Source organism: Blautia argi, assembly GCF_003287895.1.
GTDB classification, from domain to species: Bacteria; Bacillota; Clostridia; order Lachnospirales; family Lachnospiraceae; genus Blautia; species Blautia argi.
This window is the reverse complement of record NZ_CP030280.1, coordinates 1,665,586-1,723,256: the sequence shown is the minus strand read 5'-3', so window position 1 is coordinate 1,723,256 and position 57,671 is coordinate 1,665,586. Positions and strand designations below refer to the sequence as shown.

The 57,671-nt window shown below is 39.8% G+C and carries 50 protein-coding genes, 3 pseudogenes and 2 other annotated features (2 of these 55 only partly in view); of the genes and pseudogenes, 10 read left to right on the top strand and 43 right to left on the bottom strand.

All coding sequences use genetic code 11. From position 1 onward, the window contains the following. From plsX to DQQ01_RS08385, 6 genes and pseudogenes are all read right to left on the bottom strand, one after another. A protein-coding gene (plsX, locus tag DQQ01_RS08405) for a phosphate acyltransferase PlsX (protein WP_111919653.1) crosses the window boundary here: on the bottom strand, nucleotides 1-943 show its 5' portion. It extends 86 nt beyond the left edge of the window; only the first 943 of its 1,029 coding nucleotides appear in the window; its start codon is at nucleotides 941-943; its stop codon lies off the left edge, out of view. Nucleotides 944-1,075: 132 nt separating this feature from the next. Next, nucleotides 1,076-1,693, bottom strand: a complete 618-nt coding sequence (locus DQQ01_RS08400) for a DUF8696 domain-containing protein (protein ID WP_111919652.1) — start codon at nucleotides 1,691-1,693, stop codon at nucleotides 1,076-1,078. A gap of 301 nt (nucleotides 1,694-1,994) precedes the next feature. Then, complete coding sequence (gene rpmF, locus DQQ01_RS08395) at nucleotides 1,995-2,180, bottom strand: 50S ribosomal protein L32 (RefSeq protein ID WP_111919651.1); 186 nt, start codon at nucleotides 2,178-2,180, stop codon at nucleotides 1,995-1,997. A gap of 3 nt (nucleotides 2,181-2,183) precedes the next feature. Continuing rightward, complete coding sequence (locus DQQ01_RS18125; RefSeq protein ID WP_334293929.1) at nucleotides 2,184-2,363, bottom strand: YceD family protein; 180 nt, start codon at nucleotides 2,361-2,363, stop codon at nucleotides 2,184-2,186. A gap of 43 nt (nucleotides 2,364-2,406) precedes the next feature. Then, on the bottom strand, nucleotides 2,407-2,712 hold the full coding sequence (locus DQQ01_RS17445) for a DUF177 domain-containing protein (RefSeq protein ID WP_330407397.1): 306 nt from the start codon (nucleotides 2,710-2,712) through the stop codon (nucleotides 2,407-2,409). Nucleotides 2,713-2,770: 58 nt separating this feature from the next. Then, nucleotides 2,771-3,966: pseudogene (locus DQQ01_RS08385) on the bottom strand (acetate/propionate family kinase). A gap of 154 nt (nucleotides 3,967-4,120) precedes the next feature. Here DQQ01_RS08385 and DQQ01_RS08380 point away from each other — a divergent pair. Further along, nucleotides 4,121-4,477, top strand: a complete 357-nt coding sequence (locus DQQ01_RS08380) for a hypothetical protein (protein ID WP_111919650.1) — start codon at nucleotides 4,121-4,123, stop codon at nucleotides 4,475-4,477. 132 nt (nucleotides 4,478-4,609) lie between these two features. Here the strand turns inward: DQQ01_RS08380 and DQQ01_RS08375 are convergent, their stop codons facing one another. Together DQQ01_RS08375 and DQQ01_RS08370 are read right to left on the bottom strand one after the other, a co-directional pair. After that, the gene (locus DQQ01_RS08375) at nucleotides 4,610-5,620 is read right to left on the bottom strand and encodes a GGGtGRT protein (RefSeq protein WP_111919649.1); all 1,011 of its coding nucleotides are present in this window, start codon (nucleotides 5,618-5,620) and stop codon (nucleotides 4,610-4,612) included. Nucleotides 5,621-5,662: 42 nt separating this feature from the next. Then, nucleotides 5,663-6,355 (bottom strand): iron-sulfur cluster assembly scaffold protein, encoded by a 693-nt coding sequence (locus DQQ01_RS08370; RefSeq protein WP_111919648.1) that lies wholly within the window; start codon nucleotides 6,353-6,355, stop codon nucleotides 5,663-5,665. 302 nt (nucleotides 6,356-6,657) lie between these two features. On the opposite strand from DQQ01_RS08370, the gene DQQ01_RS08365 reads away from it, so the two are divergent. After that, nucleotides 6,658-6,876 (top strand): acyl-ACP--UDP-N- acetylglucosamine O-acyltransferase, encoded by a 219-nt coding sequence (locus tag DQQ01_RS08365; protein ID WP_111919647.1) that lies wholly within the window; start codon nucleotides 6,658-6,660, stop codon nucleotides 6,874-6,876. Nucleotides 6,877-6,974: 98 nt separating this feature from the next. On the opposite strand, the gene DQQ01_RS08360 is transcribed toward DQQ01_RS08365, so the two are convergent. The 4 genes and pseudogenes from DQQ01_RS08360 to DQQ01_RS08345 all read right to left on the bottom strand — a co-directional run bounded on the left by DQQ01_RS08360 (nucleotide 6,975) and on the right by DQQ01_RS08345 (nucleotide 11,608). Next, nucleotides 6,975-7,568 carry a TVP38/TMEM64 family protein gene (locus tag DQQ01_RS08360; protein WP_111919646.1) on the bottom strand — a complete coding sequence of 198 codons (594 nt, stop codon included), beginning with the start codon at nucleotides 7,566-7,568 and terminating at the stop codon, nucleotides 6,975-6,977. Further along, a complete protein-coding gene (locus DQQ01_RS08355; RefSeq protein ID WP_111919645.1) occupies nucleotides 7,538-8,653 on the bottom strand; it encodes a glycosyltransferase family 4 protein in 1,116 nt (371 codons plus the stop codon). The genes DQQ01_RS08360 and DQQ01_RS08355 overlap by 31 nt, the downstream gene beginning before the upstream one ends. 4 nt (nucleotides 8,654-8,657) lie before the next feature. Continuing rightward, entirely contained in the window at nucleotides 8,658-9,938 is a 1,281-nt protein-coding gene (locus DQQ01_RS08350; protein WP_111919644.1) for a glycosyltransferase family 4 protein, read from the bottom strand. 163 nt (nucleotides 9,939-10,101) lie between these two features. Next, nucleotides 10,102-11,608: pseudogene (locus DQQ01_RS08345) on the bottom strand (4Fe-4S dicluster domain-containing protein). A 452-nt stretch (nucleotides 11,609-12,060) separates the two neighbouring features. On the opposite strand from DQQ01_RS08345, the gene DQQ01_RS16495 reads away from it, so the two are divergent. Continuing rightward, on the top strand, nucleotides 12,061-12,342 hold the full coding sequence (locus DQQ01_RS16495; RefSeq protein ID WP_242980273.1) for a TraX family protein: 282 nt from the start codon (nucleotides 12,061-12,063) through the stop codon (nucleotides 12,340-12,342). A gap of 46 nt (nucleotides 12,343-12,388) precedes the next feature. Continuing rightward, nucleotides 12,389-12,754, top strand: a complete 366-nt coding sequence (locus DQQ01_RS16490) for a TraX family protein (RefSeq protein WP_242980718.1) — start codon at nucleotides 12,389-12,391, stop codon at nucleotides 12,752-12,754. Nucleotides 12,755-12,772: 18 nt separating this feature from the next. On the opposite strand, the gene DQQ01_RS08335 is transcribed toward DQQ01_RS16490, so the two are convergent. The 7 genes from DQQ01_RS08335 to DQQ01_RS08305 form a co-directional block, all read right to left on the bottom strand. After that, nucleotides 12,773-13,441 carry an acyltransferase gene (locus tag DQQ01_RS08335; protein WP_111919643.1) on the bottom strand — a complete coding sequence of 223 codons (669 nt, stop codon included), beginning with the start codon at nucleotides 13,439-13,441 and terminating at the stop codon, nucleotides 12,773-12,775. A 21-nt stretch (nucleotides 13,442-13,462) separates the two neighbouring features. After that, nucleotides 13,463-15,505 (bottom strand): DNA topoisomerase, encoded by a 2,043-nt coding sequence (locus tag DQQ01_RS08330; RefSeq protein WP_111919642.1) that lies wholly within the window; start codon nucleotides 15,503-15,505, stop codon nucleotides 13,463-13,465. Between the two features lie 157 nt (nucleotides 15,506-15,662). Beyond that, complete coding sequence (asd, locus tag DQQ01_RS08325) at nucleotides 15,663-16,748, bottom strand: aspartate-semialdehyde dehydrogenase (RefSeq protein WP_111919641.1); 1,086 nt, start codon at nucleotides 16,746-16,748, stop codon at nucleotides 15,663-15,665. A gap of 116 nt (nucleotides 16,749-16,864) precedes the next feature. Beyond that, on the bottom strand, nucleotides 16,865-18,241 hold the full coding sequence (argH, locus tag DQQ01_RS08320; protein ID WP_111919640.1) for an argininosuccinate lyase: 1,377 nt from the start codon (nucleotides 18,239-18,241) through the stop codon (nucleotides 16,865-16,867). A 93-nt stretch (nucleotides 18,242-18,334) separates the two neighbouring features. Then, nucleotides 18,335-18,994 (bottom strand): epoxyqueuosine reductase QueH, encoded by a 660-nt coding sequence (locus DQQ01_RS08315; protein ID WP_111919639.1) that lies wholly within the window; start codon nucleotides 18,992-18,994, stop codon nucleotides 18,335-18,337. Nucleotides 18,995-19,096: 102 nt separating this feature from the next. Beyond that, a complete protein-coding gene (locus tag DQQ01_RS08310; RefSeq protein WP_111919638.1) occupies nucleotides 19,097-19,459 on the bottom strand; it encodes a hypothetical protein in 363 nt (120 codons plus the stop codon). A 507-nt stretch (nucleotides 19,460-19,966) separates the two neighbouring features. After that, on the bottom strand, nucleotides 19,967-20,323 hold the full coding sequence (locus DQQ01_RS08305) for a type 2 periplasmic-binding domain-containing protein (RefSeq protein WP_111919637.1): 357 nt from the start codon (nucleotides 20,321-20,323) through the stop codon (nucleotides 19,967-19,969). 296 nt (nucleotides 20,324-20,619) lie between these two features. Between DQQ01_RS08305 and DQQ01_RS08300 the strand changes: the two genes are divergently transcribed. Both DQQ01_RS08300 and DQQ01_RS08295 read left to right on the top strand, forming a co-directional pair. After that, nucleotides 20,620-21,456 carry a DUF3737 family protein gene (locus tag DQQ01_RS08300; RefSeq protein ID WP_111919636.1) on the top strand — a complete coding sequence of 279 codons (837 nt, stop codon included), beginning with the start codon at nucleotides 20,620-20,622 and terminating at the stop codon, nucleotides 21,454-21,456. Nucleotides 21,457-21,691: 235 nt separating this feature from the next. Further along, a complete protein-coding gene (locus DQQ01_RS08295; RefSeq protein ID WP_111919635.1) occupies nucleotides 21,692-23,101 on the top strand; it encodes an Alw26I/Eco31I/Esp3I family type II restriction endonuclease in 1,410 nt (469 codons plus the stop codon). A gap of 46 nt (nucleotides 23,102-23,147) precedes the next feature. Here the strand turns inward: DQQ01_RS08295 and dcm are convergent, their stop codons facing one another. The 11 genes and pseudogenes from dcm to DQQ01_RS08240 form a co-directional block, all read right to left on the bottom strand. Then, complete coding sequence (dcm, locus tag DQQ01_RS08290) at nucleotides 23,148-24,533, bottom strand: DNA cytosine methyltransferase (RefSeq protein WP_111919634.1); 1,386 nt, start codon at nucleotides 24,531-24,533, stop codon at nucleotides 23,148-23,150. Further along, entirely contained in the window at nucleotides 24,530-26,176 is a 1,647-nt protein-coding gene (locus DQQ01_RS08285; RefSeq protein ID WP_111919633.1) for an Alw26I/Eco31I/Esp3I family type II restriction adenine-specific DNA-methyltransferase, read from the bottom strand. Before DQQ01_RS08285 ends, dcm begins: the two co-directional genes overlap by 4 nt. A 575-nt stretch (nucleotides 26,177-26,751) precedes the next feature. Further along, nucleotides 26,752-29,166, bottom strand: a complete 2,415-nt coding sequence (gene leuS, locus DQQ01_RS08280) for a leucine--tRNA ligase (RefSeq protein WP_111919632.1) — start codon at nucleotides 29,164-29,166, stop codon at nucleotides 26,752-26,754. Between the two features lie 45 nt (nucleotides 29,167-29,211). Further along, nucleotides 29,212-29,466: a binding site (T-box leader), on the bottom strand. Between the two features lie 20 nt (nucleotides 29,467-29,486). Next, a pseudogene (locus DQQ01_RS08275) lies at nucleotides 29,487-31,188 on the bottom strand (CvpA family protein). Nucleotides 31,189-31,332: 144 nt separating this feature from the next. Further along, nucleotides 31,333-32,646 carry a branched-chain amino acid transport system II carrier protein gene (brnQ, locus tag DQQ01_RS08270; RefSeq protein WP_111919631.1) on the bottom strand — a complete coding sequence of 438 codons (1,314 nt, stop codon included), beginning with the start codon at nucleotides 32,644-32,646 and terminating at the stop codon, nucleotides 31,333-31,335. A gap of 162 nt (nucleotides 32,647-32,808) precedes the next feature. Beyond that, on the bottom strand, nucleotides 32,809-33,306 hold the full coding sequence (locus DQQ01_RS08265; RefSeq protein ID WP_111919630.1) for a GNAT family N-acetyltransferase: 498 nt from the start codon (nucleotides 33,304-33,306) through the stop codon (nucleotides 32,809-32,811). A gap of 22 nt (nucleotides 33,307-33,328) precedes the next feature. After that, nucleotides 33,329-33,835: a transcription repressor NadR gene (locus tag DQQ01_RS08260; protein ID WP_111919629.1), complete on the bottom strand. Its 507-nt coding sequence runs from the start codon at nucleotides 33,833-33,835 to the stop codon at nucleotides 33,329-33,331. Between the two features lie 58 nt (nucleotides 33,836-33,893). Beyond that, the gene (gene nadC / locus DQQ01_RS08255) at nucleotides 33,894-34,745 is read right to left on the bottom strand and encodes a carboxylating nicotinate-nucleotide diphosphorylase (protein ID WP_111919628.1); all 852 of its coding nucleotides are present in this window, start codon (nucleotides 34,743-34,745) and stop codon (nucleotides 33,894-33,896) included. Beyond that, nucleotides 34,742-36,049, bottom strand: a complete 1,308-nt coding sequence (locus DQQ01_RS08250) for an L-aspartate oxidase (protein ID WP_111919627.1) — start codon at nucleotides 36,047-36,049, stop codon at nucleotides 34,742-34,744. Before DQQ01_RS08250 ends, nadC begins: the two co-directional genes overlap by 4 nt. A 13-nt stretch (nucleotides 36,050-36,062) precedes the next feature. Then, nucleotides 36,063-36,971, bottom strand: a complete 909-nt coding sequence (gene nadA, locus DQQ01_RS08245) for a quinolinate synthase NadA (RefSeq protein ID WP_111919626.1) — start codon at nucleotides 36,969-36,971, stop codon at nucleotides 36,063-36,065. 205 nt (nucleotides 36,972-37,176) lie between these two features. Then, nucleotides 37,177-39,264, bottom strand: coding sequence for an elongation factor G (locus tag DQQ01_RS08240; protein WP_111919625.1), 2,088 nt, complete (start codon nucleotides 39,262-39,264; stop codon nucleotides 37,177-37,179). A gap of 193 nt (nucleotides 39,265-39,457) precedes the next feature. Between DQQ01_RS08240 and DQQ01_RS08235 the strand changes: the two genes are divergently transcribed. Next, nucleotides 39,458-40,555, top strand: a complete 1,098-nt coding sequence (locus tag DQQ01_RS08235) for a prephenate dehydrogenase (RefSeq protein WP_111919624.1) — start codon at nucleotides 39,458-39,460, stop codon at nucleotides 40,553-40,555. 14 nt (nucleotides 40,556-40,569) lie between these two features. Further along, nucleotides 40,570-41,847: a 3-phosphoshikimate 1-carboxyvinyltransferase gene (gene aroA, locus DQQ01_RS08230; RefSeq protein ID WP_111919623.1), complete on the top strand. Its 1,278-nt coding sequence runs from the start codon at nucleotides 40,570-40,572 to the stop codon at nucleotides 41,845-41,847. 165 nt (nucleotides 41,848-42,012) lie between these two features. On the opposite strand, the gene DQQ01_RS08225 is transcribed toward aroA, so the two are convergent. From DQQ01_RS08225 to DQQ01_RS08205, 7 genes are all read right to left on the bottom strand, one after another. Further along, on the bottom strand, nucleotides 42,013-42,933 hold the full coding sequence (locus tag DQQ01_RS08225; RefSeq protein WP_111919622.1) for a hypothetical protein: 921 nt from the start codon (nucleotides 42,931-42,933) through the stop codon (nucleotides 42,013-42,015). 48 nt (nucleotides 42,934-42,981) lie between these two features. After that, on the bottom strand, nucleotides 42,982-44,118 hold the full coding sequence (locus tag DQQ01_RS08220) for an ATP-binding protein (protein ID WP_242980272.1): 1,137 nt from the start codon (nucleotides 44,116-44,118) through the stop codon (nucleotides 42,982-42,984). 46 nt (nucleotides 44,119-44,164) lie between these two features. Further along, entirely contained in the window at nucleotides 44,165-47,116 is a 2,952-nt protein-coding gene (locus DQQ01_RS08215) for a type III restriction-modification system endonuclease (RefSeq protein ID WP_111919620.1), read from the bottom strand. 14 nt (nucleotides 47,117-47,130) lie between these two features. Beyond that, nucleotides 47,131-48,612, bottom strand: a complete 1,482-nt coding sequence (locus DQQ01_RS08210; protein ID WP_242980263.1) for a site-specific DNA-methyltransferase — start codon at nucleotides 48,610-48,612, stop codon at nucleotides 47,131-47,133. 18 nt (nucleotides 48,613-48,630) lie between these two features. Next, entirely contained in the window at nucleotides 48,631-48,750 is a 120-nt protein-coding gene (locus DQQ01_RS16485; protein ID WP_242980261.1) for a site-specific DNA-methyltransferase, read from the bottom strand. A gap of 82 nt (nucleotides 48,751-48,832) precedes the next feature. Continuing rightward, nucleotides 48,833-49,099: a hypothetical protein gene (locus tag DQQ01_RS16480; RefSeq protein ID WP_242980260.1), complete on the bottom strand. Its 267-nt coding sequence runs from the start codon at nucleotides 49,097-49,099 to the stop codon at nucleotides 48,833-48,835. Between the two features lie 3 nt (nucleotides 49,100-49,102). Further along, a complete protein-coding gene (locus tag DQQ01_RS08205; protein WP_111919619.1) occupies nucleotides 49,103-49,333 on the bottom strand; it encodes a helix-turn-helix domain-containing protein in 231 nt (76 codons plus the stop codon). A 359-nt stretch (nucleotides 49,334-49,692) separates the two neighbouring features. Between DQQ01_RS08205 and DQQ01_RS16080 the strand changes: the two genes are divergently transcribed. After that, nucleotides 49,693-50,712 carry a recombinase family protein gene (locus tag DQQ01_RS16080; RefSeq protein WP_242980259.1) on the top strand — a complete coding sequence of 340 codons (1,020 nt, stop codon included), beginning with the start codon at nucleotides 49,693-49,695 and terminating at the stop codon, nucleotides 50,710-50,712. Further along, nucleotides 50,709-51,005: a DUF4368 domain-containing protein gene (locus tag DQQ01_RS16475; RefSeq protein WP_242980258.1), complete on the top strand. Its 297-nt coding sequence runs from the start codon at nucleotides 50,709-50,711 to the stop codon at nucleotides 51,003-51,005. Before DQQ01_RS16080 ends, DQQ01_RS16475 begins: the two co-directional genes overlap by 4 nt. An 85-nt stretch (nucleotides 51,006-51,090) precedes the next feature. On the opposite strand, the gene queA is transcribed toward DQQ01_RS16475, so the two are convergent. From queA to DQQ01_RS08160, 6 genes are all read right to left on the bottom strand, one after another. Continuing rightward, complete coding sequence (queA, locus tag DQQ01_RS08185) at nucleotides 51,091-52,116, bottom strand: tRNA preQ1(34) S-adenosylmethionine ribosyltransferase-isomerase QueA (protein WP_111919617.1); 1,026 nt, start codon at nucleotides 52,114-52,116, stop codon at nucleotides 51,091-51,093. A 64-nt stretch (nucleotides 52,117-52,180) separates the two neighbouring features. Then, nucleotides 52,181-52,792: a histidine phosphatase family protein gene (locus tag DQQ01_RS08180; RefSeq protein WP_111919616.1), complete on the bottom strand. Its 612-nt coding sequence runs from the start codon at nucleotides 52,790-52,792 to the stop codon at nucleotides 52,181-52,183. Between the two features lie 13 nt (nucleotides 52,793-52,805). Then, nucleotides 52,806-55,223, bottom strand: a complete 2,418-nt coding sequence (pheT, locus tag DQQ01_RS08175; RefSeq protein WP_111919615.1) for a phenylalanine--tRNA ligase subunit beta — start codon at nucleotides 55,221-55,223, stop codon at nucleotides 52,806-52,808. A 14-nt stretch (nucleotides 55,224-55,237) separates the two neighbouring features. Continuing rightward, nucleotides 55,238-56,257, bottom strand: a complete 1,020-nt coding sequence (gene pheS / locus DQQ01_RS08170; protein WP_111920870.1) for a phenylalanine--tRNA ligase subunit alpha — start codon at nucleotides 56,255-56,257, stop codon at nucleotides 55,238-55,240. Between the two features lie 67 nt (nucleotides 56,258-56,324). Continuing rightward, nucleotides 56,325-56,571, bottom strand: a binding site (T-box leader). A 39-nt stretch (nucleotides 56,572-56,610) separates the two neighbouring features. Next, nucleotides 56,611-57,540 (bottom strand): YihY/virulence factor BrkB family protein, encoded by a 930-nt coding sequence (locus DQQ01_RS08165; RefSeq protein ID WP_111919614.1) that lies wholly within the window; start codon nucleotides 57,538-57,540, stop codon nucleotides 56,611-56,613. A gap of 47 nt (nucleotides 57,541-57,587) precedes the next feature. Continuing rightward, nucleotides 57,588-57,671: the end of a SpoIID/LytB domain-containing protein gene (locus tag DQQ01_RS08160; RefSeq protein ID WP_242980257.1), read on the bottom strand. Its footprint extends 1,488 nt past the window's final position; 84 of the gene's 1,572 nt are visible here — the last part of the coding sequence; the start codon falls outside the window, past its right edge — the gene reads right to left on this strand; the stop codon is at nucleotides 57,588-57,590.

The window sequence follows — 57,671 nt, the reverse complement described above, 5'->3', positions numbered from 1 at the left end:
GAATAATGGCATTTTTAAATTCCTTTTCTTTGGAATTGCCATGGCATTTTACTACCAGACCCTTTAAGCCCAGTAATGGCGCTCCGCCATACTCACTGGCATCAAAGCTTTTCAGGGTCTTCTTAAGAGCCGGCTTTACTAAAAGCGCTCCCATTTTACTGCGAAACGAGGTCATCATACCGCCCTTGATTTTGGAAATCAGCGTTGCTCCAAGTCCCTCATAGAGTTTTAAAATTACATTTCCCACAAAAGCCTCTGTGACAATGACATCTGCTGCTCCTGCAGGAATTTCTCTGGCCTCAATGCTGCCGATAAAATTGATGTCCTTACATTCCTTTAAAAGGGGATAAGTTTCTTTTACAAGGGCATTTCCCTTTTCTTCCTCCACACCGATATTGACAATTCCTACTCTGGGATTTTTAATTCCCATAACATGTTCCATATAGATAGAGCCCATGCGTGCAAACTGCACCAGATGAGAGGAACGGGCATCTACATTAGCCCCGCAGTCAATCAGAAGGGATACGCCGTCTTTTGTAGGGATTAAAGGTGCCAAAGGCGCTCTTTCCACACCCTTGATTCTGCCTACAATGGTAGTTCCTCCCACTAAAATTGCACCGGAACTTCCGGCAGAAACAAATGCATCTGCCTCACCCTTTCGCACCATTTTCATTCCCTTTACAAGAGAAGAATCCTTTTTGCCGCGAATAGCTGCAACCGGCGGTTCCCCTGTTTCAATCACCTCACTGGCAGGTACAATTTCCAGTCTTTCTTTTGGATAGGTACAGGCTTCCAGTTCTTTTTCCAGTATTTCCTGTTTTCCAACCAGAAAAATCTGCACATTTTCTTTTTCCTGCAGCGCAGCTACTGCGCCCTTTACAGCCTCTGTAGGGGCATAATCGCCTCCCATGGCATCTACAGCCACTTTAATTATGTTTTCCATGTCTTGCCTCCTGTCATACCTATCATAGATTTTACTAAACATCTATAAAAAATGCAAGGATTCTCCTGAGAGAATCCTTGAAAAATGTATATTTCGCTGTTTTTTATTATTTTTATATGGCCATAAAACCGATTACTGTGCAGCCTGATCTTCCGCAGGTTTATTTTCTTTGGGCTGCTCTGCTGATTTTTCCTCTGTTTTCTTTTCTTCCGGTTTTGTTTCTTCCTTCTTTGCTTCCTCAGGTTTTGTTTCTTCTGCCTTCTGCTCCTCTGAAGCCACAATAACCTCTTTGGTATCGCTGGTTATCCTGTTGGTAGACTCTCCAATGGTACTGGTTGCCACCGCATAATAATACATGGTGCCCTCTTCCTTGGTAGGAGGAGTAAAGGTATTTTTTATTTCGCCTTCTATGACAGTTCCACCACCATTGGTATTGGTCAGGCTCTGATACCACTGATATGTAATCGTTCCTCCATCTGAAGTTGTTGCCTCTACAGTCAGAGGCTCTGCCTTATCTCCTTTTTTATAAGTTACAGAACCGCTTAAATTTGCAGTAAACTCTGGCTTTGCCACCTCAACCTTGGGTTCTGTTTCCTGAACTTCCTCTGGTTTCTCTTCCTTACTCTCTTTGGAATCTGTTTTTTCCAGAACCTTATCAAAAAGATGCTCTGCCTTGCACCCGGTCACAGAAAAGGTAAGGCAACTCAGAGCCAGAAAGAGCATTGTTTTCTTCAACCATTTATTTTTCACGTTATGATTACCTCCTTGCAATTCTTACTCCCTCACATATATTAACTTATTTTTTCAAAAACCGCAAGTTTTTCCTTTAAAATATTACAAAAATATTAATTCTTCTACTATATTTCTAATTGGGTACCGATTAAATATGCTATTATTTTACAAAAGGAGATGACATTATGCCATCTCCCTAATCATGATTCGTAAAAAATTTTCTCTTCTTTTAATTGATATAAGATTGGTAAATACCACATTTTCAGGAAATAAAATAGGGGATTTCCCTATGAAAATCCCCCCATTTCACTGCATTTTTTTAAGCTTCTTCTACCTGAACGATTTCTTTCTTGTTGTAAGAACCGCAAGCTTTACAAACTCTGTGAGGCATCATTAATGCGCCACATTTGCTGCATTTTACTAAATTCGGAGCACTCATTTTCCAGTTTGCTCTTCTTTTATCTCTTCTTGCTTTAGAAGATTTATTCTTTGGACAGATGGACATAGGTTACACCTCCTTAAATTTGCTAAATATATCACTGATTACCGCCATTCTGGGGTCAGGGCTAGACTGATCACAGTCACAGGAGCCTTCATTCCAATCCTTCCCGCATTTGGGACAGATCCCCAGGCAGTCCTCTTTACATAGAACCCTTAAAGGCCAATGGATTAAAATCTCATTATGCACTAACTGCTCTACGTCCAGGCTGCAACCTGTGACATAATTAATTTCATCTAAGTTCTTTTATCCTGTCTTCCTTTGAAGCCTGCATATCGATTTCCTGTTCAAAGTCTATATCAAATTCAGTGGGAACGTCCTTTAAACACTTATCACAGGGAATGCTGACAGTAATACTACCTTTTGCTTCTATTTTCAGAACCTTTTTTCCTGTATTGGTAATTGTCAGGGAAATCGGTTCCTTTTTCATAACCGGGAAACTTCCCAGCTTTGATTGAAAGGAATCCATGGAAACAGGTGCTTCATGAACCTGCGTCTTTCCTTCCAGGGATAAAATTTCTGATAAATCAATTAGCATAATAGTCTCCTAATCACACCTTGTAAATTATACATAGGATTGTATGGTTTGTCAACCATTATTTTTTAACTAATTCTGCTGTTTCCTGACAGATAGCTAATTCTTCGTTTGTAGGAACGATTGCTACGGTTACTTTGGAATCCGGTGTGGAGATAATTTTGTTTTCTCCTCTTGTCTGATTTGCTTCTTCGTCCAGAGTAATTCCCAGATAGCTCAGTCCTTTTACAACTGCTTCTCTTACAGGAATTGCATTTTCACCAATACCGCCGGTAAAGGCAATAGCGTCTACACCGTTCATTGCTGCTGCATAGGAGCCGATGTATTTGATAATTCTGTAGCACAGGCAATCTACAGCACGTTTTGCATCTTCATTTCCCTGCTCTCTTGCTTCATTTAAGTCACGGAAATCACTGGAAAGTCCTTTGGAAAGTCCTAAAAGACCGGATTTCTTATTCAGAATGTTTACATTTCTGTAACGTCAATGTTTTCTTTTTTGCAAATGAAATCTAATACAGCCGGATCCAGGTCACCGGAACGTGTTCCCATTACCAGACCTTCCAGTGGAGTAAGACCCATAGAAGTATCTACACATTTGCCGTTTACAACAGCGCTGATAGAAGAACCATTTCCTAAGTGTGCAACAATTACCTTGGAGTTGTCCGGATCTAAGCCCAGGAATTTAATGGTTTCTTTGGAAACAAATCTGTGAGAAGTTCCGTGGAAGCCATATTTACGAACTTTGTATTTTTCATAATATTCATATGGAATTGCATACATATATGCTTTTTCCGGCATTGTCTGATGGAAAGCAGTGTCAAATACTGCTACGTTTGGTTTTCCAGGCATTAATTCCATACATGCGCGGATACCCATTAAGTTTGCAGGGTTGTGCAGAGGTCCTAAATCGCAGCATTCTTCAATAACAGAGATAACCTCGTCATCAATAATGCAGGAATCAGAAATTTTTGCACCGCCGTGAAGTACACGGTGTCCAATGGCTTCTACCTCATCTAAGCTTTTTAATACACCTGTTTTTGGATTTACCAAAGCGTCCAGAACCATTTTGATAGCCTCTGTATGGGTTGGCATAGGTGCTTCTGTTGTTTCCTTTTCTCCGCCTGTTGGCTGATAAACCAGTCTTCCGTCAATTCCGATACGCTCGCACAGACCCTTTGCTGCTACGGCTTCTGTTTCGGAATTGATTAACTGGAATTTCAGTGATGAACTTCCGCAGTTTACTACTAATACGTTCATGTTTTCTTCCTCCGTTATCATTAGATAATCTATACAGAATTTCTGTATCCGTGGTCTTTTAAAGACCATTCTTAGAAGTATTATACAACGTTTTGCCGGGACAAACAAGTTCTAAAGTTAAAACAGTTCTTTTTATAAAATAGGAGGATTTAGTGTGCCAAGTGGGAACACCAATATTATGAAACAATTCAGACAGGATTTTAATAATATTAAAGAAGATTTTAATAGTCCATTTCGCGTCAAATCAGATGATGCCTCTATAAACGAATTTGCCGGTAATTGTGAAGGCAGATATGGAATAACGCAAGAAATTCAAACCCAAGAGGAGTCAAAATTAACTTGTGAAGATTTTGTGCATGATTTGGAATTGGTTCTTAGCACAAATAAACTAAAAGATGAGTCAGCGTATAAAGAATATATCGAAACTGTAAATTCATATATATATATGAGTATGAGAGTTCTATATCCAAGTTACAAGAACTATTACCCTTTTCTTAGTACTTTAAAATAAAAGCTATACCGGAAATCTTATTGACTCCGATATAGCTTTTTTATTAGTTTTAAATTTGTGTATTACACAGCAAGATTCACAAGGATTTTACAGAATTATTACACTGAACATTCCTTGAAAATACGATATTTCTTAGAATCTGCCTTCTTTTGCTGCTTCTTCAACAGCTACAGCTACAGCTACAGTCATACCAACCATCGGGTTGTTACCTGCGCCGATAAGACCCATCATCTCAACATGAGCCGGTACAGAAGAAGAACCTGCAAACTGAGCATCAGAATGCATACGTCCTAAGGTATCTGTCATACCGTAAGAAGCCGGACCTGCTGCCATGTTGTCCGGGTGAAGAGTACGTCCTGTACCACCGCCTGAAGCAACAGAGAAGTATTTCTTTCCAGCTTCGATACGTTCTTTCTTGTATGTACCTGCAACCGGGTGCTGGAAACGTGTCGGGTTTGTAGAGTTACCTGTGATAGAAACGTCAACGTCTTCTTTCCACATGATTGCAACACCTTCACGAACATCATTTGCACCGTAACAGTTTACTTTTGCACGAAGTCCGTCAGAGTATGCTTTGCGGAATACTTCTTTTAATTCACCTGTGTAGTAATCATATTCTGTTTCTACATAAGTAAATCCGTTGATACGGGCAATAATCTGTGCAGCGTCTTTTCCTAATCCGTTTAAGATAACGCGAAGAGGCTCTTTACGAACTTTGTTTGCTTTTTCAGCAATACCGATAGCGCCTTCTGCTGCTGCGAAAGACTCATGTCCTGCTAAGAATGCAAAACATTTTGTATCTTCTTCCAGAAGCATTTTTCCTAAGTTACCATGTCCAAGACCTACTTTACGCTGGTCTGCAACAGAACCCGGGATACAGAAAGACTGAAGACCTTCACCGATAGCTGCTGCCGCATCAGCTGCTTTTTTGCAGCCTTTTTTGATTGCGATAGCTGCGCCTACTGTGTAAGCCCATTTTGCGTTTTCAAAACAGATTGGCTGAATGCCTTCAACCATTTTGTATACATCTAAACCGGCTGCTTTTGTTACTTCTGCAGCTTCTTCAATAGAGTTCATTCCGTACTCTTTTAAAACAGCCAGAATCTGTTTTTCTCTTCTTTCATATGATTCAAATAAAGCCATTATTCTATCCTCCTGATTTCTATATCTGACAATTCCGTCTGATTACTCTTTACGCGGGTCGATAATTTTAACAGCGTCGTTTACACGTCCGTACTGACCCTGAGCTTTTTCGAATGCTGTGTTTGCATCATCTCCGGCTTTGATGAAGTCCATCATCTTACCAAAGCTTACGAATTTGTATCCGATGATTTCATCATCTTCGTTTAATGCAATACCTGTCACATAGCCGTCTGTCATTTCCAGATAACGAGGACCTTTCTTTAATGTTCCGTACATAGTACCAACCTGGGAACGAAGTCCTTTTCCAAGGTCTTCAAGACCTGCGCCGATTGGAAGTCCGTCTTCAGAGAATGCACTCTGAGTACGTCCATACACGATCTGTAAGAATAATTCTCTCATAGCTGTGTTGATTGCATCACAGACAAGGTCTGTATTTAATGCTTCCAGGAGAGTTCTTCCCGGTAAGATTTCAGATGCCATAGCTGCAGAATGAGTCATACCTGAACAGCCGATTGTTTCTACCAGTGCTTCCTGAATGATACCGTCTTTTACGTTTAAAGTTAATTTACAGGTACCCTGCTGAGGTGCACACCAGCCTACACCATGTGTCAGACCAGAGATATCTTTGATTTCTTTTGCCTTTACCCACTTTGCTTCTTCCGGAATTGGAGCTGCACCGTGATTTACGCCCTGTGCTACTGGGCACATTGTTTCTACTTCATGTGAATAAATCATTTTAATACTCCTTTCAAGTATGTATACTTACAAGTGCGTTAATCATTTAACGTCTTATTCAAACCTATTTTCTCATAAAACCTATAAAAAATCCAGACTTATTTTCTCTTTTCTGCAAAATACCGCCAAAATTCCCCATGACAAATGGAGTATTTTTAAAATCTCCTTTTTATTATTGCAAAAATAAGAATGTATCGGAATATTTTTCTGGAAATTCCCCAAAGGCAGTGTTAAAATAAAAGTAACTTATAAAAAAATTTCAAAACTCAAAATTCAAATCCGAATACAGGGAGGTATGCGTTATGAAAAAATATGAATTAATCCGTGAAATCAATGATATGTGCAGAGGAAAAATGGATTCCCAGATTTCCGAAATCGAATGTGAAGACTTAGACACTTTTATGAAAGAGCATGTCAGCCGGGCAGCTACCTGTGAAAAAACAGTCCTCGAAAATGGTTCTGTTACCTATGATGTTATGACAAACGGCTTAAAAGAAAAATATACCTTTTCTGAAATCTGAAAAGTCATCTGAAAACGTTTCCTGAAAAAGGAAATAAGAAAGTCTGAAAGAGCCGGCGCTTTACAGGTGCTTTCCTTTAAAGCATCGGCTCTCTTTTCTTAAAAAATCTGCTTCAGCACTTCCATAATTCCCGTAAGACCCAAACTGTAAAGAAAAATCGAACCCGGCTTTCCCAGAAAAATAATTGTCGCAAATTTTTTCAGGGACATGGGGGTAAGACCGGCCATGTAGCAGAGCAAATCGTCCGGCGCAACGGGAAGAAAAATGGCAACTGCAAACGCCTTATCAAAAGCTTTTCCCTTTTCCAGCCACCCAATATATTTTTCATAATTTTTCTCTCCTATAATCCCGCGTACAAAGGGTCTTCCATATCTTTTCGAGAGCAAAAATGCCAGTATGGAACCAAGGGAAATTCCGATATAATTATAGACAAATCCCCAGACCGGTCCGAAAATCAGCACGCCTCCCAGACAGCCTACAGCCCCTGGCAAAATGGGAAGTACCACCTGAATCATTTGAATAACAAGAAACAGCGCCGGGGCAAACAACCCGAATTGATTTAGAAAGTGTTTTAAAGATTCTGCAGATACAAAAATCTGATTTTGTACCCCATACCAGATAAAACATGCCATACCTGCCAGCCCTAAAAGAGTACAGAGATTCAAATATACTGTTGTTTTCTGTCTTTCCATAATCTCTCCCCGCTTTCCTTTCTCTGGGAAAGCTTTTTTCTGTTCCACAGCCTTTTTTCTTCTTCTGCAGCAAAAACCTTTTCATAAAAAGCCTTCCATTTTTCTCCCACAGCTTCTCTGCTGTATCGCTCATGTCCTTCATATGCGGCATGTGCGCTTCGCTGATAAAAATCAGGTTCTTCTTTTAACTGACGCAAAAGTTGCACAAATTCCTCTGTGCTTCTTCCCTTTAATACATGGTCAAAAAGAATGGGTCTGTATTCCGGCAAATCCCTTACCAGCACCGGAAGCGCACAGTTCATGGATTCCAGAATGGTCATGGGAAACAGCTCTTCATAAGAAGGCAGAAACATTACGTCCGCCATGTTATAGACATCATTCATTTTTTCCCGGTCTACCAATCCTAAAAATTTTACGTTTGGCGGCAAATGCTTCATCAATGCCCGAATTTCTTCATAGCCTTCTGATATCTTTCCAAAAGAGAAGCCTCCCGCCCAGACAAACTGACAGTCCGGCATGCGTCTGGCGGTTTCCACAAATTCAAACACGCCTTTTCTTTTCTGCAACTGCCCTACACACAAAACAGTAAAAGTTTCTGGGGCAATATGACATTTTTTGCGAATTTTCTCTCTTCGTTCTCCGGAAGCCGGATAAAAAGTTTCTTCTGATACCACATTGGGAATATAGGTAATCTTTTCTCTGGGAACTCCATACTGTACCAGTTTGTCTATAAACAGAGGATTTACTGTCACCAGATAGTCCATTCTTTTGTAAAAAGAAATCATATATTTATAGAAAAGCTGTTTTACTGTCCTTGGAAGGGAGATGCTGTTTTCCACTGTTTCCGGTAAAAAATGCACATATCCCACAGTAGCGCCCTGTTTTTTTCTTTTTCCCACAGACAGATAATACTCCGGATTAATGGAATGATAATGTGTGATTTCGCTGGCTGTTTTTGCATTTTCCAATATCAGGGCGCGGTTCTGCATCACCTGTCTGACAAGCGCCACCTGTTCGTCATGGGCAGAAAGTACGCCCTGTCCCTTTACCATATCCGTTTTTGACAGCATATTTATTTTTTTCATAGCCTTACGCCCCTCTCTTTACCAGATTTCTTTTATTCCATGCAAAGGAAAATCCCCTGGAATATCCCTGCTCTTCCTGCTTCTTTTCGGAAAGTCCTGCCACCCCCTGTTGCACCAGGGTTTCTTTATAAAGTCGCTCTGCCATGGTGCAGAAATTCCAGGTAGAATACAGGCATGCAGTTTCTTTTGCACATTTTCCCATTTCTTTTCTTCTGTCTTCCTTTTCCAGAAGATAGTCTAAATGCATTTTAAAATATGTATAAGAATCATATTGGAAGCCATTGTAACCGTCTGTTATGACCTGATTCAGACATTCGTCTTTTCTGCAGAGCGCCGGAACACCGCTTGCCAGGGCTTCAATATAAGTAATTCCCTGTGTTTCGCTGTTCGAGGCACATACAAACACATCTCCCAGCTGGTAATACTTTCCTACTTCTTTTGGATTTATCATGCCTGTAAATACGGTTTTCTCCTGAATGTCCAACTCCTCTGCCAGCTTTTCCAAACGTTCCCTGTCTGGTCCGTCCCCTGCAATTAAAAAGGTGAGCTTTTCTCGTTTTTCTTCTTTCACCAGCTTTGCAAAAAAACGAAGCAATTCCTCCAAATTCTTTTCTTTTGCCAGACGTCCCACACTGACCAATACATGGTTATCCAGAGGAATGTTCCACTGCTTTTTTAAACTTTGTTTCTCCGCCTGGGACAGACATCGGCAGAAGTTTTGTAAATCAATTCCGCTTGGAATAACGGAAATGGGATTTTTGACTTCGTAGCTCTTTAACAGCTTTTCCACCTTTTCTGTGGGGACAATCACCTGGCTGGCCTTTTTTAAGACGCTTCTGGAAAACTGTGCCACTGCTCTTTTTTCCAAAATCCTGCCCATGGGATAACGGGAAATCCCACCCGGCAGATAATGAACATAATCTTCATAAACAGTATGATATGTATGAACCAGAGGACAACCGCATTTTTTACTGATTTTTACTGCATAGGAAAAAGTCATAAATTCACACTGGGAATGCACAATATCCGGATTCCAGTCTGTCAGTTCCCTTACCAGCTTTTCGATATGCGGCAAAACGCCTCGTACATTGGGATAAATCTTTTCCAGATTCACGGATTTTATATAATAGATGCCGGCTTCCTGATAAGACTCATAGGTTCTGGAAAGCGTCAGCACCCGCACCTCATGTCCCCTTTCTTCCAATTCCTTTTTTAAATTCAAAACAGAAGTCACGACTCCGTTAATAATCGGCTTATACCAGTCTGTTGTAATTAATATCTTCATAAGTCTTCCCCCTTTTGTCTTTCTCTTAAGTTATCTTTATCATAAAAAAGAGATTTAAAGAGAACAGGGGGAGATTTTTAAAGTTTTTCTTAAGAATATAGAAAAAAGAACCACAGGCTTTTCCAAAAACCTGTAGTTCTTCTCTTATTATGTGGGAACTTCCTTAATCCAAATGTATTTCTGCCAGTTCTGCAGCAGGAATCTGTCTGGAAGAGTCTTTTTTATATTTTTTCAAATCAGCGGCTGCTTTTGCCAGAGGCACATTGGTTCCTGCCCCTGCCATACAGCCTCCGGGACAGCCCATACCTTCAATCATACAGCCCTTTAGTTTACCGGCTTTTGCCATGGTCAGAATCTTTTTACATTCTGCAAGCCCTTCTGCATGTTCAATATGAACCTCTACATCAGGATAATATGCATGCAGACAATCCTCTACTGCACTTGCCACGCCTCCTGCAACCGCATAGCCTCTGCCCGCCGCAGTCGCATTGTGGAAAGAGCTTTCTCCTTCACATTCTGCCGGATTAATGCCTTTTGCATCGAACATACCTGCCAGTTCCTCAAAAGTAATGACAAAATCCACATCACTTCGCACAGATTTTCTGGAAGCTTCCAGCTTTTTGGAAGCGCAGGGACCGATAAATACCACATGGGCATCCGGATACTGCTGCTTAATGGTTCTTGCCGTAGCAACCATTGGAGTCAGTTCCTGAGAGATGTTCTCAATCATATCCGGGAAAAATTTCTTTGCAAGCATGCTCCAGGAAGGACAACAGGAGGTCAAAAGGAACGGAAGTTCTCCTGTGCTTACTTTTTCCGCATAGTGGTGTGCCTCTGCAACAGCACCAATATCTGCGCCAAGGGCTACCTCATAGACGTCCGCAAAGCCAAGTTCCTGCAGCGCTGCCTTTAACTTTCTGGGAGTCACATCTGGTCCGAACTGTCCAACAAAAGCAGGCGCTACTTCAGCAATAATCTGTTTTCCCTCCTTTAAGGCATGGGCAAGCTGAAAAATCTGTGATTTATCAGAAATTGCCCCAAAGGGACAGCTTACCATACACATACCGCAGGATACACACTTTTCATTGTTAATTTTTGCCCTGCCCAGCTCATCACTTTCAATAGCATTGACGCCGCAGGCTCTTGCACAGGGTCTTTCTTTTTTGGCGATGGCATCATAAGGACATACGGATTTACACTTGCCGCACTTAATGCATTTTTCCTGGTCAATGACAGACTTACCCTTTACAATGCTGATAGCGCCCTTTGGACAGACCTCTTTACAAGGGTGAGCTACACAGCCTCTGCACATATTGGAAACTTCATACATCTTTGGCTCACAGGCATCGCAGGCAGAAGGAATCACCTGCATCAGAGGCGGTTCATAATACTTCTCATCAATATTGCTTGCTTCCAGGCCTGCTGTAATATGTACAGCCGCATTTTCCGGGCGAAGGGACATACCCATAGCAAGACGGACTCTCTCGCTGGCAACCGCTCTTTCCCGGTAAATACTTTCTCTGTAGGTTGCGCGTTCCTGCACAATGTGATAAGGAATCGCCTCAATATCTGCCACCAGTGTATCCGGTTCTGATTCAAAGCCTACACGGGGCAATTTCTTTAAATACTTTATGACGGATTCTTTTTACGTTTGTATCCAAACCTCTCATTTTTATTTTCCTCATATCATAAGTGTATAGCCAATAGAAATGATGGTTATGCACTTATTCTTTCTATGGATTTATAGATGATCGGAAACACCTGGGATAACCCCTTTCCAGCACATCTACATTGGTTAATAGTCACATAGGTTATTCTTTGGTATGATATCATGTTAAAGATTAACCCATTATCTACGCTTTACGTCGGTATTGACCTCAGTTCAAAATCCAATTATGTTACTTCTTCTGAAATCCCTGTAGTCTATCATAAACATATTTTCTTTTCTTTGCAAGAAAACCCTGGTATTTTATTTAATACAAGAAGGTTTTGTGTTATAATAAATACAATTTTAGAATTTTATTACCATAAATACAGAAAGGATTTCATCATGCTTTATAAAACCTCTATTCCCGGCATACCAAAAAAAACGCTGCTTCCTCCCTGTCTTTCAGGAAGCGCCTTGAAATGGATTGCTCTTTTTACCATGCTAATCGATCACATTGGAGCAGTTTTTCTGGAAAATGGAGCAATCGCCGCCTATAACCAGCAGCTTTCCTCCGCTTTTTCCTATGAAGCCACCCTTGCTCTATATCACGCAGACCATGTTCTTCGTTTTCTGGGACGAATTTCTTTCCCCATTTTCTGTTTCCTGCTGGTGGAAGGCTTTGTCCATACCTCCAACCGTAAAAAATACGCTCTGCGACTTTTCCTTTTTGCCTGTATCTCTGAGATTCCCCTTTGATGTATGCTTTCGGAGGGAAATACTGGAGCTTTCCTATCAGAATGTGATGTTTACTCTTCTTATAGGTTTTCTGACTCTCTGGATTATGGATATGGTCAGACAGAAAAATCCCGTCCTCATGCTGCTTGCCGCAGGAGGCGGGATTCTTGCAGGGGCTGTTTTTGCTGCTGATTACAACTGGAAAGGATTGGTTCTGATTCTGATTTTGTACCTTTTTTACTCCTATCCTCTGGAAAAAACCATTGCCGGCTGTCTTTCCCTTTTATGGGAGCCTGCTGCCTGCCTTGCCTTTCTTCCTATAAATCTATACAATCAGCAAAAAGGCAAAAGTATGAAATATTTTTTCTACCTTTTCTATCCTCTGCACCTCTTTCTTTTATTTCTGGTACGCTATGCAGTTTTCGGGATCTGATATCCCAGGCTGCATAGCTTATCTTTTTTCTATAACATCTCCCTGCTTTTTGTAAATACTGTTTGCAGGTACAACTCCTCTTACAGAAGACAGGGGATAAATATTGCTGTGGCTTCCCACTACGGTTCCGGGATTCAGCACTGAGCCACAGCCAACCTCCACTTCATCACCTAGCATAGCACCGAATTTTTTCAGCCCTGTTTCCATCTGTGTGTCCTGTGCTTTTACTACTACCAGCTTTTTGTCTGATTTTACGTTTGAAGTAATAGAGCCTGCACCCATATGGGATTTATAGCCTAAAATGGAGTCTCCCACATAATTGTAATGCGGTACCTGCACCTTATCAAAGAGAATCACATTTTTCAGTTCTGTAGAATTCCCCACAACAGCGCCCTCTCCTACCAGAGCATTGCCGCGGATAAAGGCACAATGACGGATTTCTGCCTCTTTTCCGATAATTGCCGGCCCGTGAATACATGCCGTAGGAGCAACACTTGCGGATTTTGCAACCCACACATCTTCTCCTCTTTTTTCATATTCTTCTTCGCTTAAAGTATTTCCCAACTTTACAATAAAAGCGCCGATTTCCGGCAATACCTCCCATGGATAAGTTTTACTTTTTAACAGTTCGCCTGCCATGGTTTTACTTAAATCACTGTATAATTCCTGAATTTTTAACTGTTCCATCTTTGTCCTCTTTCTTTAAAACTATTTTTTGGTAGATTTCCCTGCAGTCTTTGCTCCGGTTTTGCTGTTCTTACTCTTTTGATAATATACAGCCGCAGCATCAAAGTACTGTTTGAGCATCAACTGGTTTCTAAGTCCCATAACCCCCTGGGTCCAGGAGCGAATAAATCGTTCCAGCTTCTGCATATATTCCTCAGAAGTAATGCTGCCCTCTGCCACATAAGTCAACCCCTTCTCCCAACTTGCTGTCAATTCCGGGCTTAAGAGAGAACGAATAGATGCATTTACCACATCAAAAATCATCTCTCCCAACAGAGTCGGGGTAATGACCTGTGTCTTTTTATTCAAAGTCAAATACTTAATCGTCACCAGCTTTTTCAGAATCTCCGCTCTGGTCGCACTGGTTCCGATACCGCTGCCCTTAATCTGCGCCCGCAGCTCCTCGTCTTCAATGAGCTGTCCGGCATTTTCCATAGCCAGAATCATAGAACCGGAAGTATAACGCTTGGGTGGCGAAGTTTCCCCTTCTTTTATAAGGAATTCCTTCACCGGAAGTATACTTCCTTTTTTCACATTCTGTAGCATTTCCAGAAATACTCCGTCTTTTGTTTCCTCCTCTGAAGTTTCGTCTTCCTTCTTTTTTCCAAAGGAATAGCCGGTCACCTTTAAATATCCTTCGGATATCAGAACTTTAAAAGAGGAAAACAACCGTTCCTTTTCTATAACAGAAACCAGGCTGACTTTCTGATAAACAGCAGAAGGATAAAAAATACTCAAAAACCGGCGCACAATCACTTCATATACTTTTTCTGCCTGTTGAGAAACGCTTCTTAACGCACTCAACCCCTGTCCGGTTGGAATAATGGCATAGTGATCGGTAATCTGTTTGTCATTAACATATCTGGTTTTTTCCAAATTTTTATATCTCTGTGCTGTCAGAATTTCATCTACATAACTCCCTGCATGTATATAGCTGCGTAATCCTCCTATGTTTTTCTGAATTTCCTTTGCCACCGCCGTAGAAAGCACACGGGCATCAGTTCTTGGATAGGTCACCAGCTTTTTCTCATATAACTCTTGTACAATTTTCAGGGTTTCATCAGGACTTAATTTAAACAGCCTGGAACACTCATTCTGCAGTTCTGCCAGATTAAAAAGAAGAGGAGGATTTTTATTCTCTTTTTTTCGCTCTATTTTCTCCACCACAGCCTGGAGGGGCGGATTTTGGGAAAGTAGTTCTTTAAATTCCCGGGCAGTTTCTTTTTCCTTAAATCCGTTTTCCTTGTATAACAAAGGAGATTGAAAATAACGGCTGCCCTCCACAGCTCTCCATTCGCCTTCAAAAAAATGTTTTTGCAGTTCAAATTTCCCCAGCACACGATAAAAAGGTGTTTTCACAAAGTCCCGAATTTCTCGCTCTCTGCGGACAACCATACCGAGAACGCAAGTCATTACCCTTCCCACAGAAATGGGCTGATAACGACTGCCCAGATAATTGGAAACGGCATTGCCGTATTTCAGAGAAAGGAGTCTGGAAAAATTAATTCCCATTAAATAATCCTCCTTGGCGCGCAGATAGGCAGACGCAGAGAGATTATCATATGCAGAAAGCTCCTTTGCCTCCCGGATACCACGGATAATTTCCTCCTCAGTCTGGGAATCAATCCACACTCTTTTTTGCACCTTATCCTTTACCCCGGACATCATGGCAACCAAACGGTAAATATATTCTCCCTCCCGCCCGGAGTCCGTGCATACATAAATGGTTTCTACATCTTTGCGGTTCAAAAGTCCGCTGACAATGTCAAACTGTTTCTTTACAGAAGGAATCACCTCATACTTAAATTCTTCCGGCAAAAAGGGCAGGGTTTCCAAACTCCATCTTTTCAGAGCCGGGTCATAGGCTTCCGGATAACTCATGGTTACCAGGTGTCCCACACACCAGGTTACAATAGTGTTTTCCCCTTCCAGATAACCGTCCCTTCTGGCACTATTCAGCTTTAATGCCCGGGCAAATTCCTGGGCAACGCTTGGCTTTTCGGCTATAAACAATGATTTGCTCATAAAAGCTCCTCTTTTACTTTAATTTCTGTTGCAATGCCTTTTATCTTAACACAGGTTTAAAAAAGCGTCAAATTTCCGCCCTGCAGGAACTGTCTCTGAACCGAAAAGGGGGACTGTCCTATGCAACAGCCCCTTTCTCGGTTTTTTCTTCATCCTTTTATTTTTTTGTAATATATCCTTTTGCCTTCAGCGTTTCCGCACAAAGTACGGCACCGCCTGCTGCACCGCGAACGGTATTGTGGGAAAGTCCGATAAATTTAAAATCATAAACCTTGTCTTCTCTTAAACGTCCCACGGAAACACCCATACCGTTTTCGTAATCCACATCTGCCTGAACCTGCGGACGATTTTCTTCCTCCATGTACTGAATAAACTGCTTTGGAGCACTTGGAAGATCTAATTCCTGTGGAATTCCCTTGAAGTTTACCAGCTTTTCAATCAACTGTTCTTTGGTTGGTTTCTTTCTGAATTTTACAAAGACAGCGGCTGTATGACCGTTTAATACAGGAACGCGTACACACTGACAGGTAATGACCGGCTCTTTTGCAGGTTCAATCACACCATCTTTGATTTCACCCCAAAGACGAAGGGGTTCCATTTCGCTCTTTTCTTCTTCTCCGCCAATATAGGGAATAATATTTTCCACCATTTCCGGCCAGTCCTTAAAAGTTTTTCCGGCGCCGGAAATTGCCTGGTAAGTCGTTGCTACCACTTCATAGGGCTCAAACTCTTTCCATGCTGTAAGAACAGGCGCATAACTCTGAATGGAGCAGTTTGGCTTTACAGCTACAAAGCCTCTTGTTGTACCAAGACGTTTTTTCTGGAATTCAATCACATCAAAATGCTGGGGATTGATTTCCGGTACAACCATAGGAACATCAGGAGTCCATCTGTGTGCGCTATTGTTGGAAACAACCGGTGTTTCTGTCTTTGCATACTCTTCTTCAATAGCCTTAATTTCTTCTTTTGACATATCTACTGCAGAAAATACAAAATCTACGGTAGAAGCAACCTTTTCCACCTCTGATACATTCATGACAACCAGCTGTTTCACAGCCTCCGGCATAGGGGTTGTCATTTTCCAGCGTCCACCTACAGCTTCTTCATATGTTTTTCCCGCACTTCTTGCACTTGCTGCTACGGTAACAACCTCAAACCAGGGGTGATTTTCCAAAAGAGAAATAAATCTCTGTCCAACCATACCTGTAGCGCCTAAAATTCCAACTCTCAATTTTTCACTCATCTGTCTATTCTCCTTCGTCCTGTACACGCAAAGCCTTACTTGTCTTTTCTGCGCGTACATTTGTTTTTGTTATACATCACTATAACAAAATATTCCAAAATGTCAAGAAATTCTTCTTATTCTTCCAGATATTTTTCATTCTGTTTTAACACAGTTTCCATGGCCACTGAACCGGGTGCGCCAATGGTGTTACGCTTTTCCACACAGTTCTTCATACTGATAGCCTCGTAGATATCCTCTTCAAATACCGGACTGATTGCCTTGTATTCTTCCAAAGACATTTCTTCCAGAGCAATGTTCTTTTCCAGACAGTAAAGCACCAGACGTCCCACAATGCTGTGTGCATCTCTAAACGGAACCCCGCGATTTACCAGATAATCCGCTGCATCTGTTGCATTGGTAAAACCGTTTTTCGCACTGTTTTCCATGTTTTCCTTCTTAAATTCCAGAGTGGAAATCATACCATTAAACAGCGCAATACAACCTTTTGCCGTATCCATGGCGTCAAAGGCAAGCTCCTTGTCCTCCTGCATATCCTTATTATAAGCCAGAGGAAGCCCCTTCATGGTAGTGAGAAGAGAAACAAGAGCGCCGTATACCCGTCCCGTCTTTCCTCTTACCAGTTCTGCAATATCCGGATTTTTCTTCTGAGGCATAATGCTGCTGCCTGTGCTGTATGCATCATCAAGCTCCACAAACTGATATTCATTGGAATTCCAAAGAATCATTTCTTCACAGAAGCGGCTCAAATGCATCATAATCATAGACAAATCCGACAAAAACTCAATCAGATAATCTCTGTCAGCCACAGAATCCATGCTATTTAAGGTAGGACCGTCAAAGCCCAAAACCCTGGCTGTATATTCTCTGTCCAATGGATATGTGGTACCTGCCAAAGCTCCACTTCCGAGGGGACACAAATTCAGTCTCTTTTTGGTATCCGTTAAACGGCTCCGATCTCTTTTGAACATTTCAAAATAAGCGCCCAGATGATGAGCTACGGTCACAGGCTGTGCCTTCTGTAAATGGGTAAATCCCGGCATATAGGTATGTATATTCTCCTTCATCAGTTTGTGAAGGGTTTCCAAAAGTTCCTTTAAAAGACCGTCGGTTTCCTGAATTTCCTCTCTTACATACATTTTCATGTCAAGAGCCACCTGGTCATTGCGGCTTCTTCCTGTGTGGAGTTTTTTCCCTGCATTTCCCTTTCTGGCAATGAGATTTGCCTCTACAAAGCTGTGAATATCTTCATACTCCGGAGAAAATTCCAGCTTTCCGTTTTCAATATCCACCAGAATTTCCTGCAGTCCGGACAGGATTTCTTCCTTTTCTTTTTCTGTGAGAATCCCCTGCTTTGCCAGCATGGAAGCATGCGCCATGCTGCCTTTAATGTCCTGTTTATAAAGCCTTTTGTCAAAACTCAGGGACGCATTAAAATTATACACCAGACGGTCTGTTTCTTTTGTAAACCGACCTCCCCATAATTGTGCCATAATAATTCCTCATTCCTCTCTTTTTCACCATATTGTCCAGTCTTTTTTCTTCTCTGACCTTTTTGACAATATTCTATGTGAAATTTTACCACTTTATAGTGTTGAACGCAAGAGTTTTTCCTTTTGTTCCTGCTTTTGTCGTTCTCTTTCCTGTCTGGAAAAAATGCAGCCGCAGTAATCCTGTCTGTAAAGATGATATTCACCGGATAACTCTGTAGAACGTTTATATCCGTTTTTTTTCTTAAAATTAGAAGGGAGATGTCTGACATGGTAAAGCTTTTCCAACTCTTCTCCGATTTCATTTAGCTTTGCTGCATTTTTCAAAGGGCTGATGGTCAAAGTGGTGGCAAAATAATCATATCCCCCTTCTGCTGCCAGTTTTGCAGTTTCCTCCAGACGCATGCGGTAGCACTTAAAACACCGCTCTCCTCCCTCAGGAACATGTTCCAATCCCTTTGCCATTTCAAAAAATTTCTCCGGGCAATAAGTCCCTTCCACCAACACAGGCTTATGCACAAAAGGCATTTCTTCTATAAGGCGTTTTAATTCCTCTGTGCGTTTTTTGTACTCTTCTCTGGGGGAAATATTGGGATTATAAAAAAAGTCTGTAATTTCAAAATACTGGGACAGATATTCCAGTACATAGCTGCTGCAGGGCGCGCAACAGCTATGGAGAAAGAGTCTGGGAACCTTCCCGTTTTTCTGATTTTCTTCTATGATGTTTTCCAGTTCCTTTTGATAATTTCTGTTCATGCTCGTTCTTTTCTCTCTTTCTGTTCAGACATATTTCCTTTTACATCATAAAGTATACGAAAAAAATTTCCCTGCGTATAAAAGAATATATTTTTGTGATGTCTAATTAGTTCCAGCATCACATCTATCCTTTATGCTATATACTATATACTTTTCTTCTATTTTCCGCACATACCACACAGAAGCGCCAACTCCGACTGTACTATACAGAATAAAAAAGAAAATGGAAAATTCAGGAAAAAAATATTCAAAAATACCCCCCAGCCATAAAAAAGCAGAATAAATGTACCAGAGCTTTCCATGGGCTTTATTATATGCCTTCACATCTGTTATCTTTCTGTCAGATGTGGAATTACTGATTCCATACTTTACAGGCTTTGTTCTGTATTTGTAATCATAAATTCCTACTCCCAGCATAATGGCTGCCCCAATCCATGTAATAATTAAATAATAGATATTCTCCATAGAAAATCCTCCCTTCCCATTAAAACTTCTTATATCTGATGTTCTGCTTCGGCGGGATTTGTATGCTAATCCCCCCTATAAAACAGAGGAAATTTTCCATTTTTCATTTATCTGTTGTATTTAGAATACCATATTTTGCAGATTTCTACATCATATAATTTCCAAAAGTCATACTGGAAATTTTATAACTGATTTTCCAATTCTTCCTTCAGCCTTTCTGAACCTGGCAGAAAACATGATATTACTTTGCATTTTTTGAAATTATAATTCCAAAAAATTTGGATTTGAGGTGAGGTCATGGCAACTATTTATGCGGAAAGAGCAAAAAGTGCTGCTGCTCTTTTCCATAATCTAAGAAACTAAGAATGGGGACGGATATGGTTATACCATACATATATAGGCTGACTGCTTCACCCAGACTTTCCGCATTAATGTTTCATTGGGACAGCGCCAGAAGAAAGCAAAGTCAGCAACAGGGCGCTCAAGATATCGGCAATTTTGCCTTTTTCATAAAGATACTAATTTTAGTTTTTCGATAAATTTTTCGGACGCTTTAGAAAATACCTGATATTTCTTCCAAACGATGTGCATACCTGCTTCTGTTTGTGGAGAAAGAGGTCGAAAGCACAGCGTATTGTTTCCGGCTGTGTTGATTATTTTATCTAATCCAATGGCATATCCCAGTCCTTCTTCAACCATCAAAGATGCATTAAATAGTAAATTGTAAGTTGCTACAATTTCCAATTCAGATAGTTCTTTATTGATCCATGCGGTTAAAGTGCCTTTGCTGTCATCTTGATTTGCTCTAATAATGCTTTGTTCTCTTGCAACTGCAAGGAAGTAACCTAGTACACGTAACTCCATTATTACCTCCTCCTTCCTTTTTGAGCGAAACGAATATAGTATAACTTGTTTTTGGATAGTTTTCAACTATTGAAGTATATAGTATATAAGTATTTGCTATTGCTATTTCGCCTTTTTATAATTAAACCAGAAAGATAAAAAATGTAAATAGGCGGTAACTATAAATATAGCCGGTACAGAAATAAAGCCGGAACAACTCATTGCATATAGTTCAAAAGAAGATAGCTTGTCTTGACTACTTGGTGTTTCAAATCGGGAGATTTTCTTTTTCGCACGACGAACTAGGAGGAATAAGTTTGAAAATAATAGAAAATCAAAAATTTGACGAGGAACGTGCTCTTTATGGGAGTAATGGGCTTTTGGTAAAAAATTGTTACTTTGATGGACCGGCAGATGGCGAAAGTGCATTTAAAGAATGCAACCAAATTGAAGCAAAGCACTGCCTTTTCAATCTCCGATATCCATTTTGGCATGATTGCGGACTTACTATTAGTCATTCAGAAATGACAGTAAATTGCCGAGCAGCATTGTGGTATTCCAATCATGTGATAGTAACAGACAGCAAGCTCCATGGAATCAAAGCGTTTCGAGAATGTAGTGATGTGACTATTCAAAATTGCGATATTATTTCTTCAGAATTCGGATGGTCTGTTCAGAAAATTTGTATGGAAGATACCACTGCAATCAGCGAATATTTTATGATGCGTTCAGAAAACTTAATATTCCGTAGGGTACATTTTCAAGGAAAATATTCATTCCAATACATTAAAAATGCCCAGTTTGATAATTGTGTATTTGATACTAAAGATGCATTTTGGCATGGAGAAAACATTACGATTCGAAACAGCACCATAAAAGGAGAATATCTGGCATGGTATTCTAATAATCTTATTTTGATTAACTGTAAGATCATTGGAACACAGCCTTTCTGCTATTGTAAAAATCTGAAACTGGTTGATTGTGAGATGGTTGAAACGGATTTAGCTTTTGAAAAATCACAAGTAGAAGCAACTATCATCACTAAAGTTGACAGTATTAAAAACCCTCTGACCGGAGTAATCACAGTACCGGATGTGGGAGAAGTGATTCTGGATGATGTGGAAGCAAAAGGCAAGATTATCATTACAGGTTAGCAGTGTAGTCGAGTCCCTTCCATCCGATGCACCATGTTAGGGTGAAGGATTACTTTGTTGAAAATCTCCAAACAAAAAGTAAGAAAATGCTTTATGGATATAATTGGGAACGAACATATAGATTTTCTGACTGCCGTTTGATATAATAAGACAAAAACCTTGTTTCCCTATTATTATGCATTAAATTTCGGCTGACAAAAGCCGAACTCTACCTACACAATCAGGAGGTTCTATTATGGCGCAAGATGAAAAACAATGGCATCCACAATTTCTCAAATATATGGAAGAAATCGTAAATCACCCAAATTACAAAGGATTACCAATCAAAAAGAAAGCTGATGGTTCATACACCTGGATAGCAACTGCAAAATCAGAAACAGGTCAAAAAAGAATTCACTGGTGCATTCAAAAAGCCCAGGAATTAGGCCTCACAAAAACAGAGGAAACCTATCCAGGAATGTATGCTGATGTAATGCTTAAAATTCACCCGACTAAATGGAAGGTATGCCAAATTTGTGGTAAAAAGATGTCCCTTTACTACCACTACCCGAACGCAAATTTTCTCAAAGCCTTAAACCAAAAATTTGGTACGAGTTTTTCTGACTGTGACCATATCAGCGATATCTGGGATGAACTCATCAACCAGGGTATTCGCAAAAATGATATTGCAGCTTTTCTGATTAATAAAGGAAAGCTGAATTTAGATGCACAAAATTCCGAAAAGCATGAAATTATAGCTGCATTAGAGCATGCCTGCCGTAAGGGTGATAAAAAATACCTGGGGCCAGGAGCTATGTCGAACTTTCCTGATCGTTATGACGGGTTCCATACATATAATCGCTGTTGTAGATCTGTTCAGGATAAAGGTCGTTCAAAGGAAAACCTTAAATCTTATACCAAGGACAGACGTGCGTATGAATATTGGAGCGACGGAAACATTCATGCAGCAAATCAGTTCATGGGAAGCAGCTTCTTTAATGGTATATCCGCTGACCATATTGGCCCAATTTCTTTGGGCTTTGTCCACGACCCACGCTACCTGCAGCCTATGTCTACGGGAGATAATTCTTCAAAACGTGACCGCTTACAAATCATAGATATTGAAAGCATTATCGAAACAGAACAAAGAACCGGCATATATCCCATGTCATGGCAATCAAGGTTAATCTGGGAATTTATAAAAGCAAATTATTCTGCTAATCCTGACAAAGTGCCTACTGTTTACCGCGATGCATTAAAGCAAAACATGGCAAATTTTATGTTCATTTTACGAACTATACTTGAAAATTGTCCTAACAAAGGGGAAACTTTTCTTGTTTCTGCATTTTTAGAACCAAATTTTTATACTTTCAAGTATTCCTATACCTTTAATGACAGAGGGGAAATTATTGACAAAACAGATAGACACTATACCGAACGCAATCAATACGAAACTGACAGATACCAAAGGATTGCGATTCAGGCAATCTACGATTATAATAAAAAAGAGAACCGTAACAATAAACATAATCTCACTTCAACTGAACTTGCAGTTCTTGAATCTATCTGTTCCAGCATCGAAGCTGATGTTTCTTTGGTAAAGAACAAGCAGCTTATAATTAACCTTATTGAAGCAATTGAAAAAAGAATCATCTGTTCTCTGTAAAGTATAAGGAGGATGAGTACCACACTGCTGGTAATCCTCCTCTCCCTTACAGCAAGTCTATGAAACTTAACTGCTTATATGCCTCTTCTGTTTTCTCTTTTTCGAAATCATCTGGCGTTTTCAGATTTATATATTCTTCATATGTTATCTCTCCCTTAAAAAACTTAAGTATCTCCGATTCATCACAGTCTGCATATCTTGCAGTATCATCACAGGGAACTGTTTCCAAATCTGCAATCGTTTCTCGTACAGTAACCTGACATGCTTCCTCGACAGTGATTGGACTTGGAAATAATTCTCCTGGAGAAATCGCGATATCCTTTCGGGTACATATAAGAATAACTCTTTTTCTTTTTTGAGGAACAGCAAAATCACTTGCCATTAAAGTTCTGCCTTCTGTAAGATATCCGAGTTTTGCAAAAAGTGTGTGTACCTCACAGTATGTTTTTCCTCCTTGATAACTCAACAGCCCTTCCACATTTTCAAATACAATCACTTTGGGATTTACCCTCTTGACTATATCAACAAATTCCCGGAACAGTTGATTTCTGGGGTCATCCGCTGCTCTAAAACCTGCCATTGAAAATCCCTGACAAGGCGGACCTCCGCATATGATATCTGCTTCCCCCTCCAACGCAGCCTTCTCAATAGCAGCTTTTGTTTCTTCTTTCGTGATGTCCCCGCATAAGACTTTAATTTCAGGATTATTTATCTTTAAAGTAACACAGGCACTCTCTTCAATGTCATTACTCAACAATGAATAAATGCCTGCCGCCTTAAACCCTGCTGTCATACCACCTGCACCACAGAACAAATCAATAGATTTAGAACATCCTGTTTTCTTTTTTATCTCACGCGCGATTTGGTATGCCAGTAACGTCGGCACTGCATTTCCCACCTGCTTTAAAAGTTGCGTTTTATTACCAAAAAAATAATACTCATCCCTAAAGGTCTGAAATCTTGCAGCCTCTCTTACTGTTAATACTCTTTCGTGAACCGGATGTACATATGTTCCATTTCCCGGTCTGTTAAAGTAAGTAGTAATCGTATAGCTTGGTTTATTGTAGTCAATCCGACCATATAGGGTTGTTCGACCGCCTGTTTGCGTTATCCGTTTCAGCCTCTTGGATTTCTCTACTGTTTCCACTGGAATATTCTTCCAGTTTCCTCCAGGCGGTACAGACTTTATCATTTCCAAATCCAAATCACTCAGTTTAAAAGTGGTATGGTTCAACAAAAGCCCCTGAAAAAGTGCCATATATTTTGCGGTTATTCCTTTGGAAACATTCTTATCAAATTTGCCAAGTTCCTCAAGAAAACTGTCTATTTTCAGCTTTCCACTAAGGATACCATTCCCTTCATCCTCTGTCATTTGAGGAAGAAGATTCTTTATCGCATCTGTATAATCTCTAACATATTTATTCCTGTTCATTTCTCTTCTCCTCTATATGCTAAAATACCATACGCTTTATATGCCAATTCTTCTATTTCCTCAAGAACTAAATCATTCTGTTCATTCAGAAATATCCTTGTAAGCATAGAAATCTCTTTTAATTCCGGTGCTTCTACAGGAATCGGAAAGCAGTCAATCTCGTAATTGTTGACATGATTATTGCTGCTTGTCAATTTGAATAACCAGTTTATTATTTTGGTATTGAATAAGCCTAACAGCGTATATATATCTATTCCATATGGGTTTTCTCCTACAGATATAAAATTACACGAATTTCCTAATACACAATTTTGGGGAGCCAATGCAAAAGTCACACGCCTCTCCTTATTCATATTCGCGATTTGCTGGCATATAATTCTCTCCTGTTCAATATAGCATTTCTTTTTTGTTGTATTGACAAATTCAACTGCCACAAATTCGTTTTCTGATGCAGCCAGTAAATTGTAATAACCAATATTCCTGCCTCTTATCAGCGGATAGCCTGTATTCATATGAACAATATTATGCTTGTTTGCAGTTAAATCCAATTCTCCTCTTAAGTTAGTTATAAAAGAAAGCTCCTTAACAACCGGAAACTGCCTTAGCTTCCGCAAAATCTGATATTCTTTTGAAAAAACCGCAACAATCGCATTTCCAGTATTTTCGTTCAAAATATCGTTTATTGTAACTTCTGCAATATCTCCTGGGTTCTTACAATAATCTTTAACAATCGTTACCTTATCTGTTTTACTGCCCTTTTGTAAAAAAATGGAACTTAAAGCCTGCTGGGCATCTATGTATCCGCTGCCTTCTCCAATCACCTTTACAGAAATTAATTTGTTATCTTTGAGTATATGTGTTCTTAACTTTGTACACATCTTATCAGACATTATGGAAGAGGGAATCAACAGACTGACAAATGCGGTTTCATTTGCATATTGGTCAATAATTTCTTCCGCAAATAATTTATATAAATTCAAAATCCCTTCTGTGGAATATCTGAAACGTTTCTTTACTATTTTTGAAATTGCGGAATACTTGTCTTTGTCCCTATAATACTCCTCTTTATTTCCGTAATGTCCACGCTCAGCTTTTAGATTTTTAAAAGGTGGATTTGTAACAACAATGTCAAAGCCGTTTCCTACAATCTCCGGGGGGAAAATTTTGTTTATATCAATATAGACCGGTTCTGTTGCTGTTACGTCAATTAACAAACCGTTTCCTATGTGTTGTTCAAAGTATTCTTCTGACAACTGAATATTCCAAAATACCCTGGATATTTCCCTCAAAGATTCTTTATATCCATTAAGAGCATCTGTATTTACATCTGCAACATAAAGATTATCCAACATAATTTTGGCATTCTCTTTATTAATTCCAGTAGCTTTAACAGCTTTGATGTATGAAAAGACAAAATTTCCCGCACCAACACATGGTTCTAAAAAACGATAGTCATATAGTTTTTTTGTCGGATTTTTATCCTTGAGATGTTCAACCAGTTCCCTCATCATCGCATCTGTAAGCTCCAAATCCGTATAATAGCTTCCCGTTCTCTTTCGTGTCAAAGCATCCATTTTTGTTTCAATGCGCCTGCTTCTTTTACTTAAGGAAGACCATAACTCTTTATATTGTGTATTGTTCATACAACTCTCCTTTATTTCTGCAGATTTATTCAAGCTTATATCCACAAAACGCAAAAAATCCGAGGCCTGGATTTATGTCCAAATCCTCGGAAAATTGGGTAAAATAAAGCTTTTATTCCTAAAACATATTCTTTATTATTTCAAGTGCAATATTCATTCCTGTTTATGCTCCACCTTCAATACCTCTTCCAGATAGCTCCTGTCAAGTTATATGGACATCTTCAATCGTTGAAAATAAAAGCATTGTGTTCACCTCAAATTCATTATACTTAAGCCTTTCAAAACACGCAATATATAATTTTATTATAACAGAAAAAACTCCAAACCTCAATTTTAAAAACCTGTTACGATATTTTGCGTTATTCTACAGTACCTTTTCTTTTAAGAAAATTGTCCGTAAATTTTGATTTTAAGCGAACTTTTCAATATTTCCAAGCACTTTATAGCAAATGCTGCTCAAGTCGGATTCTGTTTCGATCCACCTCATCTGACAGGCATACGCCCTATAGATAAGAAAAAAGATGTCCTTATTCCTATAAATAGGAGAAGTCCATCTTTTTTCTTATCTGCACTGCTTATTTCTGCACAATATTAATTATTTTCTTAGGAACATAAATTTCCTTCACGATAGTTCCAGTCAGCTTATCTGCAATAGCTTCCTTACCTGCTGCAATCGCCTCTTCCTTTGTAGCATCTGCGCTGATGCATACAACAGCTTTTGTCTTACCGTTAATCTGTACAGGAACCTCGATTTCATCGTCTTTCATAGCTTCTGCATCTGCCTTTGGCCACTGTGTATGGAAAACAGAATCTTCATGTCCGTATTCCTGCCACAGTTCTTCTGAAATATGAGGGGCAAACGGTGCCAGAAGCTGTGTAAAGGTTTCGATGGTTTCTTTATCAATACCGCCTGTTTTCTTAGCCATTTCAATAAATTTGTTATTGTACTCCATAAATCCGGAAATAACCGTATTTAAGCTAAAGCTTTCCAGACGCTGTGTAATATCAAACACCAGCTTGTGACGAAGTTTCACCATTTCCTTTGTTGCTTCCACATTTGCTTCCTTGCTGTCCATAGCCAACTTCCAGAAACGATTTAAGAAACGGTAAACACCATCAATACCTCTGTCGTCCCATTCTGCATCTAATTCCGGCGGACCTACAAAGAGTTCGTAAAGTCTTAAGGAATCACAGCCGTAATCTCTTACCAAATCGTCAGGAGATACCACGTTTCCTTTGGATTTACTCATTTTAATACCGTTCTTTCCAGTAATCATACCCTGGTTAAATAACTTGGTAAACGGTTCATCAAAATCCACAACCCCGATATCATGCAGGAATTTTGTATAGAAACGGGAATACAGAAGATGCAGTACCGCATGTTCTACACCGCCGATGTACATATCTACCGGCAGATATTTGTTTGCTTTTTCTTTAGATACCAGAGCCTTGTCATTTTTGCTGTCTACATAACGCAGGAAATACCAGGAAGAACCAGCCCACTGCGGCATGGTGTTTGTTTCTCTTTTGGCCGGCGCGCCGCAGCAAGGACAGGTTGTATTCACCCATTCATCAATACCTGCAAGCGGGGACTCTCCTGTGCCTGTAGGTTCGTAGGATTCTACCTCCGGCAAAGTCAACGGAAGCTGATCTTCCGGCACCGGTACGTTACCGCAGTTCGGACAGTGAATAATCGGAATTGGTTCACCCCAATAACGCTGACGGGAGAATACCCAATCACGCAACTTGTAATTTACTGTCTTGCGTCCGATTCCCATTTTTTCAATCATAATAGGCGCTTCCTTTTTCAGTACTGCAGATTCCATACCATTCCAGTCACCGGAGTTAATCATGGTACCGGAAGCTTCTGTATAAGCTTCTGTCATATTTTCAATTTCTTTTCCGTCTTTGGCAATAACCTGAATAATCGGAATATTGAATTTTGTAGCAAACTCAAAATCACGGTCATCATGAGCAGGTACACACATAATCGCACCTGTACCGTAATCTGCCAATACATAGTCAGACAGCCAGATAGGCATCTTTTTACCGTTTAATGGATTTACTGCATAGCTTCCTGTAAATACACCTGTTTTTTCCTTATCCTGCAGACGATCTACATTGGATTTCATAGAAGCATCGTAAATATATTTTTCCACAGCTTCTCTTGTTTCATCAGTAGCCAGCTCTTTTGCCATAGCATGCTCCGGCGCCAGTACCATAAAAGTTGCTCCATGAAGGGTATCCGGCCTTGTGGTATAAACTGTAATCTTTTCTTCTCTTCCTTCAACCGGGAAATCTACCTCTGCACCATAGGACTTTCCAATCCATTCTGCCTGCATTTTCTTTACTTTTTCCGGCCAGTCCAGTTTATCCAGGTCATCTAAAAGACGGTCTGCATATTTGGTAATTCTCAGCATCCACTGACGAAGATTTTTCTTTGTAACCTCAGAACCGCAGCGTTCACATTTACCGTTTACAACCTCTTCATTAGCCAGACCTGTTTTACAGGAAGGACACCAGTTAATCGGGAATTCCTTTTCATAAGCTAAACCTTCTTTAAACATCTTCACAAAAATCCACTGTGTCCATTTATAAAAGGCAGGGTCAGTGGTATTTACCTCTCTGTCCCAGTCATAAATAGCTGCAATGTCATTAATCTGTCTTTTAATATTGGCAATGTTGTCTGCTGTGGATTTTGCCGGGTGAACACCCATTTTAATAGCATAGTTTTCTGCCGGAAGACCGAAAGCGTCCCAGCCCATTGGGTGAATCAGGTAATATCCCTGCATCATTTTAAAACGGCTCCAGACATCAGAGATAACATATCCTCTCCAGTGTCCTACATGAAGGCCATTTCCTGAAGGATACGGAAACATATCCAGACAATAGTATTTCGGTTTTTTTCCGTCATCTACGTTTACCGGGTGTTCCTCCCAGTTTTTGCGCCATTTCTGTTCAATTGCCTTATAATTATAAGGTACTGCCATGTTTTTTTCCTCCTTTGAAATAAAAATACCCCTCCGCCTCCTAATGCTAGAGGCGAAAGGGTTTCTTTTCCGTGGTACCACTCTAATTCGCGGATTCATTCTGTCCGCGCACTCTTTTTTTCTGTAACGGGAAATCCCGCCCGTATCTACTTTTCACTGGCTTCAGTCTGTTCAATCCGGGAACTCTGAGGCGAGTTGGGAATCCTGCATACCTGCCTTGCACCACCCGGCAGCTCTCTTGCTTTTCGTTTTAAACGCTTCTATGCGGTGTTTCTTAATACTCCTCTTCAACGCTTTTCCTTATAAAGCTACTACACATTTTACTCAGTGATTACCTCTTTGTCAACCCCTGTCTGGGTTTTTTCTGTCTGCTCCTTCTGGTCATTTCCCAAAGAAAGTACAGAACAGATTTTATCTCCCGGCAGGAAATTCAAGCTTAATCCATCTCCCGGATTATAGGTAATAATCTCCGGAAATTCTGTAACCGGAACATCAAAAATCAAAGGCATCTCCAGCTCTTCGGCATTTTCCTCCGGTGTGGTGAGTATCAGATCCGTTCCCTCAAAGGTAATGTAAAAATGAGAGTTTCCTTCAATGACTGCCTGAGCAATTTTCTCAATTTTACCGGTAATACGATAATCACCTTCTTTACCATCAGGCTTTTTGCCTCCACCTTCAGCCAGCAGCTTTTCATAATTTTTCTCACATTCTTCCACAGTATCTCCAATGGCAACTGTCTGGTATTTCTGCACATTTACCATAGCATATTTCTTAACCAGTCCTGCACCGTCCTTTAATGCCATAAAATACGTCGGCTGATCGGAAATATTCAAAAGCAGCGGGAAAGCTGCCGTATATTTTAAGTTCTGTACCTGCCCTTCTGCAGAATCCATGGCTGAACGCTCCTGTGCACCGTCACATACATAATATCTGGTTTCCATGGTTCTCTGATTCATCAATACAAATCCTACATTTGATTTGTCACCACTGACAGAGGTAACACCGGTGTATACCCAGACATCATCGTCCAGTGTCAGGTAATTGAAACCATCTGTTGTTTTCAGACAGCCTTTCTGTCCCAAAACACTGTTCAAAAATCCGTTTTTCAGCATACCATGATAATTATACAGCTCTAAGAGAAGGTCTGAAGGATAAGCCCTGTCCACCCATTTCGGACAATCCTCAATTTTATATTCTGTAGTTTCTCCTGTCTGAGCATTGCACAATACCACTTTTCCAATGGTCTGACCTCCGAAAAGCCCAATATTAAATTTCTTCACCGGACAAATCCAGTAAGGAGTTCCGTTATCATCAATTTCAAAGCTTAACTGGTCAAACATATAGGTAGGATACTTAAACCGCAGATGACGGTAAATATTCCGGTTAAAATACTCAGACTCTGAATATTTTATTGGTGTATCCAGCTTTACAAGTTCTGTATTCTGCGTCGCCATATCAATACGGATATAGGCAGGAATTCCTTCCTTCTGATTCGTCAGCCATTTAATGCCACTGGCATAAACCAAAGGGGAAACACGGTAAGGCTGCTCCTGATAATTAATCTGGGAATACAGGCTGCTTACCTCAAACTGAGATACCATATCTACCATGCTTCCCATTTTTTCTGTTGCCTAAAAGCTCTGCTGATTCTTTATCCAGAAGAGGAATCTGGTCATAGCTGATCTCCTTGATATCCTCTGTAAAATCCCGCTCTTCCGGTGTCACCAGCTTCTGATATTTCCTGGCATTCACAATAGGAGAGGATAAAAGAGAACCTGCTGCATATACGACAACGATTGCCAGAATCACAAAAACTCCGAACTTCAGTACCTTGTTTGACCGAAGCTCCTGTACACTGGAAATTCTCTTCCTGATTGCGTAGAGAATCATTATGGCTGCAACTAAAGCTCCCAGAAAGAACCAGAAACCGCTTTCGTGAATGTTGATTGCCGGCAGTGTCACATAATAATACAAAAACGCCAACACCAGCAACGTCAAACCTGCTGCTATTTTCTTCTTCATAGTTTTACCAACCTTTCCAAGCAGATTTTCTGCTTTGTTCCCCATTGTATCATGCCTGTCTGACACTTTCAACAACCCTTGTTCAAGTTCCTATAAAGATTTTATAAAAAGCGCCTGCTATTCTACAGACGCTCCTATTCTTTCTCAGGTTTTCTTTTTTACAACCGCTCCCAGTACTGCCCCACACACCGCAGGAACAATCCACCCCAGATGCAGATGATAGAAAGGCAGTTTACGCCCCCAGTCCGTCAGAACCCCGAAGGTAATGCCAATACTGTCCATGGCATTTAAAAATGCCACTGCAAATGCTGCGGCCATACTGAGAATATAAACCATTTTTTTATCTCCAATCCACTTCTGTCCAAAGGAAAGAACAATCAGTACGATTAAAACCGGATAAATCATCATTAATATCGGCTGGGAAACAGCAATAAGGTAAGAAAGTCCTACATTGCTTACTGCAAAGCTGAACAAACACACCACAGCTGTTATTTTTCGATAGGATACAGAAGGTATCAGTTCATGGAAATAATCTGCAAAAGAAGTAGTCAATCCAATGGAGGTAGTCATGCATGCCAAAAACACAGATGCACCCAGCACAATTCCACCCACAGGTCCCAGAAGATCTCCTGCCACTGCGCTTAACAGAATGCCTCCATTTTCAAATGATGTATGTGTTGTAGCACCGATATACGTCAGCATATAATAAACCACACTTAAAATCAGAACTGCTCCGATTCCGGAAACAATGGTATATTTTACAACATTTTTCCGTTCCTTCACCTGAAATCCAGTGACTGCATTGATAATAATAATCGCAAACACAGGTCCTGCCGGTCCGTCCAGCGCATTATAGCCTTCAATCATTCCTTTAAAAAAGGCGATGTTTCTGTATTCTCCTACAGCTTCCTTTGCTGCTCCATATTGCAAGGTATTTCCTGATTTGTCAGAAAAAAGACAGACCAGAAAAATCAGAGTGATACTGATAATCAAAATCGGTGTCATATATTTCCCGATAATGTCTACGATTTTACCCGGATTCCCGCTGAAATAGTAAGTCAGGGAAAAGAATACTGCCGTTACCCCAAGAGAAACCAGCCATACATACTGCTGAGGCACATAGGGGCGAACCGCCAACTCATAAGATACGCTTCCTGTTCTCGGAAGCGCAAAAAGCGGTCCAATCAATAAATAAACCGTAATGGATAAAAACAGAGAAAAGTGTCTGCTTACAAGGTCGCCCAGATCCATAATTTTGTTCCCCACCAGCACCACTGCAACAATTCCAAGCAAAGCAATCCCTGCATCAGTCAAAATAAATCCTACAAGAGCCGGTAGGTAGTTTTCCCCTGCCTTCTGTCCCATTGCAGGAGGAAAAATCATATTGCCTGCTCCAAAGAACACAGCAAATAAAGTTAAGGTTAAAGACATCATCTGCCTTATTTTGAGTTTTTCCATTGGTTAATCTCCCATCTTTTTTCCGTCAAACTTGACGGTATCCTAGTCATGCAAACCTTTTTATCTTATCATCATATGGAAATATACACAACAAAAAACGTCGAATTTCGCAAAAAAGCTGCTGTATGCCGCTTTATGGAAGCTATATACAGCAGCCCTATTCTATTTTGAAAACTCTCTTCTCATATCATACCATACTGCGTTTCCATGCTCTGACTGAGAAACGCCGAAATTATGAAAGCCATGACTTTCATAAAAAGGAATCAAGTGTTCCTTGCAGGTAAGAATTACTCCCTTTTTCCCTCTCTGCCTGCTTATCTCTACCATATATTCCAACAAACTTCCCGCAATTTTCCGGTGCCTGTATTCTGGCAGTATATCTAAGCCAAATACTGTCTGATAAGCCCCTTCCGGCTTATGCAGACTGGCATTATGGTACAGTTCGTCCGGAAGGCTCGGCTTATCTGTGGTTCCTCCGTTGATAAATCCTACGACCGTTCCGTCTATCTCAGCTACAAAAAAATTTTCCAAAAAGGTTTCCATGCGTACCCTGATTTCTTCCTCTGATGCTGCCTCTGCTTTTGGAAAGCACAGGGCTTCTATCTTTGCCAGAAGAGCTGCTTCCTCTTTTCTGGCTGTCCTTATTTCTGGTTTTAACATCTTTTCCCCTTCTTTTCTACTTTCAGTCTTTGCAGATACCTGATTTTTTTAACGCTTCCTCTATCATATCCAATATTTCCTCGCTGTCCGCACTGACTGTATGGCAATGGTGACCAGAAGTAAGATTTGTAAGAGGCCTGGATTTTCCGGTTCGGATATCCTCTAAAAACTGCTTTACCTGACGCCGGGAACTGATATTCAACACTGCCCTTAATTCTCCGTACACCTCATGCTGCACAAAGACATCTTCTACTGTTCCACCACAGTCTGCCACAATATTCAGTTCTTCTTCTATTCGTTCATCCGTATGACAAACGGAAAAAATCCTGGTATATTTTTGAGGATGGCAACAAATATATCCTCTGTTTGTAGAAAGAATATCAGAATCTGCTGCCCTTAACAGAGCAATATCCTGTACAATTACCTGTCTGCTCACATGAAAAAGCTCTGCAAGTTTTGTTCCTGATACTGGCGTATCACTTTCCGAAATATACTTCAAAATTTCTTTTCTGCGTGTTTCTCCAACCATGCTTTATACCCTTTCTTCACAAGACCGAAGCTACTCATCTTTTTCTGAATTCCATGGATTAAATTTCACGAAGATTTTTCAGGGAAAGATCCAGAATCGGAGATGAGTGTGTCAAAGCTCCGCTGGAAATATAGTCTACACCAATAGAAATCAACCTGTCAATATTCTCTTTTGTCACATTTCCGGAACACTCTGTTTCTGCGCGGCCATCAATAAGTTCCACAGCCTTTTTCATGGTTTCCGGCGTCATATTGTCCAGCATAATAATATCTGCGCCTGCCTCTACAGCCTCCTTTACCATATCCAGAGTTTCTGTTTCCACCTCAATTTTCCGTACAAAAGGCGCATATTCCCTTGCCATTTCAATGGCCTGACGCACGCCGCCTGCTGCTGCTATGTGGTTATCTTTTAATAAGATTCCGTCAGAAAGATTATATCTGTGATTGTATCCGCCGCCTGCTTTCACTGCATATTTTTCAAAAATTCTCATATTCGGAGTTGTCTTCCTGGTATCCAGAAGTTTGATTTTACTCCCTTCTAAAAGATCTGCAATCTGTCTTGTATAGGTGGCAATGCCACTCATTCTCTGAAGATAATTCAGCGCTGTACGTTCGCCGGAAAGTAAAACGCGGATATCGCCTCTTACCACTCCCAGAAGCTGTTTATTTTTTACTTTTTCTCCGTCTTTTACATAAAATTCCACTTCGGTATCTTTGTCTAATAACTTGAAAACCCGTTCAAAAACAGCCAGTCCTGCAACAACTCCGTCCTGTTTACAGATAAGCTGCACCTCTCCCTGTTTCGCTTCCCTCATCACTGCATTCGTGGTAATATCTTCACTTGTAATATCTTCCTGTAAAGCCTGTCTGATTAAATGATCTGCATTTAAATTCATAGTAATGTCATTCATTTTGCCTGTTTCTCCTTTTCTATTTCCTGTAAAATTTCCTGTTTGTAAATCTCTGTCAGATTATCTATCTGTATGCCTTCCTGCGCTTGCTGGCACAAGGTATCAAAGACATCTGTTTCTTCAAATTTTCTGTTTTCTTTTTCCTGTTTTTGTATTTTCTCAGCCGCTCTTCTGGCAAAAACCAGACTCTCCAAAAGGGAATTGCTTGCCAGACGGTTGGCTCCATGTACGCCGTTGCAGCTTGTTTCTCCTATTGCAAACAATCTGTCCATCGTGGTTCTGCTATCTGAATCCACATGAATACCGCCCATAAAATAATGCTGTGCCGGCACTACGGGAATCCAATCCTTTGTCACATCATACCCCTCCTCCAGACATCTTTCATAAATATGAGGGAAGTGGCTTAAAATCACTTTTTCTCCCAATACACTCATGTCCAGCCATACATAGGGCTTCTTATCTTCCTCCATTTGTCTGTAAATAGCCTCTGTCATCAAATCTCTTGGAAGCACTTCATTAGCAAAGCGTTCTCCCTTTGCGTTATACAGTTTTGCCCCCTCTCCCCGGACAGATTCTGATATGAGAAATCTTCTTCCCGGCCGAGTGGAGTACAAGGTAGTAGGGTGTATCTGGATATAATCTATATGCTCCAATTCTACCCCATGACGCATGGCTATGGCAAGAGCATCTCCGGTAAGATGGGGATAATTTGTAGAATGCTGATACAATCCGCCAATCCCTCCGCTGGCCAAAATGGTCTGACCTGCCTCAATTCCCAGAAGCCCTCCTTCTTTTGTTTCTGCCAAAATTCCCAGACAGATATTTTCGCTTTCTATAATATCCAGCATGGTTACATGGTCTAGGATTCTTACATTGGAACGTTTCTTTGCTGCCTGTAAAAGTTTGCTGGTAATCTCCTCTCCGGTTACGTCCTCATGGAAAAGAATCCTGGCTTTTGAATGACAACCTTCTCTGGTATAGTCCAACTCTCCGTCCTTTTTTGCAAAGTCTACGCCATATTCCAAAAGCTCTTCAATCACTGCTCTGGAGGAACGAATCATAATCTCTACAGACTCCTTCCGATTTTCATAATGCCCTGCCTTTAAGGTGTCTTCCATAAAACTGTCATAATCGTCTTCATCTCTTAAAACACAGATTCCCCCCTGCGCCAGATAGGAGTCGCTGCACTGAATTTCATCTTTTGTAATCATCAGCACTTGCCTGTCCAAAGGAATGTGAAGGGCTGCAAAAAGACCGCTGGCTCCTGTTCCTACAATCAATACATCTGTCTTTATCTTCTTCATGGAATCGTCCCCCCTACTTTGCCAGCTCTAACATTTTATCCAATGCCTTTAAGGCTTTCTCACTGATGTCCCGGGACACCTGTACCTCATGGGAACCATACTTCAGGCTATCTCTCACCTTCTCTAAAGTGACCTTTTTCATATCAGGGCAGCACTGTCCTTTTCTCACACAATGAAAGGTTTTTTCCGGACATTTTTTCTTCAATTCGTATAACACGCCTTCCTCTGTACCGATTAAAAATTCTTTTTCCAAAGAGGTTTCCGCATACTGAATAATCTCAGAGGTACTGCCTGTAAAATCTGCCATTTTCAACACTTCCTGCATACATTCCGGGTGTACCAGGACTTTGGCGTTGGGATATTTTTCCTTTGCCTCTTTTAAAATCTGCGGTGCAATTTCTTTATGTACCGGGCAATATCCGTCATTTGGAATCACATGTTTTTCAGGCACCTGTTCTGCCACATAAGCCCCCAGATTCCTATCAGGAATAAAGAAAATATTTTTATTGGGAAGGGCTTTTACAATCTTTACTGCATTGGAAGAGGTCACACAAACATCAGAAACTGTCTTTAATTCTGCTGTTGAATTAATATAGCATACCACTGCCAAATCCTCGTATTTTTCCCGCATTTCTTTTACTTTTTCTATAGAAGCCATATGTGCCATGGCACAGTCAGCGTCAGCGTCCGGCATTAGAACTTTCTTTGAGGGATTTAAAATTTTTGCGCTCTCCCCCATAAAGGATACGCCTGCAAATACAATTACCTCTGCCTTTGTTTCTTTTGCCTTTTTTGCCAAATAGTAAGAGTCGCCTATATAATCTGCAATTTCCTGCACTTCCTCCGGTACATAATAATGTGCCAGTATTACAGCATTTTTCTCTTCCTTTAACTGCTCTATTTCTTCTCTTATGGATTTCATTCTCTTTTATCCTCCTGCAAAAAGCATTTGACAGTTATTATACAACAGCTTTTTACATGTGACAAGACAGTTGTTTGCTTTTCTGTAAAATAAATGTAATGATATGATTTTGGATAAACGCAAAATGGAACTGCTGCATTAAATCGAACATATTTAACACAGCAGTTCCCATTATTTAGAACTAAACTATTTTTTCAACAAAACCTTAGTCTTCTTCCGCCTTTGCCCGAGCTTCAATTTCTCTTTCCTGAATATCGGAAGGAGCCTGCTCGTAACGGGCAAATTCATAAGAGAATAATCCGCTTCCACCTGTCATGGAACGTAAGTCTGTAGAATATCCATAAATCGACAGCATCGGAACATCAGCTTCTACAATAGTATTTCCTTTATGGGCAGTATCCGGGTTCATACCCAGCACACGACCCCTTCTCTTATTCAAATCGCCCATAACATCACCGGTATATCTATCCGGAACACTGACCTTCATGGAAACGATCGGCTCTAAGAGAATGGGTGATGCCTCCATAAAGCCTTTCTTGAATGCCTGAATAGCCGCGGTCTTAAATGCCATCTCAGAGGAATCTACCGGGTGATAAGAACCATCATACAAGGTTGCTTTTACGCCCACAACCGGATATGCAGCAACAGGACCCTTCAATACAGATTCCTGAATACCTTTTTCTACAGCAGGGAAGTAATTCTTCGGAACAGCACCGCCTACAACCGTCTGTTCAAACACATAAGGAGTTTCCAAATCGCCGGAAGGTTCAAAGGTCATTTTAACGTGTCCATACTGTCCGTGACCGCCTGACTGTTTTTTATATTTGTATTCCACATCTGCTTTTTTGCGAATGGTTTCTTTGAATGGCACTCTTGGTTCAGAAAGAACGATATCTACCTTATAGCGCTCTTTTAATTTGCTTACCACAATATCCAGATGCTGTTCGCCGATACCGTAGAGCAGGGACTGGTGATTCTGAGAATCGTTTACTGCCTTTAAGGTTAAATCTTCCTGCATCATCTTTGCAAGAGCCTGTGATACCTTATCCTCATCCCCTTTGTTTACGGTTTTATAACGTTTATAAGTATATGGAACAGAAATTTCTGTTTTGCCATAGAGAATCGGTGTTGTCTTGGCAGAAAGGGTATCACCGGTTGCCACGGTATTTAATTTGGCAATCGCACCGATATCGCCTGCATGAAGTTCGGGTACTTCGATTGGCTTAGAACCTTCTAAAACATACAGCTTATTCAGTTTTTCTTCTGTTTCTTTACCTGTATTGTACAGAGTGTCATCACCCTTAATAACACCGGAGCAAACCTTTATCAAAGAATATTTTCCAAGGAACGGATCCACAATGGTTTTAAATACATACGCGGATTTTGCCTTTGTAAAATCATAGTCTGCCTGATAGATTTCATTTGTTTTCGTGTTCATACCTGCACAGGTCTTCTGATCCGGGCTTGGGAAATATCCACAGATATCGTCCAGCAGATTGGCAACACCCTGAATATTAATGGTAGAACCCATACATACAGGAATCATACTGCCATCTGAAATATTTGTCTTCAAAGCTGCGGAAACTTCTGCAACAGAGAATTCTTCTCCTGCAAAGTAGCGATCCATAAACTCTTCACTGATTTCCGCTACAGATTCCATAAGGGTTTCGTGGTATTTTTCCAGATATTCCTGTAAATATTCCGGTACTTCACATTCTTTTTTCTGTCCTCTTTCAATATAACGACGGCCTGCCTGTTTTACAATATTGACATACCCCACAAACTTACCGTCCTCACGGATAGGCATATGAAGAGGCGCAATTTTTTTGCCGTACAGCTCTGTCAAGTCTTCTACAACCTGGCGGTAACTCACATCATCAATATCCATTTCTGTTACAAAGAACATTCTCGGAAGATTATATTTTTCGCACAATTCCCATGCTTTCTGGGTTCCAACCTGAATACCGCTCTTTCCGGAAACCACAATAATTGCCGCATCTGCTGCTGCCACCGCTTCTTCCACTTCCCCCACAAAGTCGAAATATCCCGGTGTATCCAATACGTTAATTTTTACTTTTCCCCATTCAACCGGAACTACAGATGTCGTAATAGAGAATTTTCTCTTTATCTCCTCTTTATCATAATCACTGACTGTGTTTCCGTCTGTTACTTTGCCTAAGCGGCTTGTCATACCGGATAAATAAGCCATTGCCTCTGCCAGACTTGTTTTTCCGGCTCCCCCATGTCCGAGCAGGACCACATTTCTAATTCTGTCGGTTCTAAAAACGTCCATATGTAATACCTCCCAAATTTGTTATGTGTATATTTTACTAAAAAGCTTTCATTATTTCAAGTATTTTATTCAAAATAAACAAGTTATTTTATTGTTTCGCTTTAACGCGTGAAATCATTGACATTTTGCTTCACCTGTCATAAAATGATACTGTTTGACATGATATTTATAAAATAGAAGGAGTTAAAAATACATGGAAACCACAACCATTGGTTTTATCGGTCTGGGGCTTATCGGAGGCTCCATTGCCAAAGCAATCCGAAAATTTCACCCTGAATATCAGATTATGGCGTATAACCGTACAAAAGATATACTGGAGGACGCTGTTTTTGACGGCATTGTAGATATCGCCTGCACAGAAAGAGATACGCGCTTTGCTCTTTGTGATTATATTTTTCTCTGTGCAACCGTAGACTACAATCTGGAATGCCTTCCCTGGTTAAAGCAAACCATTCGTCCCGGCTGTATTCTCACTGATGTAGGAAGTGTAAAAGGAGAAATTCACAAAAAGATTACAGCCCTTGATATGGCGGCAAATTTCATTGGCGGACACCCCATGGCAGGAAGTGAAAAGACGGGATATGAGCATTCCACAGACCATTTGATTGAAAATGCCTACTACATTCTGACCCCTTCTGAAGAGGTAGGACTGGATAAAATCGGAAACTATACAGAATTGGTTTCTTCCATAGGAGCTTTGCCAATGATTCTCACCTGGGAGGAGCATGACTATATTACTGCATGTGTCAGCCATCTGCCTCATATTGTGGCAGCCTCTCTTGTCAACGTAGTTCAAAAGCTGGATTCCCCTCTGGAACATATGAAAACCATTGCTGCCGGAGGCTTTAAAGATATTACCAGAATTGCTTCCTCTTCACCTCATATGTGGCAGCAAATCTGTCTGGAAAACCCGGAACATATTTCTAAAGTTCTGGACGAATATATCCGCCTGATTGTACAGGCAAAATATCTGGTAGATCAAAGAGATGCCAACGGGCTTTATGAGATGTTTGTAAATTCCAGGGATTATCGCAATTCCTTCAGTGATGCCCCCAGCGGACCTTTAAAAAAATCTTTTACTCTGTACTGCGATGTGGTGGACGAAACCGGTGCCATTGCTACCATTGCCACCATTCTTTCCATGAATGGAATCAGTATGAAAAACATCGGCATTCTCCACAATCGGGAATTTGAGGACGGAGTATTAAAAATTGAATTTTATGACGAAGACGCTTTAGCACAGGCAGCGGAACAATTAAAGAAACGAAACTATATCATATATGAAAGATAAGGGGGAACTGTCCTATGAAATTCACAAAATCAATACCCTTAAAAGGCGAACTTAGAGTTCCGGGAGATAAATCGATTTCCCATCGGGGTGTTATGTTGGGTTCTCTTGCTCAGGGAACCACAGCAGTTACCAATTTTCTGGAAGGGGCAGACTGCCTGTCTACAATAAACTGCTTTCGCAGTATGGGAATTGATATTTCCCGGACAGAAAAAGAAATCCTCATTCACGGAAAGGGGCTGCATGGTCTGTCTGCTCCTTCTTCCTGTCTGGACGTAGGAAACAGCGGAACAACCATGCGACTGTTATCCGGTATTCTGGCAGGACAGCGCTTTAGCAGCGAACTTACCGGAGATGCTTCTATCAGAAAACGGCCCATGACACGGGTTATCGCTCCGCTTTCCCTTATGGGCGGGTGTGTGGAAAGTCTTTCCGGAAACGGACTTGCACCCCTTCGCATTACAGGAAGACCTTTAAAGGGTATGCATTACCAATCTCCCGTCAGTTCTGCACAGGTAAAATCTTGTGTACTTTTGGCAGGACTTTATGCAGACGGACAAACCAGTGTTACAGAACCCTTTCTTTCCAGAAATCATTCTGAACTTATGCTTCGCTCCTTTGGAGCAAAGATATCCAGTAAAGGAACAACAGCCACGGTGGAACCGGAGCCAATACTGATTGGACAAAAGGTAGAAGTACCAGGGGATATCTCATCTGCTGCTTATTTTATTGCTGCAGCGCTGCTGATACCGGGCTCTGAGCTGTTGATTCAGAATGTGGGAATCAATCCCACCCGTGACGGTATCTTAAAGGTCTGCGCTTCCATGGGCGCCAAAATAGAAATTCTGAATTCCCACACCTGCTGCGGAGAAGAAGTGGCTGACCTTCTGGTAAGACACAGTTCCTTAAAAGGGACTGTTATAGAAGGCGCTCTCATTCCCACATTGATTGACGAGCTTCCTGTACTGTCGGTTCTTGCTGCCTTCGCTGAGGGAACAACTATTATCCGGGACGCCCAGGAATTAAAGGTCAAGGAATCCAACCGCCTGGACATTATGGTTCATCATCTCACCGCCATGGGCGCTGACGTAGAACCTACGGAGGACGGTATGATTATCACCGGCGGTAAACCTCTTCATGGTGGGGTTTTGGACAGTTATCTGGATCACCGCATTGCCATGGCGTTTGCTGTTGCCGGTATGGCGGCAGAGGGGGAAACAGAAATTACAAGAGCCGATTGCGTGGATATTTCTTATCCAGACTTTTATAAAGATTTAGAAAAACTGAAAAAGTAGAAAAAGAGGTCGCGAAAAAGGGTTCGTAATTAGGGATTAACAAAATCACAGTTAATGAAGCCTTCAATCGGAACTCTTAAAAACAGAATGACCACACTAGAGTATTAGCTTACTCCGGTGTGGTCATTTTCTTATACTCAAGTGTCGAAATGGTATGTAAGGTTATTATTCTTTATCTTCACCAAAATATATCATCTTACCCGAAATCGGCTCCCTTTTAGGTGCTTCATATTTGGTTCTATATATTTTGCATCTAAATTCCTCTAGTGATGCATCAATATCATCAAAAATATTTTGGTATATCAAAGTATTGGTATAACCATGAACAGTTTCTTCGTTTGACCAAAAATAATCTTTGTCTAAGTCAGAAACTTTTGTTGCACACACTGGAAAATTACCTTTGCCGTCTTTTAATAAATTGAAATGATATACCTCTGTTTTGAATTGAATAACACTCTTCCTGATTTTATCATAAATTGAATCATATGCCTTCTTGCGAATGCATCTATTAGCAAAGATGAAATCCAAGTTACCATAGGCGTTATCTAATAATCCTAGTTCTACTGATGAAGCAATCTGATAGCTGTCCATGCAGTACATAAAAGATTTTTTGTAACTTTCCAGTTTGGTCTTATAGAGTTCCTCTAGCTCTTTGTCGGTATCAGTATTCTCATCAAAAGGAAGTGGAATATTCGCTTCATACCAAGAAATTAAGTTGTTTTTAGCATCGTGATGAATTTCTTTGTCTTCAGACAACATAGCAAACATTTGATTCCATTCATTTGAACGTTCTTCTCCAAATGCTTCTATAATCAAATCAAGTGGAGCATCCAGATCTAAATGCTTAATTTTTTTCAATTCTTTTAATACATTGACTGCCTGAATCCAAAACTCTTCCATAGCTTTTCTTCTTTCAACATAATATTCTGTTATTGACATTATAAAGCCAAGGGCGGCACTACCAAAGAGAGCCATAGAAACATCATAATATATGCAAGTACTTTTTTTGCCAATTACAAATGCTATTATAAAAGAAACTATTGAAACAATTAACGTGATTATAATTAGCCATTTTTTAGCTTTCAAATTATCACCTCCTAAAAATCTTCTATATAAGAATCACTTGCTTATTATTTATTTTATGTTGCGGAACGCAACTAGCATTTTCTGTAATATCTGAGAATTCATATATTCTTCCTTAATTGCATCCATATTGTAGCCCTTGATTTCTTCAAAATAGGGTAGCCATATGTTGTCACTATAGATTTGCTTGTTTTTCCAATTACGTTTAATATATTCTTTGAAATTCTCTTTTTCAAAATCAGTATCAAACACCAAAATGCATTCCATAAACTTGTCATGCGCAATTGTTTCATCATCACCATCTGGATGATAGTAAAACTCATGAACAATATATTCAATAGAATTTTTGATATAATACTTAAAAGTAATATCCCAATGATAATATTGTGTTAATGATACACCATCTGTTCTTGGAGATGGTGTAAAATAACGTCCTCCATCAAGTGACAGTCCTTCTAATGAAACAAGCATTGTTTGATGATAATATAGATTAATATCATACCATCTTGGATGAATATTGGTTTGATTAAATAAGTAGTATTGATATCCATTTTTACTTTCATCCATCACTGTTTCTATTGTGTATTCAGGCGAAAATCTATAGTACTTTTTTTCTTTAAAACTACTCGGGGATGAATCCCATAAAATAGAGTTTTTTAAATATATAAGCATCCTATCTAACGGCGATGAAAGTAATCCAAAACGTTTTTTCCATAACATTTCAATATGAGATATATCAGCGGATTTATTCTTCGGCGTATTAGAATCCATTACTCGTGTATAAATGTTATTAGACATTACAGATCGAAAGCGTTCAGTTAAATAAAATGGTGTTGTATTACTGTTATGTATAACAATTATATCTATCTCAATTTCGCCAAAGTTAAAATTTTCAACACTGACAATCGGTCTGACACCACCAGCAAAATTCTTTTCTCTCATAAAATCGACCAATTGCTGTGTATTTTTTCTATTTGGATCGTTTTTTACTGAGGAAAATGAATAATCATTTTCCTCATCAACGCCAATGATAATATAAGCATCTTTATTAGATAGATTATTTGCCATGCATATAATATCATGAAGTAAATCTGCCTTTTTATCTTGAGAATACCATTCTCTTTTAAAGTCCCAATAGGAGCCTTCTTGCTTAAGTAAAATTAAATCTTTAATTTCATTTTTATTCACAAAATACGCACCTCCTACTACATGCATATAACATTTATATTACTAACTATCCTGCTATTACATCATCGATAATCTGCTTAACTTTCTTATTACTTAATTGTGTATGGAATGAAACAGTATATCCATCAATAGTGAGCTGCTTGAAGAAAGCCTCAGCACATTTTATCTTAGCATCTTCAATTCCGCGAAGTGTGGATTTGTTTTCTACCAATTTTGTTTCAACAACAATATTCAATTCCTTAGTTCCGTCCTTATGCTTTACAACATACATAAAGTCTGGACTATAGTTTTCTCCAACTATCGTAGGGATTGCAACACTGGATTTTGGAATTTTTCCGTATACCACAACTTCGTCTATATCGGTCATGATATTGGCTTTTTCAAGAGGTGAATCAAACACAATCTTGTCATATAAATATTTATCAGAAGGTGTACCTTCAACAAATTTAGTACCAACATTTCCCTGTTTGATAACATCTCTAGGCGAACCATCTTTATAAGTTAAGGTTGTTTCAGTCACAGGTTGTGAAGAACGTTTATACTTAAATCTAGTTTGCATTTTTTCTATACGCCAATCAGTAAAAGCTGAAACAATATTAGCAACAGAGTATTCATTGATGTATTCATCTGGAATATCTTTTTCCTTAGAAAGCTCACACATAGCTTTGTGGAGTTCTCTAATAGGAATGCTTGTCTGTTGGCTGATTCTCTTTAAGAATTCATTATAAAGGATAGGGCGTTTTATGGAATATGATACGCCAGAGTCCTCTCTTACAATCATAGCGTTTCCTTCTGTTGCAACTTGATCTCTATGGCTATACAAAGTGACATTACCGAATATTCCGGACTTTTTCAAAATGTCATGAAGTGCTTGTGGTATTTCATCAGATAAGTCTGCATCATAAAACAAATAATATTTATGGTTGATACGTTCCCATAAATCCTTTAGTTCAGAGTATACTGCTTTTCTTACATGGATTTCTTCTTTCTTATTTTTGTTGACATCAGTAACCTTGTTACTATCCACACCTGTAGCAAATTCAGGATAATCAGCGAAGAAAACCTCTCTCTTATCTGCGATAATTTCACGATTCATATTAATATAGCCCTTTGCTCCCAATTCAAAGAACAAAGCGTTAGGATCTACACCTCGTTTTTCAGCAACACCTTTAAGAATGCCATCTGTAATAGTATGTGCCTCTGGTAATTCACCGTTTATTTCGTCAACAAGTTTTTGAGCAAAATCTGCTTCTGTGAAGTCCACAATATAATTAAGCTTGAATTCTTCATTAGAGATTCGATTACCATTTTCATCAACAGGAAGACGAAGTCCACGACCTACTTCTTGTAGTTTGCTATTATCACTTCCACTAGAACGTAATTTCGCAATTGTAAATACGTTAGGATTATCCCAACCTTCTTTAAGTGTCCATTTAGAGAACAAGAATCTTCTTGTGTTGAAGGAACCATCTTCTTTACGCAATGAAATAAGTCCTTTCTTGTTGTGAAGAATGTCGGCTACTTCATTTGCAATAGCTTCATCTGAATTACTATTGTCCTGTGCGAAATAACCTGCGTGGCAAGCAGATATATCAGCTTTACTGGCTTCGAGGTAGTTTCTATATTCCTGCTCGCTATCAGGAAGTGTTCGTAATAATTCATCAATTTTTTCAAGTAAAAGTTTTTCAAACATCACTTTCAAATATGCTTCTTTGCCATCATCAGAGTCACGATAAGAGGTGATGTCATCTATAAAAAATAATGCTAGAGTTTTAATTTTGAATTGTCTGCCAGAGAAATTTTGACGCTCTGTTTCAAAATGTCGCTGAATTGCCAACTTCAACATTTGCTCTTGGTAAGATGAAGAATATATATCGGTATTAAATTCTTCACCCTGAAATTTTACTTGCCCATTTATCAATTCAATAAAGTTTTTACCTATAGCACTTATTGTTAACCCCTCGAAAGAAGAGTCAATCAGAGACAGCGAATCCCCTGGCGTAAGAGTATAGGTTTTTGTTTCCTCGCCACGCTTCTTAAACTGGAATGTGGCAGAAGTTTTTGACATAACGGACAAAAGTTTAACTTTTTCTTCTTTTTTAGATAGAGGTTCAAAATGTTCCTTTGCAATGCCTTTAATCAAGTTGAGGTTAAAGGAATCACAAGCATTTAACTCATACACAAGGTTATTAAAATCCTTGAAAATTTCTTTGTTTCTTCCTTTGCCAACAGTTACATCCGGGAAGGTTGCACCATAACGGATAATCATCTGTGGACATAGTTCCTCTACAATAGCTTTATATGCTTTTTGGTCACGAGAAAATCTATGTGGCTCATCAATAATTACAACCGGCTTTGTTGCTTTTAATGCATCAAACGGTCTGTAAAAACCCTCAACCCAATAATCATAATCTGATCGTGTAAGCATATTACCATTCGTCAACAACTGCATATTAACAAGCAAAACATATATCTTGTTTGAATTCTGACATGAGCCAGTTACAAAATCACGAACAGCAGGAGGCATAGCTAAAAACCCTTTTTTCTTTTTCTTTGGACTTTCTAATACACCTAACTCAATATCACAGTTATATCCACACGCATCAGAAAAATGATGTTTTACGTAGCTGTCATCAATAAACTGAGATGTGCCTGCTTTGATAGGAAGAGATGGTACAGCAATAATGAACTTGTTAAAGCCAAACTTTTTATGCATCTCATAGATGGTTTGAGTATATACATAGGTTTTACCAGTTCCTGTTTCCATCTTTATATCAAGGTTCAGATAATCCCCATCATCACGACAACCTCGATAGTCCGCACGGATATTCTTTTGAATTTCGATTAAATTATGAATAAGACGAAGTTCTTTTTTATCAAATGAAGGATTTTCATAAGCAAGACGAGGCTTAATCATTGTAATCCCATCAAGGGCAGATATTATGGCATCAACAGCTTTCTGTTGATGTTCTAATTCTCTTTCTAGTATTAGTTCCAAAACCTGCACCTCCTTTAATATCTGATATCCAGATTGATTTTTAAATTCTTTTCAGAATCACGAAGAATCTTTACATTTGTTTTCAAGTTCTCCATTTCTACATAATTAAAGCTATAGCCGAAAAGAACAATATTTTGAGGGTTAAATGCGCCTTCAATATTATATTTCTCAACAAGAGACTTAATTGCTTCTTCCGTAAGTCCCGGATTGATAAGGTATAAGTGATTTTCACACCAGTATGCTGTGTATCCTGCGAGGTCTACCATTTCACAATTGTTTACAAATCCATAATTGTCGTGTATCAACCAAGTTGTAAGCACAGTTTCAATACCGAATTCATCATATACAGTTGTATCGGTAATAAATCCACTGTTGTCAAACTTTTCAATCTTATCCAGCGTAGTCTGACTTACCTCTGCTAATGTGTAATGTTTAAAGCCAAGGTCTGCAGTGCTAGTTGGAAATTCTTGATTATACAGTTTTTTTGATTTTATAATCCTATCCATTCCAATATCACAAATTGTTCTATAACCAGCTTTATAAGCAGATGACCCCTCTTTACATTCTTCTGGCAACTGAATCAAAATGTATTTTCTATGATTTTCAGAGTCTTCACAATTTAGTTTCATAATGGCTTCAGCCGTTGCAGCGGAACCAGAGAAGAAATCAAGAATAATATCATCATTTCGTGTACATAAGCGTCCAATCAAAGTCATAAGTTCAAGTGGCTTTGTGTGATCGAATATTTTTTTTCCAATCGTCTTCGCAACATCCTTTGTTGCATTATCATTAGAATAAGGATTTTCTGTCGTTTCTAATGTTGAAAGTGATTTTGTTCTATCAGAATAATCAACATAATATCCAGTATCACCATCTTCGATAGTGGCTTTTTGATAAGTTTTAGTATAGATTCTTTTTCCATTTCTGCCTGTTTTTACAACAACAAATCCATTTTCATAACCAAATTTAAATTTTTCTTTACTCCATCTCCATGCCCAATCTGCAGTATCATGATTTCCGCTTTGACGTTCATTATATGCTTCCTCTGATTGCCCTGGGTAAAAAACCTCGCCATCGATTTCAAGAGGATAGTCAAGGCTAGAACTATACTGAAGGCTATCATAGTCCAAAGTCTGATTAAGTTTATAATAGCCACGTTCTTCAAAGAATTCATCTTGATACTTAAAAGCGGTATCATTATGTTCAATTGCATATAATTTAGGCGAATTCGTCTTCGTATACATCAACAAGTAATCATGGTTCTTTGCTACGATATCAGAGGACTTTCCACCACGTTTGGTGATGCGTGGAAATTCTGCAATAAAGTTTTCTTCACCGAAAATATCGTCACATAGCAGTTTAAGATTGTGACATTCGTTATCATCTATAGATATAAATATAGCGCCATCTTTAGCAAGTAGCTCTCTAGCTAACTGCAATCTTGGATACATAAACATAAGCCATGCAGAATGTGATGCAGAACCTCTTTTTGTCAAGTCTAGAATTCTCTTTGCTTATTCTTCATCAATACTTAGTTTTATTGCCAGTTCTTCTGTTGTAAAATTGAAATTGTCATTATATACAAATCCGTCAGAACCTGTATTATATGGCGGATCAATGTAAATACACTTCACTGCTCCTTGATAACTTTTCAATAATTGTTTTAGACCATCTAGATTATCTCCAGAGATATAGATGTTTTCACTATTTTTATTTTCAGGTTTTATTATTGTGTTCTTCGTCTGGAACGATAACAGTAGTTGTGTCCACTGATGCTAGTAAACGAGCATAATTTTTTCCAAGGAATTTTAACTCATAACCCTCATTGCTTATAGTAAGTTTATCACTCAAATATTCTTTAAATCTATCGATATCAAAACTACCATCTACATTAAAACAAGCAGGAAAATTTTCTTTCAATACTTCCATTTGTTTTGTGTTAGGTAGAATGGCATCATTTGAATTCATTATATCTTTAATCATTTTTTATTTAACCTCCACTGTGTAGTCAAGCCATGCTTCTTCTAAATCTTGATATTCAATATCATTTCTAAGACAAAACTCTTTTATATTCTTCATTGCAGTAAGATTCGGTTTAGCTCTACCGCCTTCCCATCTATTTACAGTAGAAAATGCCACCTGAACTTCTTTAGCAAATTCACTTTGTGTCAGGAAACATCGTTGTCTTAGTTTCTTTATTTCTTCTGGGAATCCCATATAGCATCTCCTTTTCTAAAATATAACATTAATATAGCGTTATTATAACATATCTTAACAAGTTTTTCTACTCTTGTATCCCATCTGTAGCATCGCAGGTGGGATTTTTTTATTTCTTTTTTGCCTAATAAAAGTTTTTTGTTAAGGGGGGGGGTAAAATTCGAGGTCTTTTCTTTGCCTGTTACTTGTAAGGGAAAAAGAATTTTAAAAAAGCCGGAATTTAAGTCTTCAAATCCCCTTAGTAAGTTAGAAGGACAGAAAAAATATCCGCTCAAACCTTAAAACTATCTCCAGTGGGAAGGTGTAAGGCAAGAACAGGCGTCCTTTCACCAACGAAAATAAAGGAGGACTCAAAACCAATGAATTTAGAAAACATACCCACATATCTAAAAGAACATGGTTCTTGGTGTAACTGGAAATATGAGAAAAGAAAATCCAGTATGACCAAAGTCCCATACAACCCTAAAACCGGTAATTATGCATCGGTTAAAAATCCAAATACCTTCATAGATTTTAATACTGCTGTGGTTGTAATGGATAACTACGATGGAATCGGCATTCGTGTAGATGGAAAGATTATCGCTATTGACTTAGATCACTGTATTGAAAAAGGAAAAGTTAAATCGTGGGCATCGGAAATCGTATCTCGTTTTAGAAGTACATATATAGAAAAAAGTCCCAGTGGTACAGGACTTCGAATCATTCTTTTTGTGGCTGACGGATACACCTATGACAAGAATACCTATTACATCAAAAAAGGCAATGTTGAAGTCTATGTGTCCGGTGCTACTAATCGTTTTGTAACTATTACAGGTGATGCATATTTCAAAAACGAAATCACAGAGGATATGGATGCTCTAAAGTGGCTTTTAGAAAAATATATGAAACGAAAGAGTCCCAAGAACTCCATCAAACAAACAGAAGAAAGAACAGTTTCATCTATCCTATCCAGAAGAGAATATCTTGGACACACTGTGAATTTCAAAACTAGGACAAAGTCATTTAAATCAAAGAAAAAAATTAAAAATGATCCTTCACAGTGGCAGATATTCGAAAATACACATGAGGCAATTATAAGTCAAGACACTTTTGATACAGTACAGCGTATTCGTGATGGTAGACGAAGACCTACGCCGTTAGGTGAAATGCCTATATTATCCGGAATGGTATATTGTGCAGATTGTGGTTCTAAATTGTATCAGGTCAGATGTAAAGGTTGTCCACACGAAAAGGAATACATGGTGTGTTCAAAGTATCGTAAAAAAGGGAAAGAGACTTGTACCTCTCATCAAATTAGGAATGTAGAAATTGAAGCTGCACTGCTTTATACCATCCAACAAGTTACTGCAAAGGTAAAATCAGCGATGACCGTTTTATGAAAATGACAGCTACATATGAAGCTGAACAGAATCAATTAAAAGAACGTATAGCAGAACTTGAAGCGATTATTACTGCCGCCAAAGAAAAATCAGCGAATGTTGATAGTTTTCTTGAAATCGTACATACCTACACTGATATTCAGGAGCTAAATGCAGAAATCATCAGAACCTTTATTGAAAAGGTATATGTGTATCAATCAGAAAAGTTATGGTCACGCAATACTAAGAAACTAAAAATCGTATTCAATTTTATTGGAGAATTAGAAATCCCATCTAACGTAAAAACGGCATAGCCGCTATTAACGACTATGCCGTTTTTTTACAGGTCACTAAAATCCCTTAGTTCGGATTCCAAAAAGCGACCCCTTTTTACCTTTATTATTCTATCATCATGGCATCGCCAAAGCTGAAAAAGCGATATTTTTCCTTCACTGCTTCCTCATATGCTGCCATAATATGCTCTTTCCCTGCCAAGGCTGAAACCAGCATCAGCAAGGTAGATTCCGGCAAATGGAAATTTGTAATCAATGCGTCAATCATCTTAAACTGATATCCCGGATAAATGAAAATTTCTGTCCAGCCGCTCTTTGCCTGGAGTATACCGTTTTCATCTGTTGCTGATTCTAAAGTCCGGCAGCTTGTAGTTCCCACTGAAATCACTCTTCCGCCGTTTTTCTTTGTATCATTAATAAGCTTTGCCTGGTCTTCCTCTACCACATAAAATTCCGAATGCATATGGTGCTTCTCCACATCATCAACCTTCACTGGACGGAAGGTTCCAAGACCCACGTGAAGGGTTACATGTGCAATATTTACACCCATATCCCGGATCTGCCCCAACAACTCCTTTGTAAAATGCAGACCCGCTGTAGGCGCTGCTGCACTCCCTTCGTTTTTGGCATACACAGTCTGATAGCGTTCCTTGTCCTGAAGTTTATGGGTAATGTAAGGAGGCAGGGGCATTTCGCCCAGCTTATCTAAAATTTCTTCAAAAATGCCCTCATAAGAAAACTGAATCAAACGGTTCCCTTCTTCTACAATATCCAGAACCTCCCCTATCAGAAGTCCATCTCCGAAGCTGATTTTGGTCCCCGGTTTTGCTTTTTTTCCGGGCTTTACCAGAGTTTCCCAGACATTATTTTCTTTTCTTTTCAGTAAAAGAATCTCAATTCCAGCATCTGTCCCCACCTTGCGTCCGTAAAGACGGGCAGGAATTACCCTGGTGTCGTTAATAACCAGACAATCTCCTGGTTTTAAGTATTTCAAAATATGCTTAAAATCTGTATGCTCTGTCTTTCCTGTTTTTTTATCCAAATGCATTAATCTGGAAGAAGACCTGTCCAAAAGAGGGTCCTGTGCAATCAGTTCTTCCGGTAAATCATAGTAAAAATCTGCTGTTCTCATAATGTACTTCCCTTCTTTTATCATAAGAAAAGACTGCTACACTGCAGTCTTTTCTGAATCTCGCTTAAAACATATTATAATATACCACATCTTCAGCTAGAAGTATAGCCTTGTTTTCTTTTATCTCTACGATATTCACACAGCAATTGGGAGGTACACAGCCATGCCAGAAGTTTTTCAGACTGGTATCTTTGTATACATTCTGCAAAAGCGCCCGAACTATACAGCCATGGGCTGTGACTAAAATAGTTTTCTCCTGCAAATCCTCTCTGGCGGAAAACTCTTCCCAGAAATCTCTTGCCCGTTCACAGGCTTCTGTTAATTCCTCTCCTCCTTCTGGCGCGCGATACTGCTCTGTATGGTGAAAGAAATTGTTCAGCATCTCCTGAGGCAGAAGAGCAGATTCTCTGCCCTCCCACTCTCCAAAAGAGATTTCACGAATTCTTGCGTCCTCATAAATCGGCACCTGACGGTCTTTCAAAATGTAAAGAGCCGTGTCCTTTGCCCGTTTTAAGGGACTGGTAAAGCAACAGTCAAAAGGGACATCTTTTAAAGCCTCTGCCGTAAGCTTTGCCATTTGGATTCCTTTTTCATTTAATTCTGTATCCGACACTCCCTGCAACCTTTTCTGTACATTCCACGCTGTTTCTCCATGGCGGATTATATATACTTTCATGGACTTGCTCCTTTTATTTACGCAGTTCGATTCCCAGTCCTTCCAGACCGTTGAGAATTTTTTTCATAGCTGCATTTACATCTGCGTCTTCCAGTGTTCTGTCCTTTGCACGGAAGGTTACTGAATAAGCAATGGACTTGTATCCACTCTTAATCTGACTTCCCTCATAAATATCGAAGAGCTGATAGCTTTCCAGAATCTTGCCGCCTCTCTGGGCAATAATCTGTTCAATCTGTCCTGCCAGAATTTCTTTTGGCACAACCATACTGATGTCACGGCTGACTGCCGGGAATTTGGCAATGCCTTCATATTTCCGGTCAAAGGTTGCATATTCCAGAATCGCCGGAATATCCAGCACCGCAACATAAGCCTTTTCTCCGATGCCGTAAGAAGCTGCTACAGTTGGGTGAACCTCTCCCATGTAACCAATCACGGTTCCATCATAGAGAATTTCTGCCTGGCGTCCTGGGTGCAGGAACGGTTTGCCTGCGTTTGGATTGTATTCTTCTTTTTTGTGCATACCGATTTTATCCAGGAATTCTTCTACCACACCTTTCATGGAGAAGAAATCGCCTGCGCCATACATACCCAGAGTGAACATCATGCGTTCCTCCGGCAGCTCAGTAAGAGGAAGGCTCTTTGGAAGATAAATATTCCCCAGTTCATACAAACGCACGTCTTTATTTCTTCTCTTATAATTGGTTCCCAGAGAAGTCAGCATACCGTTTAAGGAAATGGTTCTCATAATGCTGAAGTCCTCACCCAGAGGATTGGAAATTACAATAGCGTTTCTCAGACCGTCATTTTCCGGAATCAGCAGTTTGTCAAATACCTTGGGACTTTCAAAGGAATAGCAATATCCCTGTGAAAAACCGTTAAATTCCGCCATATCTCTTGCTACCTGCTCAATACGCAGCTTAAACGGAAGTTTTCCTGTGGTTGCTTCTCCTTTTGGCAGGGTGGTAGGAATGTTATCATAGCCGTAGAAACGAGCTACTTCCTCTGCAATATCTGCCATGCGGAAAATATCATGACGGAAGGTTGGCGCAACAATTTCATTAGTCGCTTCATCATAAGCAAGTTCCACTTTTGCCAGATAGTCTAACATCTGCTCTTTTGTCAAATCTGTTCCCAGAAGGTCATTGATTTTTTCAGGTTCAAAAGCCACTCTTACAGGCTCTTTTTTCTTGGAATAGACATCAACCATACCGCCTACAACTTCACCGCAGCCAAGCTCTTCAATTAACTGACAGGCTCTGTCAATGGCAGCCTGGGCATTGTTGGGGTCTAAACCTTTTTCAAATTTGCCGGAAGCATCTGTACGAAGTCCCACCTTTTTGCTGGAAAGACGAATGTTTACACCATCAAAGCAGGCAGCTTCCAGAAGAACGGTAGAAGCATTTTCTGTAATCATGGAATTTTCACCACCCATGATTCCCGCAATCCCTACCGGTTTCTTTCCGTCGCAAATCATCAGAACAGAATCATCTAAGGTTCTTTCCTGGCCGTCCAGGGTCACGAATTTCTCATCTTTTTCGGCACGGCGTACTACGATTTCCTGCCCTTCAATGGTTGCCATATCATAGGCATGCATAGGCTGTCCGAATTCTTCCATAACGTAATTGGTAATATCCACAAAATTATTAATCGGGCGGATTCCATTGACAGCCAGACATCTCTGCAGCCATTTCGGAGAAGGTCCGATTTTTACGTTTTTCACCACTCTTGCGCAGTAACGGGAACATAAGTCTGTATCCTCCACGCGAACTTTAATGTAATCATGGGCATCTTCACTGTTTCCTTTTACCTCTACAACAGGAGGACAGAATTTCTTTCCGAAAGTAGCTGCTGCCTCTCTTGCAATACCAATGACACTGTAGCAGTCTACACGGTTTGAAGTGATTTCATATTCAAAAACTACGTCATCTAAGCCAAGGGCATGAATGGCGCTGCTTCCCACCTCTGCATCTTCCGGAAAAATATAGATTCCGTTTTCCGGAGCTTCAGGATAAAACTCTGTGGTGGAACCCAACTCTTCAATGGAGCACATCATACCACAAGATTCTATGCCTCTTAATTTTCCTGTTTTGATTTTAATACCACCAGGTGTTTTTTTGCCGTCATGACCGCCAGCTACACGTCCGCCGTCCAACACAACCGGAACCTTGTCCCCTTCTTTTACATTTGGCGCACCGGTAACAATCTGAATGGTTTCTGTCCCGATATTTACCTGACAGATAATCAGTTTATCTGCGTCTGGGTGTCGTTCGATTTTCCCAATCTGTCCGATTACAATTTTTTCCAAATCTGCGTCCAGCTCTTCAAAGCCTTCCACCTTTGTTCCTGATAAAGTCATTGCATCAGTGTATTCCTGAGCAGTCACGTCCAAATCAGGTACATATTTTTTAATCCATGATAAAGATGTATTCATTCTTCTCTCTCCTCCTAGAACTGACGTAAGAATCTTGTGTCATTTTCATACAGCAGACGCATATCGTCAATTTCATATTTCAACAGTGCGATACGCTCCAGTCCCACACCAAAGGCAAAACCTGTGTATTCTTCCGGGTCAATGCCGCACATTTCCAGTACATGAGGGTGTACCATACCACAGCCCAGAATTTCAATCCAGCCGGAACCTTTACAGAAACGACAGCCCTTTCCGCCACATTTAAAACAGGAAACATCGACTTCTGCACTTGGCTCTGTAAACGGGAAATGATGAGGACGGAATTTGGTCTTTGTTTCCGGTCCGAACAGTTCTTTGGCAAATTCTTCCAGAGTTCCCTTTAAATCTGCAAAAGTAATGTGTTTGTCAATCACAAGTCCTTCAATCTGGTGGAAAGAAGGAGAATGGGTTGCATCTACCTCGTCAGAACGGAATACCCTTCCCGGTGCAATCATACGGATAGGCAGTTTTCCTTCTTCCATCACACGAGCCTGTACCGGAGAAGTCTGGGTACGAAGCACAATGTTCTTGTTGATATAAAAGGTATCCTGCTCGTCCTTTGCCGGGTGTCCTTCCGGAATATTCAGCTTCTCAAAGTTGTACAGATCATATTCCACTTCCGGTCCTTCCACAACTTCATAGCCCATGCCAATAAAAATTCTTTCCACTTCTTCAAGGGCAATGGTATTGGGGTGTCTGTGTCCAACTTCCATTTTTTTTGCAGGAAGAGTAACGTCAATGACCTCATCTTTCAATTTCTGTTCTAAGGCCGCTGCTTCCAGTTTCTTTTTGCTGTCTTCTAAAAGCTGCTCGATTTCTGCTCTTGCCTCATTTACCCACTGTCCAACCTTTGGTCTGTCTTCCGCAGCAACATCTTTCATACCTTTTAATACGGCTGTCAGCTCTCCTTTTTTTCCTAAAAATGCAACGCGCACTTCATTCAATTTGTCAAGACTGTCAGATTCCTGAATACGCTGGCGGGCATCAGCCTGAATACGCTGTAATTTTTCTTTCATGATATTCTCCTTTTCTTTCTGGTAAAAAACAAAGAAATTTCCTATAAAGTAAAAAAGCCCCGTCCCCAAAAGGGACGAAGCAGATTTCCGTGGTACCACCCTTGTTCCTGCCATAGATAAAGCAGGCACTCAAATCTGTTTAACGCACAGTCACGTCATCTCTTACTTTCTCCTCTGCTCTTGCAGATGCGGGTTTCAGAAATGCAACTCCGGTGGGAACTTCAATATCTGTCTGAACTGAGAAGAGCTTTCAACCGATGACTCTTCCTCTCTGGCAGGAAACAAATATCTACTTACACTTTCCTTGTCTTTTTCATATCTGTCCTATATTGTATCTACTTTCCTCTCCTCTGTCAAGAATTTCTTTTTTCTTTTTCCTCCTCTGCGTCTTCCTCCTCAACTTCCGGTCTTGTAAGCTGATAATATTCCCTTCTCACAGCTTCTTTGGCTGTATCATGAATCCAACGGAACTTTTCTTCAAAATAATGGTTGACCTGTGCACCCATCATAACGAACATCATACAAAAATAAAGCCACAAAAGCACTAAAACAATAGTAGTCATGCTCCCGTACATATTGGCTGCTCCGTTGTAAACATCAATATAAATAGAAAAGCAAAAGGAAAACCCGGACCAGAAAAGAGAAGATAATACTGCCCCTGGAAACTGGCTCCAAAAGGTGGCTTTTCTATTAGGAATAAATTTATACAAAAGTAAAAATACCATACACAGAGTAAGCAGGGTAATCACCACACGCATGCCGATAATCATGGATACCAGCCTATCCAGAAACGGCAAATGCCTGCTCAGTTCCCTTTGCAGACTGTTTCCAAATACCTGCAAAGTCAGTGTCAGTACAATGGCAAGCATAAACGCCAGTGTATAAAATACCGACCGGATTCTCGTCATCAGATAATTACGGGTTTCCTCTACCTGATAAATACAGTTAAAGCCATTAGTTAATGCCTGTATTCCTTTTCCGGCAGACCACATGGCAATCACTGCAGAAACCGGCACAACACCCAGAGATTTTTCATATACCTCATTGACAATCCCCCGAATAAAGCTGTCAAAGTTTTCAGGGCAGACCTGCATCACAGCCTGAATCACCTCATCTCTTGTAAGAGGCGTGTATTTTACAGAGGTCATCAAAAGAAGCATAAAGGGAATAAAGGAAAGTATAAGAAAATAAGCAGCCTGGGCGGCATAGGCTGTGGTATGATTTTTGTTCATACTGTTTATGAAACCTTTTATGGTTTCCACTACTTTTCTGAAACCCTTCATAACGGCTCCTCTCTGTTTCTCATTCCTGCACAATTTCGCCAATTATATCATGAATTTCCCTGCTTGACAACCTGCGCCAGATTTCCTATCTCTATGTCTTTATAAAAATAAGTGAGAATTTCCTCCCAGCT

Coding starts and splice junctions, on each gene's coding strand:
- queA (WP_111919617.1), bottom strand. CDS start 52,116: ATGAGAACAGCAGATTTTTACTATGATTTACCGGAAGAACTGATTGCA.
- DQQ01_RS08315 (WP_111919639.1), bottom strand. CDS start 18,994: ATGAACAGAAATTATCAAAAGGAACTGGAAAACATCATAGAAGAAAAT.
- DQQ01_RS08335 (WP_111919643.1), bottom strand. CDS start 13,441: ATGGAACAGTTAAAAATTCAGGAATTATACAGTGATTTAAGTAAAACC.
- DQQ01_RS08250 (WP_111919627.1), bottom strand. CDS start 36,049: ATGAAGAAGATAAAGACAGATGTATTGATTGTAGGAACAGGAGCCAGC.
- DQQ01_RS08235 (WP_111919624.1), top strand. CDS start 39,458: ATGGAAACCACAACCATTGGTTTTATCGGTCTGGGGCTTATCGGAGGC.
- leuS (WP_111919632.1), bottom strand. CDS start 29,166: ATGGCAGTACCTTATAATTATAAGGCAATTGAACAGAAATGGCGCAAA.
- DQQ01_RS16475 (WP_242980258.1), top strand. CDS start 50,709: ATGAAAATGACAGCTACATATGAAGCTGAACAGAATCAATTAAAAGAA.
- brnQ (WP_111919631.1), bottom strand. CDS start 32,646: ATGGAAAAACTCAAAATAAGGCAGATGATGTCTTTAACCTTAACTTTA.
- argH (WP_111919640.1), bottom strand. CDS start 18,241: ATGGCACAATTATGGGGAGGTCGGTTTACAAAAGAAACAGACCGTCTG.
- rpmF (WP_111919651.1), bottom strand. CDS start 2,180: ATGTCCATCTGTCCAAAGAATAAATCTTCTAAAGCAAGAAGAGATAAA.
- DQQ01_RS08180 (WP_111919616.1), bottom strand. CDS start 52,792: ATGAAAGTATATATAATCCGCCATGGAGAAACAGCGTGGAATGTACAG.
- DQQ01_RS08165 (WP_111919614.1), bottom strand. CDS start 57,540: ATGAAGGGTTTCAGAAAAGTAGTGGAAACCATAAAAGGTTTCATAAAC.
- DQQ01_RS08205 (WP_111919619.1), bottom strand. CDS start 49,333: ATGGGATTCCCAGAAGAAATAAAGAAACTAAGACAACGATGTTTCCTG.
- DQQ01_RS08265 (WP_111919630.1), bottom strand. CDS start 33,306: ATGTTAAAACCAGAAATAAGGACAGCCAGAAAAGAGGAAGCAGCTCTT.
- DQQ01_RS08365 (WP_111919647.1), top strand. CDS start 6,658: ATGAAAAAATATGAATTAATCCGTGAAATCAATGATATGTGCAGAGGA.
- DQQ01_RS08355 (WP_111919645.1), bottom strand. CDS start 8,653: ATGAAAAAAATAAATATGCTGTCAAAAACGGATATGGTAAAGGGACAG.
- DQQ01_RS17445 (WP_330407397.1), bottom strand. CDS start 2,712: ATGCTAATTGATTTATCAGAAATTTTATCCCTGGAAGGAAAGACGCAG.
- DQQ01_RS16080 (WP_242980259.1), top strand. CDS start 49,693: ATGAATTTAGAAAACATACCCACATATCTAAAAGAACATGGTTCTTGG.
- DQQ01_RS08370 (WP_111919648.1), bottom strand. CDS start 6,355: ATGATTTATTCACATGAAGTAGAAACAATGTGCCCAGTAGCACAGGGC.
- DQQ01_RS08375 (WP_111919649.1), bottom strand. CDS start 5,620: ATGGCTTTATTTGAATCATATGAAAGAAGAGAAAAACAGATTCTGGCT.
- aroA (WP_111919623.1), top strand. CDS start 40,570: ATGAAATTCACAAAATCAATACCCTTAAAAGGCGAACTTAGAGTTCCG.
- dcm (WP_111919634.1), bottom strand. CDS start 24,533: ATGAACAGGAATAAATATGTTAGAGATTATACAGATGCGATAAAGAAT.
- DQQ01_RS08295 (WP_111919635.1), top strand. CDS start 21,692: ATGGCGCAAGATGAAAAACAATGGCATCCACAATTTCTCAAATATATG.
- pheT (WP_111919615.1), bottom strand. CDS start 55,223: ATGAATACATCTTTATCATGGATTAAAAAATATGTACCTGATTTGGAC.
- DQQ01_RS08330 (WP_111919642.1), bottom strand. CDS start 15,505: ATGAGCAAATCATTGTTTATAGCCGAAAAGCCAAGCGTTGCCCAGGAA.
- DQQ01_RS08305 (WP_111919637.1), bottom strand. CDS start 20,323: ATGGAGTTACGTGTACTAGGTTACTTCCTTGCAGTTGCAAGAGAACAA.
- DQQ01_RS08310 (WP_111919638.1), bottom strand. CDS start 19,459: ATGGAGAATATCTATTATTTAATTATTACATGGATTGGGGCAGCCATT.
- DQQ01_RS16480 (WP_242980260.1), bottom strand. CDS start 49,099: ATGATTAAAGATATAATGAATTCAAATGATGCCATTCTACCTAACACA.
- DQQ01_RS16490 (WP_242980718.1), top strand. CDS start 12,389: ATGTTTACTCTTCTTATAGGTTTTCTGACTCTCTGGATTATGGATATG.
- DQQ01_RS08350 (WP_111919644.1), bottom strand. CDS start 9,938: ATGAAGATATTAATTACAACAGACTGGTATAAGCCGATTATTAACGGA.
- nadC (WP_111919628.1), bottom strand. CDS start 34,745: ATGAATGACATTACTATGAATTTAAATGCAGATCATTTAATCAGACAG.
- asd (WP_111919641.1), bottom strand. CDS start 16,748: ATGAGTGAAAAATTGAGAGTTGGAATTTTAGGCGCTACAGGTATGGTT.
- DQQ01_RS08260 (WP_111919629.1), bottom strand. CDS start 33,835: ATGGTTGGAGAAACACGCAGAAAAGAAATTTTGAAGTATATTTCGGAA.
- nadA (WP_111919626.1), bottom strand. CDS start 36,971: ATGAAATCCATAAGAGAAGAAATAGAGCAGTTAAAGGAAGAGAAAAAT.
- DQQ01_RS08240 (WP_111919625.1), bottom strand. CDS start 39,264: ATGGACGTTTTTAGAACCGACAGAATTAGAAATGTGGTCCTGCTCGGA.
- DQQ01_RS08285 (WP_111919633.1), bottom strand. CDS start 26,176: ATGAACAATACACAATATAAAGAGTTATGGTCTTCCTTAAGTAAAAGA.
- DQQ01_RS08360 (WP_111919646.1), bottom strand. CDS start 7,568: ATGGAAAGACAGAAAACAACAGTATATTTGAATCTCTGTACTCTTTTA.
- pheS (WP_111920870.1), bottom strand. CDS start 56,257: ATGAAAGAAAAATTACAGCGTATTCAGGCTGATGCCCGCCAGCGTATT.